The sequence below is a fragment of the Amycolatopsis nivea genome, assembly GCF_004522235.1.
Taxonomy (GTDB): Bacteria; Actinomycetota; Actinomycetes; order Mycobacteriales; family Pseudonocardiaceae; genus Amycolatopsis; species Amycolatopsis nivea.
The window spans coordinates 1-56,888 of sequence record NZ_SDLT01000045.1 but is presented as its reverse complement, the minus strand read 5'-3'; the positions used below and the strand labels follow the sequence as shown (position 1 = coordinate 56,888).

The 56,888-nt window shown below is 69.3% G+C and carries 53 protein-coding genes (1 of these 53 running past the window's edge); 29 read left to right on the top strand and 24 right to left on the bottom strand.

Going from position 1 to position 56,888, the window contains the following annotated elements:
- Positions 1-183 carry the end of a TetR/AcrR family transcriptional regulator gene (locus tag EIZ44_RS37435; RefSeq protein ID WP_134733851.1) on the top strand. 456 nt of this gene lie to the left of the window's left edge, so the window shows 183 of its 639 coding nt (coding positions 457-639); its start codon lies beyond the left edge, outside the window; its stop codon occupies positions 181-183.
- 19 nt (positions 184-202) lie between these two features.
- Here the strand turns inward: EIZ44_RS37435 and EIZ44_RS37430 are convergent, their stop codons facing one another.
- Entirely contained in the window at positions 203-1,294 is a 1,092-nt protein-coding gene (locus EIZ44_RS37430) for a hypothetical protein (protein WP_134733850.1), read from the bottom strand.
- Between the two features lie 194 nt (positions 1,295-1,488).
- On the opposite strand from EIZ44_RS37430, the gene EIZ44_RS37425 reads away from it, so the two are divergent.
- Positions 1,489-2,007: a DUF2165 domain-containing protein gene (locus tag EIZ44_RS37425; protein ID WP_134733849.1), complete on the top strand. Its 519-nt coding sequence runs from the start codon at positions 1,489-1,491 to the stop codon at positions 2,005-2,007.
- A gap of 32 nt (positions 2,008-2,039) precedes the next feature.
- Here the strand turns inward: EIZ44_RS37425 and EIZ44_RS37420 are convergent, their stop codons facing one another.
- The gene (locus EIZ44_RS37420) at positions 2,040-2,603 is read right to left on the bottom strand and encodes a TetR/AcrR family transcriptional regulator (protein ID WP_134733848.1); all 564 of its coding nucleotides are present in this window, start codon (positions 2,601-2,603) and stop codon (positions 2,040-2,042) included.
- Between the two features lie 121 nt (positions 2,604-2,724).
- Between EIZ44_RS37420 and EIZ44_RS37415 the strand changes: the two genes are divergently transcribed.
- Positions 2,725-3,456 (top strand): oxidoreductase, encoded by a 732-nt coding sequence (locus tag EIZ44_RS37415; protein ID WP_134733847.1) that lies wholly within the window; start codon positions 2,725-2,727, stop codon positions 3,454-3,456.
- A 13-nt stretch (positions 3,457-3,469) separates the two neighbouring features.
- On the top strand, positions 3,470-3,820 hold the full coding sequence (locus tag EIZ44_RS37410; protein ID WP_134733846.1) for a VOC family protein: 351 nt from the start codon (positions 3,470-3,472) through the stop codon (positions 3,818-3,820).
- Between the two features lie 18 nt (positions 3,821-3,838).
- Here the strand turns inward: EIZ44_RS37410 and EIZ44_RS37405 are convergent, their stop codons facing one another.
- Complete coding sequence (locus tag EIZ44_RS37405) at positions 3,839-5,908, bottom strand: prolyl oligopeptidase family serine peptidase (RefSeq protein ID WP_167754397.1); 2,070 nt, start codon at positions 5,906-5,908, stop codon at positions 3,839-3,841.
- Positions 5,909-6,094: 186 nt separating this feature from the next.
- On the opposite strand from EIZ44_RS37405, the gene EIZ44_RS37400 reads away from it, so the two are divergent.
- From EIZ44_RS37400 to EIZ44_RS37385, 4 genes are all read left to right on the top strand, one after another.
- On the top strand, positions 6,095-7,393 hold the full coding sequence (locus tag EIZ44_RS37400; RefSeq protein WP_134733844.1) for an NAD(P)/FAD-dependent oxidoreductase: 1,299 nt from the start codon (positions 6,095-6,097) through the stop codon (positions 7,391-7,393).
- Positions 7,394-7,465: 72 nt separating this feature from the next.
- Positions 7,466-8,686: a PucR family transcriptional regulator gene (locus EIZ44_RS37395; protein WP_134733843.1), complete on the top strand. Its 1,221-nt coding sequence runs from the start codon at positions 7,466-7,468 to the stop codon at positions 8,684-8,686.
- A gap of 98 nt (positions 8,687-8,784) precedes the next feature.
- Positions 8,785-10,461: a DUF885 domain-containing protein gene (locus EIZ44_RS37390; protein WP_167754396.1), complete on the top strand. Its 1,677-nt coding sequence runs from the start codon at positions 8,785-8,787 to the stop codon at positions 10,459-10,461.
- 40 nt (positions 10,462-10,501) lie between these two features.
- Entirely contained in the window at positions 10,502-10,918 is a 417-nt protein-coding gene (locus tag EIZ44_RS37385; RefSeq protein ID WP_134733841.1) for a hypothetical protein, read from the top strand.
- A gap of 28 nt (positions 10,919-10,946) precedes the next feature.
- Here EIZ44_RS37385 and EIZ44_RS37380 read toward each other — a convergent pair whose 3' ends face one another.
- The 5 genes from EIZ44_RS37380 to EIZ44_RS37360 are packed head-to-tail and all read right to left on the bottom strand — an operon-like array spanning position 10,947 to position 15,593.
- Positions 10,947-11,699, bottom strand: coding sequence for an HpcH/HpaI aldolase family protein (locus EIZ44_RS37380; RefSeq protein WP_205673425.1), 753 nt, complete (start codon positions 11,697-11,699; stop codon positions 10,947-10,949).
- On the bottom strand, positions 11,696-12,460 hold the full coding sequence (locus EIZ44_RS37375) for an SDR family NAD(P)-dependent oxidoreductase (protein WP_238604786.1): 765 nt from the start codon (positions 12,458-12,460) through the stop codon (positions 11,696-11,698). Before EIZ44_RS37375 ends, EIZ44_RS37380 begins: the two co-directional genes overlap by 4 nt.
- Complete coding sequence (gene hisD, locus EIZ44_RS37370; RefSeq protein WP_134733839.1) at positions 12,457-13,758, bottom strand: histidinol dehydrogenase; 1,302 nt, start codon at positions 13,756-13,758, stop codon at positions 12,457-12,459. The genes EIZ44_RS37375 and hisD (EIZ44_RS37370) overlap by 4 nt, the downstream gene beginning before the upstream one ends.
- Complete coding sequence (locus EIZ44_RS37365; RefSeq protein WP_240691523.1) at positions 13,759-14,484, bottom strand: alpha/beta fold hydrolase; 726 nt, start codon at positions 14,482-14,484, stop codon at positions 13,759-13,761. It abuts the gene before it with no gap.
- A complete protein-coding gene (locus EIZ44_RS37360; protein WP_037820025.1) occupies positions 14,451-15,593 on the bottom strand; it encodes a cupin domain-containing protein in 1,143 nt (380 codons plus the stop codon). The genes EIZ44_RS37365 and EIZ44_RS37360 overlap by 34 nt, the downstream gene beginning before the upstream one ends.
- Positions 15,594-15,744: 151 nt before the next feature.
- Between EIZ44_RS37360 and EIZ44_RS37355 the strand changes: the two genes are divergently transcribed.
- Positions 15,745-16,737 (top strand): LacI family DNA-binding transcriptional regulator, encoded by a 993-nt coding sequence (locus tag EIZ44_RS37355; protein ID WP_134733838.1) that lies wholly within the window; start codon positions 15,745-15,747, stop codon positions 16,735-16,737.
- 42 nt (positions 16,738-16,779) lie between these two features.
- Here the strand turns inward: EIZ44_RS37355 and EIZ44_RS37350 are convergent, their stop codons facing one another.
- Positions 16,780-18,117: an MFS transporter gene (locus EIZ44_RS37350; protein WP_134733837.1), complete on the bottom strand. Its 1,338-nt coding sequence runs from the start codon at positions 18,115-18,117 to the stop codon at positions 16,780-16,782.
- 223 nt (positions 18,118-18,340) lie between these two features.
- Here EIZ44_RS37350 and EIZ44_RS37345 point away from each other — a divergent pair, with 223 nt between their 5' ends.
- The 11 genes from EIZ44_RS37345 (at position 18,341) to EIZ44_RS37300 (ending at position 29,575) form a co-directional block, all read left to right on the top strand.
- Positions 18,341-19,333 carry a nuclear transport factor 2 family protein gene (locus EIZ44_RS37345; RefSeq protein WP_134733836.1) on the top strand — a complete coding sequence of 331 codons (993 nt, stop codon included), beginning with the start codon at positions 18,341-18,343 and terminating at the stop codon, positions 19,331-19,333.
- 35 nt (positions 19,334-19,368) lie between these two features.
- Complete coding sequence (locus tag EIZ44_RS37340; protein ID WP_107051237.1) at positions 19,369-20,331, top strand: LysR family transcriptional regulator; 963 nt, start codon at positions 19,369-19,371, stop codon at positions 20,329-20,331.
- 134 nt (positions 20,332-20,465) lie between these two features.
- Positions 20,466-21,821 (top strand): histidinol dehydrogenase, encoded by a 1,356-nt coding sequence (gene hisD, locus EIZ44_RS37335; RefSeq protein WP_134733835.1) that lies wholly within the window; start codon positions 20,466-20,468, stop codon positions 21,819-21,821.
- A gap of 90 nt (positions 21,822-21,911) precedes the next feature.
- Positions 21,912-23,366 carry an APC family permease gene (locus EIZ44_RS37330; RefSeq protein ID WP_134733834.1) on the top strand — a complete coding sequence of 485 codons (1,455 nt, stop codon included), beginning with the start codon at positions 21,912-21,914 and terminating at the stop codon, positions 23,364-23,366.
- Positions 23,363-24,166, top strand: coding sequence for a nitrilase-related carbon-nitrogen hydrolase (locus EIZ44_RS37325; RefSeq protein ID WP_134733833.1), 804 nt, complete (start codon positions 23,363-23,365; stop codon positions 24,164-24,166). Before EIZ44_RS37330 ends, EIZ44_RS37325 begins: the two co-directional genes overlap by 4 nt.
- Before the next feature lie 68 nt (positions 24,167-24,234).
- Positions 24,235-24,615: a hypothetical protein gene (locus EIZ44_RS37320; RefSeq protein WP_051729785.1), complete on the top strand. Its 381-nt coding sequence runs from the start codon at positions 24,235-24,237 to the stop codon at positions 24,613-24,615.
- 492 nt (positions 24,616-25,107) lie between these two features.
- The gene (locus tag EIZ44_RS37315; protein ID WP_167754395.1) at positions 25,108-26,106 is read left to right on the top strand and encodes a hypothetical protein; all 999 of its coding nucleotides are present in this window, start codon (positions 25,108-25,110) and stop codon (positions 26,104-26,106) included.
- Positions 26,107-26,253: 147 nt separating this feature from the next.
- Positions 26,254-26,418: a hypothetical protein gene (locus EIZ44_RS44980; RefSeq protein ID WP_167754393.1), complete on the top strand. Its 165-nt coding sequence runs from the start codon at positions 26,254-26,256 to the stop codon at positions 26,416-26,418.
- 82 nt (positions 26,419-26,500) lie between these two features.
- Complete coding sequence (locus EIZ44_RS37310; RefSeq protein ID WP_037820036.1) at positions 26,501-27,145, top strand: carbonic anhydrase; 645 nt, start codon at positions 26,501-26,503, stop codon at positions 27,143-27,145.
- Positions 27,146-27,231: 86 nt separating this feature from the next.
- A complete protein-coding gene (locus EIZ44_RS37305) occupies positions 27,232-28,503 on the top strand; it encodes an FAD-binding protein (protein ID WP_134733831.1) in 1,272 nt (423 codons plus the stop codon).
- A 91-nt stretch (positions 28,504-28,594) separates the two neighbouring features.
- Positions 28,595-29,575 carry an alpha/beta hydrolase family protein gene (locus tag EIZ44_RS37300; protein ID WP_134733830.1) on the top strand — a complete coding sequence of 327 codons (981 nt, stop codon included), beginning with the start codon at positions 28,595-28,597 and terminating at the stop codon, positions 29,573-29,575.
- A 31-nt stretch (positions 29,576-29,606) separates the two neighbouring features.
- On the opposite strand, the gene EIZ44_RS37295 is transcribed toward EIZ44_RS37300, so the two are convergent.
- The 13 genes from EIZ44_RS37295 to EIZ44_RS37235 form a co-directional block, all read right to left on the bottom strand.
- Entirely contained in the window at positions 29,607-29,939 is a 333-nt protein-coding gene (locus tag EIZ44_RS37295) for a hypothetical protein (protein WP_134733829.1), read from the bottom strand.
- A gap of 2 nt (positions 29,940-29,941) precedes the next feature.
- Positions 29,942-31,120 carry a PucR family transcriptional regulator gene (locus EIZ44_RS37290; protein WP_134733828.1) on the bottom strand — a complete coding sequence of 393 codons (1,179 nt, stop codon included), beginning with the start codon at positions 31,118-31,120 and terminating at the stop codon, positions 29,942-29,944.
- 4 nt (positions 31,121-31,124) lie between these two features.
- A complete protein-coding gene (gene clpB, locus EIZ44_RS37285) occupies positions 31,125-33,749 on the bottom strand; it encodes an ATP-dependent chaperone ClpB (RefSeq protein ID WP_134733827.1) in 2,625 nt (874 codons plus the stop codon).
- Positions 33,750-33,751: 2 nt separating this feature from the next.
- Positions 33,752-34,063 (bottom strand): chaperone modulator CbpM, encoded by a 312-nt coding sequence (locus EIZ44_RS37280; protein ID WP_051729788.1) that lies wholly within the window; start codon positions 34,061-34,063, stop codon positions 33,752-33,754.
- The gene (locus tag EIZ44_RS37275; RefSeq protein ID WP_134733826.1) at positions 34,060-34,992 is read right to left on the bottom strand and encodes a DnaJ C-terminal domain-containing protein; all 933 of its coding nucleotides are present in this window, start codon (positions 34,990-34,992) and stop codon (positions 34,060-34,062) included. Before EIZ44_RS37275 ends, EIZ44_RS37280 begins: the two co-directional genes overlap by 4 nt.
- Positions 34,992-35,474 (bottom strand): nucleotide exchange factor GrpE, encoded by a 483-nt coding sequence (locus EIZ44_RS37270; RefSeq protein ID WP_134733825.1) that lies wholly within the window; start codon positions 35,472-35,474, stop codon positions 34,992-34,994. The genes EIZ44_RS37275 and EIZ44_RS37270 overlap by 1 nt, the downstream gene beginning before the upstream one ends.
- A gap of 5 nt (positions 35,475-35,479) precedes the next feature.
- The gene (gene dnaK, locus EIZ44_RS37265; protein ID WP_134733824.1) at positions 35,480-37,354 is read right to left on the bottom strand and encodes a molecular chaperone DnaK; all 1,875 of its coding nucleotides are present in this window, start codon (positions 37,352-37,354) and stop codon (positions 35,480-35,482) included.
- A gap of 205 nt (positions 37,355-37,559) precedes the next feature.
- Complete coding sequence (locus tag EIZ44_RS37260) at positions 37,560-37,973, bottom strand: hypothetical protein (protein WP_205673424.1); 414 nt, start codon at positions 37,971-37,973, stop codon at positions 37,560-37,562.
- Between the two features lie 80 nt (positions 37,974-38,053).
- Positions 38,054-38,956, bottom strand: a complete 903-nt coding sequence (locus tag EIZ44_RS37255; RefSeq protein WP_134733823.1) for a nucleoside hydrolase — start codon at positions 38,954-38,956, stop codon at positions 38,054-38,056.
- A 118-nt stretch (positions 38,957-39,074) separates the two neighbouring features.
- Positions 39,075-39,806 (bottom strand): glycoside hydrolase family 75 protein, encoded by a 732-nt coding sequence (locus tag EIZ44_RS37250; protein ID WP_205673423.1) that lies wholly within the window; start codon positions 39,804-39,806, stop codon positions 39,075-39,077.
- A gap of 275 nt (positions 39,807-40,081) precedes the next feature.
- Positions 40,082-41,194 carry a serine hydrolase domain-containing protein gene (locus tag EIZ44_RS37245; protein WP_134733821.1) on the bottom strand — a complete coding sequence of 371 codons (1,113 nt, stop codon included), beginning with the start codon at positions 41,192-41,194 and terminating at the stop codon, positions 40,082-40,084.
- 85 nt (positions 41,195-41,279) lie between these two features.
- Complete coding sequence (locus EIZ44_RS37240) at positions 41,280-42,302, bottom strand: alpha/beta fold hydrolase (protein ID WP_134733820.1); 1,023 nt, start codon at positions 42,300-42,302, stop codon at positions 41,280-41,282.
- A gap of 92 nt (positions 42,303-42,394) precedes the next feature.
- Positions 42,395-45,106 carry an AAA family ATPase gene (locus EIZ44_RS37235; protein ID WP_134733819.1) on the bottom strand — a complete coding sequence of 904 codons (2,712 nt, stop codon included), beginning with the start codon at positions 45,104-45,106 and terminating at the stop codon, positions 42,395-42,397.
- Positions 45,107-45,219: 113 nt separating this feature from the next.
- Between EIZ44_RS37235 and EIZ44_RS37230 the strand changes: the two genes are divergently transcribed.
- The 9 genes from EIZ44_RS37230 (at position 45,220) to EIZ44_RS44975 (ending at position 53,071) form a co-directional block, all read left to right on the top strand.
- Entirely contained in the window at positions 45,220-46,740 is a 1,521-nt protein-coding gene (locus EIZ44_RS37230; RefSeq protein ID WP_134733818.1) for a tannase/feruloyl esterase family alpha/beta hydrolase, read from the top strand.
- Positions 46,741-46,854: 114 nt separating this feature from the next.
- The gene (locus EIZ44_RS37225) at positions 46,855-47,337 is read left to right on the top strand and encodes a DUF6130 family protein (protein WP_240691522.1); all 483 of its coding nucleotides are present in this window, start codon (positions 46,855-46,857) and stop codon (positions 47,335-47,337) included.
- Between the two features lie 45 nt (positions 47,338-47,382).
- Positions 47,383-48,324, top strand: a complete 942-nt coding sequence (locus EIZ44_RS37220; RefSeq protein ID WP_134733817.1) for a LysR substrate-binding domain-containing protein — start codon at positions 47,383-47,385, stop codon at positions 48,322-48,324.
- 55 nt (positions 48,325-48,379) lie between these two features.
- The gene (locus EIZ44_RS37215; protein WP_205673422.1) at positions 48,380-48,946 is read left to right on the top strand and encodes an SCO family protein; all 567 of its coding nucleotides are present in this window, start codon (positions 48,380-48,382) and stop codon (positions 48,944-48,946) included.
- The gene (locus EIZ44_RS37210; RefSeq protein WP_134733816.1) at positions 48,943-50,505 is read left to right on the top strand and encodes a linalool dehydratase/isomerase domain-containing protein; all 1,563 of its coding nucleotides are present in this window, start codon (positions 48,943-48,945) and stop codon (positions 50,503-50,505) included. The genes EIZ44_RS37215 and EIZ44_RS37210 overlap by 4 nt, the downstream gene beginning before the upstream one ends.
- 7 nt (positions 50,506-50,512) lie before the next feature.
- Positions 50,513-51,364, top strand: coding sequence for a fumarylacetoacetate hydrolase family protein (locus EIZ44_RS37205; RefSeq protein ID WP_037817979.1), 852 nt, complete (start codon positions 50,513-50,515; stop codon positions 51,362-51,364).
- Between the two features lies 1 nt (position 51,365).
- Entirely contained in the window at positions 51,366-52,286 is a 921-nt protein-coding gene (locus EIZ44_RS37200) for a VOC family protein (protein WP_037817978.1), read from the top strand.
- Positions 52,287-52,306: 20 nt separating this feature from the next.
- Entirely contained in the window at positions 52,307-52,822 is a 516-nt protein-coding gene (locus tag EIZ44_RS37195; RefSeq protein ID WP_134733815.1) for an SRPBCC family protein, read from the top strand.
- Positions 52,823-52,918: 96 nt separating this feature from the next.
- Positions 52,919-53,071, top strand: a complete 153-nt coding sequence (locus EIZ44_RS44975; RefSeq protein WP_167754394.1) for a hypothetical protein — start codon at positions 52,919-52,921, stop codon at positions 53,069-53,071.
- 842 nt (positions 53,072-53,913) lie between these two features.
- On the opposite strand, the gene EIZ44_RS37185 is transcribed toward EIZ44_RS44975, so the two are convergent.
- Together EIZ44_RS37185 and EIZ44_RS37180 are read right to left on the bottom strand one after the other, a co-directional pair.
- Entirely contained in the window at positions 53,914-55,404 is a 1,491-nt protein-coding gene (locus EIZ44_RS37185; protein ID WP_037817975.1) for a DHA2 family efflux MFS transporter permease subunit, read from the bottom strand.
- Between the two features lie 26 nt (positions 55,405-55,430).
- On the bottom strand, positions 55,431-56,333 hold the full coding sequence (locus tag EIZ44_RS37180) for an NADP-dependent oxidoreductase (protein WP_037817974.1): 903 nt from the start codon (positions 56,331-56,333) through the stop codon (positions 55,431-55,433).
- Between the last annotated feature and the right edge of the window lie 555 nt (positions 56,334-56,888).

The window sequence follows — 56,888 nt, the reverse complement described above, 5'->3', positions numbered from 1 at the left end:
AAACTCGCCCCGGACGCGTCCGCCGCCGAATTCCGGGTGGCACTGCTGGTAGGCATCGGCGGCTTCGTCGAAGCGGCGACGGCGTGGCGCTCCAAAGCCGTGCCGATGACCGCGCCGGAACTGATCGACGCACTGATGCGCATGGCCGAACGCCTCGCGGTCGGGTTCGTGGATTTGTCCTGAGGGGCGACCGCGCGCCGCCTCAACGGTGCTCGATGCGCCCGAGTTTCGCGTGGCCCAGGATCGGGTAGCCGGGCAATCCGATCGCCACAACGCCTTTCTTCGGCTGGCCCCCTACCCACAGGACCCCGGTCGCCCGCACCGTCGGGACGACGGGGGAATCGCCGATGGACACCGTGCGGGATCCTTCCGGCGAGGTGACCCGGCAGGTGAGTTTCCGGCGACTGCCGCCGTTTCTCAGCGAGTCGGGGACGATCCGCAGTGGCGTCCAGTGGGTTGCCCGAATTGCCCGCGGTGCACGGATCAGCCACTGATGCAGGGATGTCGCTGACGTCCAGACCAGAGCGGCGGCCAGATAGAGCCCGAGGAACGTGGCGAGCCCGAGCAGTTCGTCGGATTGCCGGTAAGCGTGCAGCAGCAGGGGCGCATAGGTGGCGACCAGCCAGGCCGCCAGTGCGAGCTTCGTGATGGCGGCCGCGATTCTCCGGGGCCGGTAGAGCCTGATGATGAGGCCGAGTTGCTCGTTGTGCGTCGGAGGCAGCACCGAAGCCGACACCGGATGCGCCGAGTTCGGCAGTTCGCGGGCGCGCAGGACGGCCGTGCTCACGGTGCCTGGGACCACGAGCCCTGCCCGGCCGGAAGGTTCGGGGCCTACCACCCAGACATAGCCCCTGCTGTTGATCAAGCCGTTGACCACTGGCGGGCCGATGCGGAACCACTGGTCGTCGGCCAGCCTCAGGTACAGCGCGCGCTTCGTGGCCCGGAGCATGCTGCCGTCCACGGGCACTTTGCGGAACGGCAGGTCGAGCAATCGCTCCCGCGCTTTGCGCGGGGCACGGAAGGTGGCCCGGACGAGCAGCCAGGGCCTGGCAGCCACCAAAGCAGTCGCGACAGCGGGAAGTGCGAGGTAGATCTTCGACCGGGCGAACACAATCAGCGCCACGCCCGCCGCCACGAGGGCGAACAGGATCACGGCGCGTCTGCGCAATTTGCCCTGGTTCCAGCGCAGGCTCGGCGCGAACGATCGGTCCTGATTCGCCGGCAGACCCTCCTCCGGCTCGAGAACTACGACGCGGTCCGCGGGCGGCGTGTCGGCATCGGGGACTGCGCTCATCGGCGGATCCGTCCTGACCAGGCGGCTCCTGATCGGACCCGGGTGAGCAAGAGATTAGTACGCGAGCCTCCAAGCGTCGCCAGCCCTCGCGATCCGCGGCGGCCGCTCACGATCGCCCGGGAAGCGTGTGGCACAACTGCGCATCCCCGCAATTCGCCCCTAAAACACTTTGCCCATAAGTCTAGTATTCAGGTATGCCTATTTTCAGCAGGTTCAGCGCCCTCCCCGCCGCAGTCACAGTTCTCACGGGAACAACAGCCCTGCAGATGACACTTGTCGCAGTCGGAAACATCACGGACTTCGGCACCAATCAAGATTTCGTCCGCCATGTTCTGGCGATGGACACCACATTTCAGTCGCCCAACATGATGTGGCGCGCCATAACCAGCCCCGGACTTGCCGATGCCGCCTACCTTGCCATCATCGCGTGGGAGGTTCTCACCGCGCTGGTGCTCATTTGCGGATTTATCGGCTGCATACGAAACCACATATCCGGGCACGCTTCGTCGACGGCCTATAAGCTGTCCGGCCTGGGCTGGGTGATGCAGTTGATGCTTTTCGGGATCGGTTTCCTGGCGATAGGCGGAGAGTGGTTTCAGATGTGGCAATCGAGCAAGTGGAACGGTCTCCAGGCAGCCCTTCCGCACATCATCATCGCCTCGTTCGGTCTCGTGCTCGCTCACCTCGCCGCGAAAGATTCACCGCAGCGCTAGGACGCAAGCGAGTCGAAGCATCCGGTCCGTGGTCACCGGATGCGCAAGCCGTCGAAGAGGATCGACACGATTTGCCGCGCCTCGTCCTGCCATCCGTCGGTGACCTGCAACGCGCAGATGCCGCCGAGTGCGTGCAGGAGGGTGGTACCGGCGATGTCGTCCCGCACGAGACCCGCCGAAGCGCCCTCGGCAAGCAGCCGGGCGAGGGCGCCCGCCATCTGGGTGCGGGCCTCGCCGAATACCGGCGAGTTCGTCGTCATGATGTGCTGCAGGGCCACCGCCATCCCCTTGCCCACGGCGGCGTGGTCGACCAGCAGCATCAGGAAATGCCGCAGCGCCTCGTCCGGGGACCGCGTCTCCAGCAGTGCGGCCGGTGCGTCGCACAGCTCGTCGACTTCCTTGCTGTAGACCGCTTCGATCAGGGCTTCGCGCGTCTCGAAGTGACGGTAGAGCGTCCCGATCGCGACGCCCGCGTTGCGAGCGATGTCCTCGACATGCGCATCAGCGTCTCCCGCGAGGAAGGCTTGCCGAGCTGCGGCCAGCAGCGCTTCGCGGTTGCGCCGGGCATCAGCGCGCAGCGGACGGGACGACGGCACCAGAACCTCCATAAGGTGAGTCCGACTCCGCTTGTGTACTATTAACGGAGTCAGACTCACCTTACTGAAGCGAGGCCTGGATGAAGCCGCCAGGAGAAGAACTGCACGGGCTGCGGGTCCTATGACCGGCGGCAGCCGCGGCATCGGCGAAGCGACCGTGCGCCGGTTCGCGGCAGCCGGGGCGACCGTGCTGGCCGCCTCCCGCACCGCACCCGCGGACGGTCTGCCTGCCACGTTCATCGCCGCCGACCTGTCGAGCGCGGAAGGAGCCGCCGAACTCGGACGGCGCGTCACCGAAGCCGTCGGAGGGGTGGATGTCCTGGTCAACAACGCCGCCGCGGCCAGTTCCGCGGCTCCGACGCTGAGCCGCACCGACGAATCCTGGTTGGCGGACCTGGACATGAACCTCCTCAGCGCCGTCCGTCTCGACCGCGCTCTCGTGCCCGGCATGGTGGAGCGCGGGTCCGGCGTAGTCGTGCACGTTTCGTCGATCGCGAGCCGGCTGCCGCAGCGCACCGAAGCGTCCTACGCCGCCGCCAAAGCAGCGCTCAACGCCTACAGCCGCGAATTGGCGACCGAGGTCGGTCCGCAGGGGGTGCGGGTCGTGTGCGTGCTTCCGGGATTCGTGGTCACCGACGGCGCGCTCGCCCATCTGCAGCGCATCGCAGATCAGCGCGGCGTCGGCCTCGACCAGGTGAAACAGCAGATCGTCGATCACCTCGACATCCCGATGGGACGGCCGGGAGAACCGGAGGACGTCGCGGAGATGATCGCGTTCCTCGCCTCGGACCGGGCCGGCTGGCTCACCGGGGCGCAATTCCGGGTCGACGGCGGGATCATCCCCGCCCTCTGACGAGAGGAAACCCATGCGCACCACCCTTCTTTCCCTGGTGATCGACGCCGCCGAGATCGACGCCGAAAGCGCGTTCTGGCAACGGGTGCTGGGCGCCTCGGTCACGAAGACCGCGAGCCACCACTTCCTCCAGGCCGACGGATTCCCCGCGCTGGTGGTACAGGCCGTGCCCGGCCACGTGCCGCCGACCTGGCCGGACGGAAACGACCAACAGCTGCACTTCGACCTGCGCACCGACGACCCGGCTGAAACGCACCGGCTGGTCCTGGAAGCAGGCGGACGGTGCCTGGAGCCCGGTCAGCGATCCGGCGTCCGGGTCTACGCGAGCCCTGCGGGACATCCCTTCTGCGTTCGGCCGTCCTGACCGCCGGATGCATGCAGCTCAGCGGTCCGCGCGCGGCACCATGCCGAACCGCTTCATCAAGAAGGCGAGCCAATGCGTCGTGTGGGCGACGCCTTCGGACCGGCTCGTCGCGGTTCCGTGCCCGACGTTTTCCCACACCCGCAACAGGATCGGCGCGGCAGCCCGCGCCGCGGCTTGCGTCCGGGCGATGAACTTGCGGGTCGGGCCCGGCGGGCACGCGACGTCGGCACCCCCGGCGTGCACGTAGAGGGCGGGGTACGCGACATCGGGCCGGACGAGTTGGTACGGCGACATCTGGGCTAGCCGGGCGATGTCCTTCGGGTCGGCCAGGTCGCCGAATTCGGCGGTGACGGCGAACCGGCCGTAGGGGTGCCGGTGGCATCCGATGAGGTCAGCGACCGGGCATTGGGCCACTACCGCCGCCCACAGCTCCGGCCGTTGCGTGAACGCGGTCGCGGCCATGACCCCGCCGTTGCTCCAGCCGGTCACCGCGAGCTGGTCCGGAGAGGTCACGCCGCTGGCGACAAGGTGTTCGGCGATGGCGTAGAGGTCGTCGTAGCTGTTCTGCTTGTTCTCGACCCGCCCGGCGTCGGCCCAGTCGGATCCGAGATCGCTGCCACCGCGCTGGTGGGAGATCACCAGGGCGCCGCCGGCCTCGACGAAGGCCGCCACCGGGCCTGGGAACTGCGCTGGCCACGAGACGCGGCCGCCGCCGTACGCGGTGATGAGAGTCGGCAAGGTTCCGTCCGCGCCGTCCGGGAGGACGAGGTGGTACGGCACGCGGGTGCCGTCCCGGGACTCCGCCCAGCGGAGCGAGACAGTCGCGCCCGCGAGGTGCACGCGCGGCGAGCACAGCGTCTCGACCTGGGGCGAGCCCAGGCGGTAGCGGTAGAGGCCGGGCGAGGAAACGGGAGTGGAGAACAGGAACACGAACTCGTCCGGATGGCCGTCGGGGGCCAAGCCGGCTGTCGGCAGGACCTCCAGCGGCAGCGCGCCCCGGCCGGGAAGCGGGACTTCCTCCAGCTCCCGTCCGTCGCGGTCGAAGACCCAGGCGCGGGCCTCGGCGTCGACCGACCCGGTCACCACCAGGCGGTCGCCGACCAGCCTGAGGTGGCTGAGCACGCGACCGGATTCCGGGACCAGTTCCGTCCAGGTCGCCGGATCGGACGGAACGGCCGCGTCGAACGGGATCGCGACGATCCTCCCCCGCGGTGCTCCGTGGTTCGTGACGGCGACATACCGGTCACCGTCGATCACGCCTGCCACCGACGAGTCGAGCCCTCGGACGAACGGCCGCCACGTCCGCTGCGGCAATTCGCAGACATACTCCGGAAGCGGCCACACAGCGGTCACCACGGCGCGCTTGCCGTCCGCGGATACCTGGACGGTCGGCGCGTGCACGACATCGACCGGTTCGGGCTCGCTGGCCGGTTCGCCGCCGACGACGTGAAAATAGGCCCGGAAGGCGAACGCCTCGGAGGTCAGGTCGCCGGCCGTGTAGAAGAACCCCGAGCTGTCCGGCAGCCACTGCGGGACGACCGTCGGCCCCATCGTCGGCTGCGGGATCCGGTCCGGCAGCCGTTCGCCGGTTTCCGTGTCCAGCAACCAGATCTCGGCGAGTTCCGAGCCGCCCTCGCACACGCCCAGCGCGGCGATCCGGCCGTCCGGGGAGGGCACGAACCAGGAGATCTGCCGGGTTCCGTCGGCATTGGGGTCATACAGCACCCGACCGGGGCCGTCCGAGAGGTCGGATACGACGAGCACCGCACGGTCCGGGTAGTCCGGCCCGGGGCCGCGGTCGAGGCGGAACCAGCGGCCGCCGGCGAAACGCGGGGCCGGCTCCACCATCCAGTTGGCCGAGCCGGTGCCGTCCGCGACACAGCGGTCGACCGAAGCGCGGAGCGCGGCCAGATGGGGCCAGTCTTCGACGAACGCGTCGGTGAGCGAGTTCTGCGCTTGCTGCCACGCTTCGCTTTCCTCGCCGTCGTCTTCCAGCCAGCGGTAGGGATCGGGGAAGCTGAGGCCCGCGACCGTGTCCTGCGCGTCGACAGTCCGCGCCACCGGGTAGTCCAGCTGTTCGTCGGCCATCACTCGATCCTTCCGCCTAGCCGGTGTCCGTTGTGGACGGATCCACTGTGCCCCGCGGCCGCCCGGATTCCGAACGACAGGTGGCGCGCAAGCAGGTCGATCGCCGCGACACATGTCGATCGCGGAACCGGGTTCCCGCGCGCCAGAATCGGCAGCACTGAGCACCTGAACTGCGGAGAGGCCACGATGAATGCGGATGCCGTTGTCGTCGGAGCGGGGGTGATCGGGTCGGCGGTTGCGCTGGAGCTGGCCCGGGCCGGGCGCCGGGTGGTGGTGGTCGACCGGGCCGCGGCGGCGGGCCAAGGCTCGACCAGCGCGTCCAGTGCCGTGATCCGGTACAACTTCTCCACCCTGGCCGGCGTGACGACGGCCTGGGAATCGCACTTCTGCTGGTCGTCCTGGGCCGATCACCTCGGCCACGACGTCGGGGACCTGGCCCGGTTCACGCGCAGCGGCATGGTCATGCTCGACGTGGACGCCGCTCCGCGCGCGGGTTGGCTGCCGCTGTTCGACGAAGTCGGCGTTCCGTACGAGGAGTGGGACAGCGCGACGCTGTCGCGGCGGCTGCCCGGGATCGACAACGGTCGCTACTGGCCGCCGAAGCGCATCGAAGACGACCAGTTCTGGTCCGACGCGGCCACGACGCTCGGCGCGGTCTACACCCCGGACGCTGGTTACGTCAGCGATCCGCAGCTGGCCGCGCAGAACCTGGCAGCGGCCGCGGCGAAGGAGGGCGCGGAGTTCCGGTTCCGCGCGACGGTCGCCGGCGTGGAGTCGGAAAACGGCCGGGTCGGCGCGGTCGTGCTGGCGGACGGAACGCGGATCGCGGCCCCGGTGGTGGTGAACGCGGCGGGGCCCTGGTCGGGCAAGCTCAACCGGATGGCCGGGGTCGGGTCGGACTTCGCCGTCTCAGTGCGGCCGATGCGCCAGGAGGTCGCCCACGTGCTCGCCCCCGAGGGCTATCACCCGAGCGGCGGGGTCGGGCCGTCGGTCGCGGACATGGATCTGGGCACGTACTTCCGCGGCGAGGTCGGCGGCGGGCTGCTCGTCGGCGGGACCGAGCCGGAATGCGATCCGTTCCAGTGGCTCGACGATCCCGACGACGCCGATCCGAACCCGACGATGGCCGTGTTCGAAGCACAGGTGACGCGCGCGGCCCGCCGATTGCCGGCGCTGCGCGTGCCGAACCGGGCACGTGGGGTCGTCGGCGTCTACGACGTGGCCGACGACTGGACGCCGATCTACGACCGGACCGAGCTGCCCGGGTTCTACGTCGCGATCGGCACGAGCGGGAACCAGTTCAAGAACGCGCCGGTCGTCGGCCGCCTGATGAGCACCCTGATCGAGCAGGTCGAAGCCGGAGCCGACCACGACGCACACCCAGTCCAGTACACCGGTGCACACACCGGCCTGCCCATCGACCTCGGCGCGTTCTCCCGTAAGCGGAAACACCACCAGAACAGCTCCGGAACCGTGCTCGGCTGACCGCGCTCCTCTGTGGACGGTGGTAGCGTCGGTGCTCGGCACGGAAGAGCGCGCGAAGCGGAATGGACGCCCATGTCCGACGGTGACCTCCAGTCCATTGTGGACGAACTGGCCGAGCGCCTGCACCGCTCGGTGGCCATCGACGACCCCGCGATCCGTCTCCTCGCGGCCAGCCGCCACTTCGGCGACGAGGACGCCGTCCGGGTCGGCTCGGTGCTCAACCGGGCCGTGCGGCCCGAGATCACCGCCGGTCTCTTCGCGCTGGGCATCGCCGGCTGGACCGAACCCGGCATCGTCCGCGTCGAGGGGGCCAAGCCGCGATTGTGCGCGCCGGTGCGGTGCAACGGCATGCTGCTCGGCTACCTGTGGCTCATCGACGAGGACGGCTCGTTCAGCGAGTCCGAACTGTCGGCAGCCGCAGCCGCCGCGGAGGCCGCCGGCTCCGTGCTTTACCGCAGGCTGCTGCTGCACGAGCGGTCGAAGGCACGGCACGAGGGCATCCTGCGCGAACTCGTTTCGCCCGATGCCGACATGCGCGCGCAGGCGATCGCGGACCTGCGGGCCGAGCAGTTGTTCGGCGAGGACCGTACCTGCTTCACCGTCCTCGCGGTGCAATGCCGCGTGTCCGGAGCAGCCGCGCCGCCGCAGGAAGTCGCCTTCGAAGCGGCGATCGAGGAGGGCGTGCGCACCGTCGTGGACGACGTCGCGCTGATGGTGGCCAACCGCTCACGGGGCTGGCTTCTCCTCGTCCAGCGGCAACCGCCGGCGCGCGCTCTCGTCGACGCGATCGCCGAGCGGATCACCAGCCGGTTCCAGCGGCTGACCGACGGCGCCGCGCGGCCCGTCGCCGGTCTCGGCGGAACCGTCACCGAACTCGACGCTGTCCTCGAGTCGTATCAGCAGGCGTCGCTGGCGGTGCGGGCCGCGTTGCTGCTGCCCAGCGTCGGCGACCTGGCCCGCTGGGGCGAACTGGGACCCTACGAACTGCTGCTGAAGCTGCCGCCGGACGACCTGCGCAGCAGTGCCCGGGTTCCGGCACTCCAGGCCCTCGATCGAGAAGACCGGCACCACGTCCTGCTCGACACACTGACCGCGTTCTTCGACCACGGCGGCAACATCCAGCGCACCGCCGACACGCTGCGCGTGCACCGGGCCACGCTTTACCAACGGCTCAAACGGATCGAGCAGATCACCGGATGCAGCCTCGACGACGGCGACGACCGGCTCATGCTGCACCTTGGCCTCAAACTGCGCCTGCTCGCCTCCGCGTACGACGACCGGCTCGGCGGCTGACCGGCGCCGGCGCCCGCGACAAACGCGCAGCATCTCCCGCGCAAGACGCGACCGTTGTTGATTCCGGGCCCGCCGCGACCGGCGATACGTTCGCTGGCATGGCAGAACCGAGCGATCCGACTCGTCACCTGGCCGACGAGCTGTGGGCACATCTCCAGCGCACCCAGCCGCACTTCGCGCTGCACGCCGGCGAACCGGTCACGCAGCTTCCCCGCGGCACGTACGAGGAAGCGAGCGAAGCCGCCGCGCTGGGCCGGCGGATTCTGGCCGGACTCGACCGGACCCCGGAGTCCGATGTGGACACTTCCCTCGCCGCTGTCGTCCGTGCGCTGGCCACCCAGCTGGCCGGAGCCGACGAGGATTACTGGTGGAGCTTCCCGGTCGCGCCCTACCAGAGTTTCGGCTGGACCCTGTACGGCCAGCAGGTGTTCCGCCCGTTCGCCTTCACCGCCGGCGACGAGGCGAAGCGCTATCTGTCCCTCGTCAACGACTTCACGCACACGATCAAGGCCGCGCACGCCAAGCTCATCGGCCAGGCCGAACAGGGCATCGTGCTGCCGCGCCCCGCGTTGCCCGGCTTCCTGGCCGCTGTCCGCGCACATCGGGCCGCCGCGGCCGAATTCTTGCGGCCTGCGGAGTCCCGCCTGGCTGACCTCGATCCCGCGACGCGCACGATGCTGACCGACGGCGTCGACCGGCTTGTCGCCGACGACCTCTTGCCCGCCTTCGACGCCGTTCTCGCGCACCTGGAGGGACCGGGCGCGCAGAGCGCCGTCGACGGCATCGGCCTCGGCCAGTACCCGGGCGGGCATGAGGCCTACCGCCGGTTGGTGCGCCACTACGCCACCTACCCCATCGAGCCTGAAGAAGTCCACGAACTCGGTCTGAAGGCCGTCGCGGAGCTCACCGAGCAGCTGGCCGAAATCCGCCGCGAGGTCGGCTTCGACGGCGACGAGACCGCCTACCGAGCCGTCCTCGAAGCCGACCCCCGTTTCCACGCCCCCTCCCCCGAACACGTCGCCGACACCTACCGCAGGCACATCGACGCGATCGAACCGCTGCTCGACCAGTGGTTCAGCGTCCGGCCGCGGGCCGCCTTCGGCGTTCAGCGGCTCGACCCGGAGCTGGAAGCGGGCATGACCTTCGGCTACTACGAGCAGCCGATCGCCGCGAATCCGGTCGGCCGCTACCGGTTCAACGGATCCGGCCTCGCCGGCCGCGCGCAGATCTCGGCCGCGGCGCTGATCTTCCACGAGCTCGTGCCCGGCCACCACTTCCACCTGGCCCGCCAGGCCGAGGACGCCACCCTGCACCCGCTCCAGGGGCAAGCCGCCGCGGAATCGCTCGGTGCCTACTGCGAAGGCTGGGCCGAGTACGCCGCCTCGCTCGGCTTCGAAATGGGCCTGTTCAGCGACCCGTGGGACCGCTACGGCGCCTGCCTGCACCAACGGTTCGTGGCCCAGCGGCTGGTCGTGGACACCGGCCTCAACACACTCGGCTGGTCCGAGGACAAGGGCCGCGAATACCTGTCCTCGACGACCATGGAGTCGCCGGCCCAGGTGTCCACCGAAATCCTGCGGTACGGCACCGATCTGCCTGCCCAGTCCCTGTCCTACCGGCTGGGTTTCGAGAAGTTCTGGGAGCTGCGCCGCACCGCTGAACGCGCGCTCGGCAGCCGATTCGACGTGCGGGAGTTCCACGAAACCGTGCTGGGACAAGGCACTCTCCCGCTCACCGCCGTCGAGCTCAATGTGCGGGCTTACGCGAACCGCTGACCCGACCGTGCCAAGAACCCGACCCGAATCAGGAGGTCCCGTGCCTGCCTCGATGTTCATGTCCCCCGAACACGTCGCCCGGATGAACGAACTGCTCGCTGCTTCCGCCGAGGTCCGGGCCGCGTGCGCGGACCTGGACCGGGATTGCGAAATAGCCTACGAATTGAGCGACGGCCCGTCCGGCACCGTGCATTGGGTGCTGCGCTTCGACCGCGGCCTCGGCGCGCGCTTCTCCCTCGAACCGTCGCCGCGGGCCGACATCACGTACTTCGGCGACTGGGCGGACGTCATCCGGACCAGCCGGGCTGCGCACGCCGGCGAACCGGTCGAGGAGAACCTGAAGGAATCCGGTGACGCGTCCGTCCTCGAACGAGTCGCCCACGCCTACGCCACCGCCCGCCGGGTCGCCACGGTGCCGGTCGAATTCCCCGACGTGGGCCCGGCCGAGGCGCGATGAACGCACCTCGGCCGGAACTGACGTCGCGTTACCGGTCCGCGGTCCGCGCCCCGGTGAGGTCGCCGAGAGCGTGGAGCAGCACGTGCGCGAGGTTGTAGACCACCGCCCCGGGCGGTGCCTGCCGAGCCTGGTCCACGGTTCCCACGATGCTGGTCATCGGCTTGCCCGCGCTCTTCGCCGCTGCCGCGACCGCGTCCAGTGCGCGCCCGACGGCCGGTTCGGCGGCACCGCCGGGCAAACCGAGGGATACCGCCAAATCGGCTGGCCCGACCAGCACCGAATCGACTCCGGGGACCGCGAGAATCTCGCCCGCCGCCGCGCACGCTTCGGGCGTTTCCAGCATCGGCACGACGACAGTGGTTTCCGCCGCCGTCTCCAGATGCTCAGCACTGGTGCGGGCACCGAACCGGCCAGCTCGGCTGTAGGTCGCGAAACCCCGCTGCCCGAGCGGCGAGTAATGCGCGGCGGCGACCGCGGCGCGGGCCTGGTCCACGGTGTCGACGTGCGGCACGATCACGCCGTCCGCGCCCAGGTCGAGCACCCGCAGGACCAGCGCCGGTTCCGCCGCCCCCACCCGGACCAGCGCGCCCATGCCGTGTGCTTGCGCGGCGACGAGATGCTGCTGTAGGGGCACCAGGTCGGCCGGTCCGTGTTCGCAGTCGAGCACGACGAAATCCAGCCCGGCCACCCCGGCCATCTCGACCAGCGTCTCCGACGGCAGCCGCAGCAGCCCGCCGAGCAGCCGTTCCCCGGACCGCAGGCGTTGTTTGAGCGTGGTCACCGCGCCACCATTCCCGCCGACAGGTCGATGTCCGCCGCGCACAGGCCAGGCATCGCCAGCATCGCGAGCACCGCGGCGGCTACCTCGGACTCGGTAACCATCCGGCCCAGTGCGGCGCGGCCCGTGAACGCGCGTTCGGCTTCGGCGTAAGTGACGCCGGTGCGTTCCGCCTCCAACCGGAAGTTCCGTTCCATCCGCGGGCCCTCGACCGGCCCGGGCGACAGGGAGTTCACCGCCACCCCGTACGGCCCGACCTCGCCGGCGAGCGTGGCCGTCAAGCCAAGCACGGCCATTTTCGAAGCACAGTACGGCGTACGGCGCAGGAGCGGCCGTTTCCCGCTCACGGAAGCGATGTTGACAACGTCGCCCGCGCCACGCGCCGTCATCGCCGGCAGAAAAGCGCGGCACACCAAGTAAACCCCGCGGACATTGACGCCGAACACCTCGTCCCACTCCTGCGGTTCGACCTCGACGAGCGGCTTCACCGGCCCCGCGACCCCGGCGTTGTTGACCAGCACCGAGATCTCCTCGTCCGCGAGTTCCTCGGCGAGGGCGGTGACCGAACGCGGATCGGCGACGTCGCACACCGCTGCCCGGCCCGGTCCGGACAGCGCCGCGACCGTGGCATCGAGGGCGTCCCGCCGCCGCCCGGTCACGACAACCCGCGCGCCGGCCGCTGACAGCGCGCACGCGATCGCGCGCCCGAGCCCGTTCCCGCCGCCGGTGACGAGCGCGGTCCGTCCCGAAAGCGACGCGGTCACGCCGGGTTCCAGGAAAGCTCGCTCCGCCGGAACTCCGCCGCGCGCACATCGCCGGACCGCGCGTGGCCTTCGAACAACTCCACCCGCGCCGCGCGTCCGCAGACTTCGCCGAGCCGCACACTCGACTCGCTGCTCGTGACTTCCTGATAGGTCACCGTCTTCAAATACTTCCCAACCCACAACCCGCCGGTGTAGCGGGCGGCGCCGCGCGTGGGCAGGACGTGGTTGGTGCCGATCACCTTGTCGCCGTAGGACACGCAGGTGCCCGGGCCGAGGAAAAGCGCGCCGTAGTCCCGCATCTTCGTCAGCGCCTGACGCGGCTGCTCGGTAAGCACCTGGACGTGCTCGAACGCGTAGGAGTCCGCCAGCGCGAACGCCTCGTCGAGGTCGTCCACGACATGGATCTCGCCGTGGTCGCGCCAGGCCGGGGCGGCGAAGTCATGGGTCGGCATGCCCGGCAGCAGCGCCTCGACGTGCTCCAGCACCTCCCGCGCGACGTCCTCGGACGTGGTGATCAGCACAGCCGGGGAGTCCGGGCCGTGTTCGGCCTGGGACAGCAGGTCCACCGCGACGACGAACGGGTCGGCCGTGTGGTCGGCGACGATCAGCACCTCGGTCGGGCCGGCGAACAGGTCGATCCCGACCTCGCCGAACAGCTGCCGCTTCGCTTCGGCGACATAAGCGTTGCCCGGCCCGGCGATCAGGTCGACGCGCCCGACGGTTTCGGTCCCGACCGCCAGCGCGGCGACCGCCTGCACGCCGCCGAGGAGGTAGATCTCGTCGGCGCCAGCCAGATGCATGGCGGCGACGGTCGCCTCCGGCACCTCACCGCGGATCGGCGGCGTGCACGCGGCCACCCGCGGCACCCCGGCCACCTTCGCGGTCACGATCGTCATGTGCGCGGAGGCGGTCAGCGGGTAGCGGCCGCCGGGCACGTAAGCGCCCGCGGCGGCGACCGGAACATGCTTCTGTCCCAAGTGGACACCCGGAAGAGTCTCGATTTCGAACTCCTGCAACGAGTCCCGCTGCCGCTGCGCGAAAGCGCGCACCTGATCCTGGACGAACCGGATGTCGTCGAGCACCTGCCCGGGCACCCTGGCGACGATCTTCTCGATCTCCTCGGGCGAAAGCCGGAACGACTCGGGCGACCACGAGTCGAATTTCTCCGAGCACTCGCGGACCGCGGCGTCGCCGCGTTCGCGGATGTCGGCGATGATCGCGCGGACCCGGTCGCCGACGTCGGTGCGGCCGGCCGCGACCTGCTCGGCGGGGACAGCGGATTTCAGGGTCTTGGGCATTCAGGACTCCTTCGAGAATGGGGAAAGACTGCACAGCCAGTCGGTCAAGGACGACGCCACGACACCGGGCGCCTCGAGCGTCAGCAGGTGCCCGGCTTCCGGAAGCACCCGCAGCACGGAATTTCGCGCCCGCGCGGCGATCGAACGGTGAAATTCGGGTGGGCACAAGCGGTCCTGCGCCCCGGAGACGACGAGCACCGGACAGGACAGGCCCGCCACCGCGGCGTGCGCGTCCCGCCGGGTCGCCTGGGCGGCGAGCTGGGCGCGGAACACGCCGGGCCCGATCCGCCGCGCCATGGCGAGGAAACGCCGTTCCAGCACCGGATCCGGGCCGGAGAACATCGTCGGGAGGATTTCCTCCGCGACCACGTCGTCGAATTCCCCGGCGAGCGTGCGGCGGTCGAACGCGGCCCAGGCGGCGAGTTGCTCCGCGGTCGGCGCGCCGGCATTGGTCGAGACGGCACAGAATCCGGCGAGCCGCTCCGGCGCCCGGCGCGCGACCTCGAACCCGGCGATCGCACCGAGACTCAACCCGGCGAGCACGAACCGGCCCTCGACCGCGGCCAGGATCTGCTCGGCCATGCCGCCGATGTCCGGCTCCGTGATCTCCGCGTAGACCACTCGCCCGGGCAGCCGCGGCCAGACCTCGGCGTCGCACAGCATTCCGGGGACCAGCACCACCGGCAGGTCAGTCACCGGCCTGCCGCGCGCGGCAGCAGATGCCACGGCGCGAGGTAACCGTTGTGGTCCAGGCCGACGCCCGCGTCGGCAGCCGCCTTCACGACCTCGTCGTCCCAGTCGAGACGCACGCGGCCGTCTCCGCCGTTGACGACCAGCAGCGTCGCCCGCTCGTCCGACACGTTGCGGACACTGCGCCACGCGCCGCGCGGCACGGAAACCATGTCCCACGGGCCGAGCCGCACGCTCGTCTCGTCGTGCCGGTTGAGCGTGACCTCCCATTCGCCGTCCTTGACCAGCAGCACCTGCGTTTCGTCGTGCCGGTGCAGCGGGATGCCTTCGCCGGGCTCGGCGCGCAGCCACGCGACGTTGTGCCCGTGCGGGTTGTAGATGGGCGGTTCCTGGTCGCGGTCTTCGGTCATGCCGAAGCCGATGACCGGGGCCAGTTCGGCGCGCCCGCCGGGCACGGCACCGCCCAGCAAGGCGTGCGCGGACCACTGCAGATCATCGGCCGTGGCCACGCGGCGGCGCAGCTTCGCCGCGTCGTAGGACGGCAGGGCGGCGATGTCGGCCGGAGCCATCGGCTGGACCAGTTCCGCGGCGTCGGGCGGTTCGTCGCCGGCGAGAGTGTCGATCAACCGGTTGTCCGCGGTCAGGTGCAAGCCGTGCCTGCCCGCCTCCCGCAGCACCGACGGGCCCCAGATGATGCCTCCGGTGTCGTCGTGGCCCAGCACGGTGAACAGCCAGCCGTCGTCCGGGCCGATGTTGGTGAACCCGCGGAAGATCCACGTCGGGATCGAGGCGATGTCGCCCTCGCGCAGCACCAGTTCGCCTTCGTCGCCGTCCGCGCCCCAGCGGAGCAGGAACTCGCCGCGGAAGCACAGGAACACCTCCGCGGTGAAATGCAGGTGCAGGTTGTTGGTGATCCCGTGCGGCATCGCCGCCGCCCCGATGCTGAACCCGTGCGGCTCGCGCAGGTTCACCACCTGGTCCGCGTTCTGGGTCACCCCCGGGCCGATCATCGAGTAGTTCTCCTTGCGGTCCGACCCCGGCGTCCGGCAGTCGATGAACGCCTGGTCGCAGGACACGAAATCGGTCCGCCGGATCGTCCGGCGGGCCAGCTCGCCCGCCGTCACCGGCCCTTCGTCGGTACGCATGGCACCCCTCCGAAACCTGGTTGTTTATACGTATGCATACGACCATCGCCGCCGGATTCTGTCAAGACGCTCCAGCGTCAGGCCTTCGCGCGGGCGGTCCGGAATTTCCGCTAGGATCCGTATGCACGCCCGTTGCGCGGAAGAGGAGCGGATGTCGATCACGAGTCATGACGTGGCCCGGCTCGCCGGGGTCTCGCAGCCGACCGTTTCCCGGGCGCTGCGCGGGGACCACCGGGTTTCGGAGGCCACCCGCACCCGCGTGCGCGAGGCGGCGGACGCGCTCGGCTACGTGCCGAGCGAAGCCGGCCGGAGCCTGGCGACCCGGTCGACGCACTGCGTCGGGGTGGTCGTCACGGATCTGACCAACCCGTTCTACCCGCATCTGATCGGGCCGCTGCACGACACGCTCGAACAGCACGGCTACCGGATGATGCTCTTCGCCGAGCGCAGCGAGGCCGCGCTGGAGACCGAGCGGCTGCTCGACCGGTCGATCGACGGGGTGGTGCTCACCACCGCGGTGATCGGCTCCGGCCTTCCGGCCGAACTCACCCGGCGCGGGCTGCCGTTCGTCTTCCTCAACCGGGAGACCGGCGCCGGCAACGCGGACGCCGCGGTGGTGGACAACGAGGCGGGCGGGCGGCTGGTCGCCGAGGAACTGCTGCGGCTGGGCCACACCGACATCGCGCTGATCGGCGGCCCGGCCGAGACGACGACCGGACGCGACCGCGAGCTCGGCTTCCGGATCGGGCTGTCCGAGGCGGGCGTCGGCCTGCCGCGCCGCCGCGTCCGGCAAGGCCCGTTCGACCACGGCACCGGGTACGAGGGACTGCTCGACCTGATGGCGGAAAACCCCCGGCCCACCGCGGTGTTCTGCGGCAACGACGTCATCGCGATCGGCGCGATCAACGCGGCCCGGCGCCTCGGCATCGACATCCCGGGCGACCTCACCGTCATCGGGTTCGACGACCTGCCGATGGCCTCCTGGGAGACCTTCGATCTGACGACCGTCCGCCACGACTTGGACGGCATGGCCAAGGCCGCGGCGGGCCTGCTGGTCGACCGCCTCGCCGGAAACAGCGAAGCACCGCGGCGGACCGTGTTCGCCCCGTCGCTGGTGCCCAGGGGAACGCACGCGCCGCGGTGAACCCCGCGCCCGCCGCGGCGGCGGACGCGGGGCCCCGGCAGGTCACCGGGCGTATTTGTCCGCCGAGAGGTCGCTGCGGTAGGTCTCCTTCATGAACACCGTGATCACCACGAGGGCGAGCACCGCGGCGGCCGCCAGGTACATCCACACCGCGTAGATCGTGCCGGACTCCGCCACCAGCAGCGTGGCGACGAACGGCGTGATGCCCATGAAGATCGAGAACGAGCAGTTGTAGGCGATCGAACTCGCGCTGAACCGGGTCCGGGTCGCGAACATCTCCGCCGCGCACACGGTGACGATGCCGGTCAGGAAGAACTCCGGGACCAGATAGATCAGCTGGCTCGCCACCGCGGCCCCGAACGTGCCCGCCTCGCCCACCTTGAACGCCAGCGGCACCAGCACGATGCAGCACACCGCTCCGGCGATGAGCATCGGCTTGCGCCCGATCCGGTCGGAGATCGCCCCGGCGAGCGGCAGCAGCGGGATCAGCACCGCGACCGAGATCATGTTCGACAGCCACGCCGCGGACTTCGGCAGGTGCAGCGTTTCGGACAGGTACTCCGGGTAGAAGGTGACCCAGGTGTAGGACAGGATCGCGAGCATGATCGACGCGCCGCAGAACACCAGGATCGGCCGCCACTGGGAACGCAGCGCCTCGCGCAGCGGCGCCGCGACGACGTTCGTGCCGTGTTCGGTGGCGGCGACGAATTCCGGGGTCTCGTCGAGCCGGCTGCGCAGCCAGACTCCGATCGCGCACAGCGGAAGCACTGCCAGGAACGGGATCCGCCAGCCCCAGCTGTGCAATGCCGCGTCGCTGAACAAGGCGCTCATCAGCGCTGCCGTGCCGGCCCCGGCGAGAATGCCGAGGAAGCAGCTGTTCGACGCGAACGACGTGTAGAACCCGCGTCGGCGCGGCTCGGCCCACTCGACCACGAACGCGACCGCGCCGACGTACTCCCCTCCCGCGACCATGCCTTGCACCACGCGCAGCACGAGCAGGATCAGCGGAGCCGCCAGCCCGATCTGGCCGTACGTGGGAAGCACGCCGATCGCCGCCGTGGACACGCCCATGAACAGGACTGTCCACAACAGCACCCGCTTGCGCCCCAGCCGGTCGCCCCACCGGCCGAGGAGGGTGCCGCCGAGCGGGCGCACCAGGCAGGCGATCGCGATCACCGCGTACGCGCTGAGCACGCTGGCGGTGTGGTCGCTGGCCGGGAAGAAGGACGCGGCGAGCACCGGGGCCATGTAGCCGTAGAGCCCGTAGTCGAACTGCTCGACGAAGTTCCCGATGCTGCCGGCGAGGACGACCTTGCGGATCGCCTTCCGACGTCCGGTCGCCTCGGCCGTCGCGGCCGCGGTCGGCGTGACGGTGGACATGACACCTCCAGTGGCGTCTCACAACGGCTCAGCCGTCTGCATACGTATGGATGGCAACTTAAGTGGCCCGGGTCACCGGGTCAAGACCGCCGCTGCCGCGAATTTTGCCGAGGTCACACGCGGAAGATCAGCCGCGGCCACGGTTCGGCGGCTGCTCTTGCCCGGAGCAATGCATACGGATACAGTGCCCAGCGCACGTTGCCAGCCGAGAAAGGAACCCGCCATGCCGCTCGACCCGGTCGCCTACCAGCCCTACGCGGACCCGGACGATTTCATCCGCGAGGTCACCGACCGGATCTGGGTGCAGCGCGACATCTCCTACATCGTCGACAACTACGAACCCGACTCGATTGTGCACGGCGGCCTCGGCACCGTGACCGGGCGGGACGGCGTGATCGAGGGCAGCCTGATGCGGATCGCGCAGGTGCCGCAGCACGTGGGCCAGGCCGAGGACGTCGTCTGGGAGGCCCGCGGCGACGACGCCTTCCTCAGTTCGCACCTCGTCTTCTCCGCCGACACGCACCTCGTGGCGGGCCGGCCGGTGCCGATCCGCAAGCGCACCATCGCGAACTGCCTGTACCGGCGGGGCCGCATGGTCGAGGAATGGGTCGTCCGCGACGATCTCGCGGACTGCCTGCAACTCGGCCTCGACCCGGCCGAGGTGGCGCGCGGGCTGCGGTTCCGCGGCTACGAGGGATCGATGACGAAACCGGCGCCCGCCGACGTCCTGGCCATCGGCGACAGCGGCCCGCGCGCGGACGATTACCGGCCCGAATGCGAAATGGTGCTGGAATTCGTCGAAGAGGTCTGGAACGCGCGGCGCCTGCACAAGGTCACCGACTTCATGCACCGGGACCTCTTCCTGCACACCGTCGGCGACCGCACGGTCCTCCGCCCGGACGGCTACCAGAAGGACCTGCTCGCCCAGATCGCGCCGTTCCCGGACGCCCGGTTCGAGATCCGCGACGTGCAGGCCAACTACGCCGAGCGGTACGCGGGACTGCGCGTCGCCGTGCTGTGGGTCATGCGGGGCGAGTACCGCGGGGTCGCCGATTTCGGGCCGTTGACCGGCAAACCGGTCGACCTGCTCGGCGTTTCGCAGTTCCTCGTCCAGGACGGCCGGATCGTCCGCGAGGTCCGGGTCTTCGACCAGATCGCGCTGCGGGCGCAGATCAACGGCCACGAAAGCTCGTTCGCCGACACCAACATCTACTGAGCGCGGCGGGACGTCCGTCCGCTTAGGATCGGCCGATGGAGCAGGAGTCCCGCGACGGCGACCGGGTGACCCTGAACCAGCTCCGGGCGTTCGTCGCGGCGGAAAGCCAGGGCTCGTTCACCCGGGGCGCGGCCCAGCTCGAGGTGTCCCAGGCCTCGATGTCGGAGATGATCCGGCGGCTGGAGGAAGAACTCGACGCGGTGCTCTTCCATCGCGGTGCCCGGCGGCTGACGCTGACCGCGGCCGGCGAGGAACTGCTGCCGTTCGCGCGGCGCGCGGTCCACGCGGCCGACGAAGGGGTCCGCGCGGTGCAGTCGCTGGGCTCGCTCGGCGGCGGCACCGCCACCTTCGGCGTCCTGCGCAACGCGGACTACTACCTGCTCGGCAATCTCGCGCAGACCTTTCACCGCCGGTATCCGTCGGTCAAGGTCCGGCTGGTCGGGCAGAATTCCGCGGAGACCGCGGACGCGATCCGGGCGGGCGACATCGAAGCCGGGCTCATCGTGCTCCCGGTCGACGACGAGGGACTGGACATCACCCCGCTGATGCGGGACGAGGTGCTCTACGTGAGCGCCGACCCGGCCGCGGCCGCGGCACCGGTGAGCATCCGGCGTTTCGCGGCCGCGCGGCTGGTCCTCTACGACGCCCGCTACGGCTGGCGCGATCCCACCCGCCGCCAGCTCGCCGACCGGGCGCAGCTGGCCGGCGTGCGCATCGAACCGGTCTTCGAGATCGAACACGTGGAAGCGGCCCTGAAACTGGTCGCCGACGGGGCGGGCGACACCATCGCCAGCACCGCGGTGGTCCGCAGCGCCGCCTTCCCGCCGGGCCTGCACACGGCTCCGTTCGAGGAGCCGCTCTTCGACACGATCGCCATCGCCCGCAAACGCGGCCGTCCGTTGTCGCGCGCCACCCGGGAGTTGGCCCGGCTGGCCGAGGACGCGGTCAGCGACGCGCGCGGCCCGGCTGCCGCACGGCCCAAGCAGACCCGAGGCTGACCGGGTCCGGTGTGGACGGTTCCGCTTTTGTCCATAGTGGACATTTTGTCCTCGTTGGCATAGGGCAACCCGATGGCTCGCCCAGGATCGCACCCTCTAGTCCGGGGGCCAGATCGCGCTTACCGTCTCGTGCCATGCAAATCACTCCCTCCGAGGCAGCCCAGCTCGGCCCGCTGACCTGGCTCAAGAAGCCCGCCGTGGACGGACCGCCCGCCCAGCGCGACCCGCGCGTCGTCGAACGCGTCAGCGAAATGCTGCGCGACATCGAACACGGCGGTCTCACCGCGGTGCGGCGCTACTCCGAGGACCTCGACGGCTGGACCGGCGCGCTCGAACTCGGCCGCGACGAACTGCGCCGCTCCGGCGACCAGCTCCCCGCCGACTTGCGCGCGGCGCTCGAACTCGGCCACGAGCGCACCCACCGCTTCGCGGCCGCCCAGCGCGAGCACCTGACGGACTTCGAACTCGAACTGGCCGACGGGGTCGTCTGCGGACAGCGCTACGTGCCGGTCAGCCGGGTCGGCGCGTACCTGCCCGCCGGCCGGTTTCCCTTGCTGGCCAGTGCGTTCATGACGGTCGGGGTCGCCAAGACGGCCGGTGTGCCGTCCGTTCTCGCGTGCACTCCCCCGTCGGGCGAGCACGGCGCGCACCCGGCGGTCCTGTACGGCGCCTACCTGTCCGGCGCGGACCGGGTCTTCGCGCTCGGCGGCGTCCAGGCGCTAGGCGCGATGGCGTTCGGACTGCTGGACGAGGCCCCGGTGGACATGCTCGTCGGCGCGGGAAACGCCTATGTGACCGAAGCGAAGCGGCAGCTGTTCGGCCGGGTCGGCATCGATCTGCTGGCCGGACCGTCCGAAGTGGCCGTGCTCGCGGACGAGACCGCCGACCCCGACTGGGTCGCCGCCGACCTGCTCGGGCAGGCCGAGCACGGCCCCAACTCGCCCGCCGCGCTCGTGACGACGTCCGAGGAACTCGGCCGCCAGGTCGTCGCCGCGATCGACCGCAGGCTGGCGACGCTGGCCACCCGCGAGGTCGCCGGTCCGGCGTGGCGCGACTTCGGGTCGGTCGTCGTCGCGCGCGACAGCGCCCAGGCCGTCGCGGTCAGCGACGTCTGGGGTCCCGAGCACCTGGAAATCCAGACCGCCGACGACGACTATTACCTCAAGACGCTCACCAACTACGGCTCGCTGTTCCTCGGCCGGTGGAGCACGGTCGCCTACTCCGACAAGGGAATCGCGGGCACCAACCACGTCCTGCCGACCGGCAAGACGTCCCGCTACAACGCCGGGCTGTCGGTGTCGCGGTTCCTCAAGCCGCTCACCTACCAGCGCGCCGCGAAGGAAGGCACCGCGGCGCTGGCCCCTGCCGTGGAACGGATCTCCGCGTTCGAGGGCCTGGCCGCGCACGAGGCCACCGCCACCGTCCGCATCGAACACCTCGGCAGGCATTCCGGTGCGTTCGACGGCACTCCCGCCGTCGACCGGGCCTGAGCCCGCTTCCCGGGCCGGACCGCGTCCGCCGGTCCGGCCCGCCGCCCCTTGCCGCTCCCCGGCACCGAAAACCAGACAGAGGCTGAGGACATGTCCGCACCCGCCAACGGAAACCAAGCCGCGGCCGCACCGGAAAAACTGCGGCGAGAACTCAAAGTCACGGACGCGGCCGCGTTCTCCGTGGGTCTCATCGGCCCGGTCGGCGCGATGGCGCTGCTCGGCGTGGGAGCGGCCGGGCTGCTCGGCGAAGGGGCCACCTGGGCCTTCGTCTTCGCCATCCTCGGAGTTTCGCTTGTCGGCTACGGATTCGTGAAGCTGTCGCAGCACATCTCGCACACCGGTTCCGTCTACGCGCTGGTCGGCCGCACGCTCGGCCCGCGCGCCGGGTTCGTCGCCGGCACCGCGCTGTTCACCGCGTACGCGACCATCGGCACCGGCTCGACCGCCGAAATCGCCTTGTTCTTCAACAAAGTCCTCAGCCAGCTGGGCCTGGCCAGTGCCGGGTCGGCCGAATGGATCTGGACCGCGCTGGTCGTGCTGGTCCTGGTCGTCGCGCTGTCGCTGAGCGAAATCCGGGTCATCACGCGGATCCTGCTGATCTGCGAACTGGCCGGGGCCGCGCTGGTCGGCCTGCTCAGCATTGTGATCATCGCGCGGGTCGCGACGGGCCACGGCCCGCACGGGCAGACGTTCAGCTGGAATTTCCTGCACCTGCCCGCCGGAACCGGAGTGGGCACGATCGCCGGCGCCGCGGTATTCGGATTCCTCGCGTTCGCCGGGTTCGAGGGCGCCGCGTCGCTCGGCGAGGAGACGATGAACCCCAAGCGGGAAATCCCGCGGGCGCTGAAGATCACCATCGCGGTGGTGGGCGTGTTCTTCCTGCTCGCCATCGCCGGGCAGGCGCTCGGTTACGGCACCGGGCCGGACGGGGTGAAAGCCTTCGCCGCGGCCGAAGATCCGTACGGCGATCTGGCTGGTCAGTATCTCGGCAGGGCGATGAGCGTCCTGCTGAACCTGGTCGCCAGCGTCAGCCTGTTCGCGATCACCCTCGGCACCGTCAACGGCGCCGCGCGGGTCGGCTACGCGCTGCTCCGCGACGCTGGAGTCCCCGGACCAGTCGCGCGGCTGACCAAACGCGGGGCCCCGGTCGGCACGATCGTCGTGACCAGCGTCCTGATCCTCTGCTTCGCCGTCGGGCAGCGGCTGGCCGGCACCGGGGTCCTGGACGCGACTTTCTACTGGCTCACCATCGGAACCATCGCCCTGCTGGTGGCTTACGCCATGGCCACTATCGGCGCTTTTCGCTTCCTTTTCCTCAGCGGGAAGCCGAAAGCGCCCCGCTGGCAGGCGGTCGTCCCGGTGCTCGCGCTCGCCTTCATCGCCTACACCATTTTCAAGAACGTGGTGGGCGTGTCGGGCCCCTACCGGTTCTTCCCGTACATCATTCTCGGAGTCCTCGTCGTCGCGACCGTCGTCGTGGCCGCGGTGCCCGGCCTGGCCGAGCGGGTCCGGACGCAGATCGCCGAACCGGGAGACAGCGAATGACCAGGATCGTCTGCGCGCAACTCGCCCCGCAGGTCGGCCGCCTCGCCGAAAACCACCGGCAGATCGTCCGCACGATCAGCGAAAACACGACCGCCGACATTCTCGTGCTGCCGGAACTGGCGACGAGCGGATACGTCTTCGAATCGCCCGCGGAGGCGCGGGAGTGCGCGATCCCGTCTGATGACCCGATGATCGCCGAGTGGGCGGCCGCGATCGACGGCGACTCGGTCGTCGTGTGCGGATACGCCGAACGCGGCCCGGACGGTGCTCTTTACAACAGCGCGGTGCTGTTCGACGCTACTGGTGTACTGGCCCGCTATCGCAAAACCCACTTGTGGGACCGGGAAAAGCTGTTCTTCACTCCGGGAAGCCAGCCGCCGCCCGTCACCACCACCCGCTTCGGCCGGATCGCGGTGATGGTCTGCTACGACCTCGAGTTTCCTGAGTACACTCGCCGGGCCGCTCTCGAGGGCGCCGATGTGATCGCGGTCCCGACCAACTGGCCCGAAGTCCCCCGCCCTGCGGGTGAGCGACCGCCGGAGGTAGTCATCGCCCAAGCCGCCGCCAGGGTCAACCGGGTCGCCATCGCGTGCTGCGACCGCTCCGGGCTTGAACGCGGTCAGCGGTGGACGGAGGGAACGGCAATCGTCGACCACAACGGCTGGGTCGCCGCCGTGGCGGGAGAGGACGGGCGGGCTTGCTGGGAAACCGAGCTTTCCGCGGGGCGGGACAAGAACATCAGTACCCGCAACCATCTTTTCGGGGACCGGAGGACCGATTTGTACGGACCGCCGCACTGACTTCCGGGCGGCGGGAGTTCTCCGGCGCGGGGCGTCACGATCGCCTGAGTTTCTGGCAGCCTGGTCGCATGACCACCGCTGACGACCCCGCCGCGCCGCTGCAACTCCTCGTCGGCCGCGAGATCAGCGCGGTCTGCTTCGTCCGCGACTACGTCGAACTGCACTTCGACGGCCCCGTCCTGCGGGCTCTCGCCAACCCGTTCGGTCTGTATGGCTGCCGCGCATGGCGCTTCCCGGAAGGACAATCGCCGGTCGTCATGCTTTCCTACATCGGCACAGTGATCGACCACTGCGAACTGCTCCCCGATCGCTACCTCGCGGTGGACTCCGGCGAACACCGCTTCGCCATCCCGCTGGACGAGGACTCGCGCACCGGCCCCGAAGCCGCCCACCTCGTCGGCATCGACGAAAGCGGCTGGACGGACCAACGACAGCTATGGATTTGGTAGCCCGAACTCCGAAACGGCGCGTTTAACTCGTTTCCGCAGATCTGTGTCCAGAATCTCCGAACTCGCCGCCCCGGGCGACATGCGGCCACCGTGCCATCGCTCGCTCCCGTTGACGTCCGTGAGGGCCACCCTGAGGGAATCAGATTCCCTCAGGGTTCCCCTCACGACATCCGCACCGACCCCATCGCGCTCCTCCACCAATGGACGGGCGGATCCCACTCGGGCATGTCAACCATCCTGGGTCCCGTAACCAGTCAAACGCTGGGAATTGCTGTCGTGCCGCATTCGCTCGCAGCACCACTCGGCCATTGTCTCGCTACCTCGTGCCCCCAGCACCGAATCCGCCCTGGCGATCACCGCAGCGGCCCCCCTGATCACGCGAAACCACCCCTATCCACGCCCCCTCCCACGGCCGTGAACGCGATCCTAGACGGCGTTCACCGCCACCCTTTGGAGGGAAACGTGCACAGATACCGGTTACTAGGCAGCGCCTTGCTGGTCGCGGCGGCCTTGCTCGTCCCGACCTCGACCGCGTCCGCCGCGGCGGCTTGCAGTTGGCGGGCGACGGCGCTTCCCGTGCCGGGCCAGGGCGGGATGCCGACTGCGACCGACCACCAGGGCGGCTTCGCTGGCGTCGCCGACATTGGCGGGCGACAGCGGCCGGTTGCCTGGAAGAACGGTGCGTACTCCGTCTTCACCGTCATGAACGACGTGCTCAGCTACGAGGTGGCCGACGAAAACCGCGCGGGCACGATCGTCGGCACAACCCGGGTCAGTTTCCCGGGGGTCTCGGTGAGCACGGCGTTCCGCTCTCGGGGCGACGTGCTGGAGGAGTTGCCGAAGCTGGGGAACAACACCAAGGCCGCGGCGCTCGGCATCAACGACGCGGGCGACATCACCGGCTACGTCTGGGGCGACAGCACCGGCCTGACCACGGTGGTGCGCTGGCCCGCCGCGCAACCGGGCACCGTCACCGCGCTTCCCGGGCTGGCTCCGGACCCCACCCAGCCCCAGGCGGTCGACGAGGACGGCTCGGTCCTGCTGCTGCGCGACTCCGGTCTCGCGATCTGGCGGGCGGGCACGATCACCCCGCTCGGTACCCTGCCGGGCCTGCAGTTCCCCGACGGCACGGCGTTCTCCAACGGGCGCGTGGTCGGCAACGCCAGCTACAACAACAAGCCGGTCGGCGTCTATTGGGACCAGCAGGGCGCCGCGCACGTGCTGCCCGGCTCCAGCTACAACCTGTCCAACGGCAACCCGCAGCTCACCCTCAACCGGGACGGCCTGATCACCGGCCGGATCGACGAGGCGCACGGCGGCAACGACTCCAAGGGCACCGGCTATGGCGTGTGGCGGCAGGGCGCGTGGGTGTCGAACTTCGGCGACATCACGCGCGACCTCCCGTCCCGGATCGGCGACGACGGCACGGTGGCCGGGGCGCGCATGGACGCCGACGGGATCTACCACCCGTATGTCTGGCGCTGTTCCTGATCGACGTCCTCAGGCAGTGGTTCCGCAGCACACCGACGCCCGGTCGCCTTCCCCAGGCGGCCGGGGCCGGACGGCTCGCATAGCCCGGCCGCGAACGGGTACCCCTCCCGAGTACCGCGGTTTCCCGGCGACGGTCAGGAGGGCTCCATGCTGGCACTGCTCGGTCTGCTTCTGGTGATCTGGCTGGTGTGCATCGTGCTCGGGGTGGTGATCAAAGGCCTGTTCTGGCTCGTCGTCGTGGGCGCGGTCCTGTTCCTGGCGACCGCCGCGGTCGGCTTCGTGAAGCGGTCCGCGCTCGGCCGGGGCCGTTAACCCGTCCGCCGCCCGTTCAAACCTGGGCCCGGAGAGACGATCGCAACACCGTTCGGGGCGTCGGTCGGCTTAGGCTGAGGGCATGGCCGACACGACACCGCCGACTCCGCAGGAAGCGTTCGACCTGCTGATGGCAGGCAACCACCGCTTCGTCACCAGCGCCCCGGAGCACCCCAACCAGGACGCTGCCCGCCGCGCGGCGATCGCGCCGAACCAGCATCCGTTCGCGGTCCTGTTCGGGTGTTCCGATTCGCGCCTCGCCGCCGAGATCATCTTCGACCGCGGTCTCGGCGACCTGTTCGTCGTGCGCACCGCGGGCCAGGTGATCGGCGGGGAGGTGCTCGGCAGCATCGAGTACGGCGTCGACCTGCTGGACTGCCCGCTCGTCGTCGTGCTCGGCCACGATTCGTGCGGTGCCGTCGGCGCGGCCCGGGCCGCCCTCGAAGACGGGCTCGCGCCGGTCGGCTACGTCCGCGACGTCGTCGAGAAGGTGACGCCCAGCGTCCTCGCCGCGCGGGCCGCGGGCCGGGTCGAGCCGCACGAGATTCTGGCTGAGCACGTCAAGCACACCGTCGACCTGCTGCTGGACCGCTCCCGCGTGCTCGCCGACCGGGTCGCGGACGGCCGGGCCGCGGTCGTCGGCCTGCGTTACCGGCTGGCCGACGGCAGCGCCGAGGTCGTGGCCGCGCACGGCGTCGACGTCTCCGCCGCCAAAGCGGTGTCCTAGCCCCGCGCACTTCGGCCACGGAACCGGAACAGCGTTCCGGGGCTACCGTGGCCGAAGCGCACGGCGAGGACACCAGGAGGCAGTGCATGCCCGGGCAACCCTTCGCAGGACTCCAGCTCGACGGCACACTGACCACCGACCCACCCGAAATCGCCTACGCCGCTGCCGACTTCGGCGGCATCGTCTCCCGTCCCCCGCTGGCGGTCGCCCGGGTCAGCTCGTCCCGAGATGTCAGCGAGGTCCTCCGCTTCGCCGCGGAGCACGGCCTTTCCGTCACGCCACGAGGACAGGGCCACACCGGCATGGGCCAGGCTCAGGCCGCTTCCGGCATCGTGCTCGACCTCAGTGGCCTCAGTACCGTGCACGACATCAGCGAGGACCGCGTAGTCGTCGACGCCGGTACGACCTGGGCCGAACTCCTGGCGGCGACTCTCCAGCACGGCTTGACTCCCCGCGTCCTCACCGACTACCTCCACCTCTCCGTCGGCGGGACGTTGTCCGTCGGCGGGATCGGCGGCACGAGCCACCGGTACGGGGTGCAGACCGACAACGTGCTGTCCCTCGACGTCGTCACCCGCGACGGGGCACTCCGGACCTGTTCCCCGACCGAAGCACCGGACCTCTTCGCAGCGGTGCTCGCCGGGTTCGGCCGAGACGGGGTGATCGTGCGCGCGACCATTCCGCTCATTCCCGCGCCGGCGCGGGTGCGGCGAGTCAAGATCTACTACCCGACTGCGGCCGAACTTCGCACGCAGCAACGAAAACTCCTCCGCGAGCGCCGGTTCGACTTTCTCCAAGGACAGATCATCCCCGGCGACGCGGGCTGGCTCCATCTGCTCGACGTCGCCGCTTTCTCCACTCCGCCCGCGGAACCGGACGACGCCTTGCTCGACGGCCTCGGTTTCGACGCGGCTAGGGACAAAATCGAAGACCTCAGTTATGCGGAGTTCGCCACCCGGCTTGACGAAACCGTCGTTTATCTCGAATCCACCGGCGAATGGCGTTCGCCGCATCCGTGGGCGAACCTGTTTCTGCCCGACCACGCCGTCGACACTTTCGTCGACGGGATCATGTCCGACCTCACGCACGCCGACCTGGGAGATTCCGGGCTGATCCTGACTTACCCCGTTCCCGCGGACGTGCTCACCACGCCCCTTTTCCGGGTGCCGGACGCGCCGACGATCTTCCTCGTCGCGGCACTCCGCTACGCAAGGACCGCAGCGATCGCCGAGCAGATGGTGGAGAGCAATCGCCGCTGGTACCACGCGGCGGTAAAACTCGGCGGCACTAGTTATCCAGTCGGCGCAATTCCCTTCACGGAGAACGATTGGCGGAATCATCTCGGTGAAGGTGAGTAGCAAGCCGGAAACCCGGACTCATCGGGCAATGAATCGGCCCGTTCCTCCGACGCTCACGAGTCCCTGACACTCGCTCGGCACCCTCTCCCGCATGACTTTCCTTCGCCTGGCCCTCGCCGCATTGGTGCTGGCCACGGTGACCATCGCGGCACCGCAAGCAGGAGCAGAAACCGGACAGGGCGTCGGCGTCGTCGAGTACAACCTCGGCGATCAGGCCTTCCACGATCCGACCGTGTCCGTGCCGATGGAACTGGCCGCCGTCGTGCACTATCCGCGCGATCTCGGCGGACGGCCGCATCCGTTGATCGTGCAGGAGCACGGCAGCTGGTGGAGTTGCGTGGACCCGGTCGCGAAGACCCCGGGAGGCGACTGGCCGTGTCCGCCGGGACAGCGGTCGCTGCCGAGTTTCCGCGGCTACGACTACCTCGGCGAGAAGCTGGCCGAGCGGGGCTTCATCGTGGTGTCGATCAGCGCCAACGCCATCAACGCGCATCTGCTCGGCGACGAGGGTTACTACTCGCGCGCGCATCTGGTCAACAAGCATCTGGAGCTGTGGCGCGACCTCGCCCGCGGCGAGGGACCGCTGGCCCGCACGCTCGGGCGGTTCCGCGGGCACGTCGACCTCTCCCGGGTCGGGACGATGGGGCATTCCCGCGGCGGAAAGGGCGTGATGTGGCAGGCCTCCGACAAGCACACGCCCGAATGGCCCGCCGGGGTCCGGATCCGCGCGGTCGTCCCGCTCGCGCCGGTCTATTTCAATTCCACTGAGGACGACAACAGCGACGTGCTGGTCACCCGGGTGCCGTTCAAGGTGGTCGTCGGCACCTGCGACGGCGCGGTCCGCACCGTGGGCCTGCAGTACGTCAAGGACGCCGAAGGACGCAACCCCGACATCAGTTCGGTGACGCTGACCGGGGCCAACCACAACTTCTTCAACACCGAATGGTCCCCCGGCAAGATCGGCGGCGAGGACGACGCGCCCGCGGACTGCGTCGGCAAACTGTCTCCGGGACAGCAGCGCGGCGACGCAGTCCGCGAAATCGTGTCGTTCTTCGCCAGCCGCCTGCGGTGAGGAATTGACGCGAAACCGGGTTACCGGGCGGTCAGAGCAGGCCCGGCTCGTCCGGCGTGACCTCGCAGGTGCGTTCGCGGCCCAGCGGCGCCGACACCGACGTGACCGTGCCGGTGCCGCAGCCGCGCCAGGCCACGGTGACGCCTTGCGGCTCGTCGCGGCTCGATCCGATCGGTCCCTGCGCGGCGGTTTCGGCGGGACCAACGTGATACGTGCGAATGTTTTGGTCAGTGCCGTCGACCCTGGTGACTTCGTAGGCAAAGATCGCGACGCGCTGTCCGGCGGCCGGGAAATCCGGCGGCCACGGGTTGTCGAAGAGCCCGCCGCTCGGGGTGCCGAGGGTTTTCGCGGTGATCTGGTGCATCGTCAGTTCCTTTGAGAGCGGGCTTGAGTGTCGACGCGCAGCGCTTGCATCGCGGTGACCAGTTCGGCCACGTCGCGCGGATCGGTGAGCGACCGGTTGGTGAGTTCCCGGATCCGCCGCAGCCGGTAGCGGACGGTGTTGGCGTGACAGTGCAAGATCTGCCCGGCGCGTTCGGAAGAGCCGCCGCCGGAGAAGTAGGCCTCGAGGGTCTCCAGGAGCAGATCTCGTTCGTCGGCGGGCAAATCCAGGACCGGGCCGAAGACCTGGTCGCCGAGCCTACGGCCCTCGTCGGGGTCGTAGGCGACCAGCGCGGCCAGCGGGCTGGGATCGAACGCGCGGACCTCGACGCGTTCGGGCGGTCCGCTGGCCAGTGCGGTCCGCGCCAGGTGCAGCGCGCGCGGAGTGTCGGCGAGCGACGTGTACAGCGGGCTCACCCCGGTGCGGGTCAACGCCACTTCGTTGAGCACGGTCAGCACCGCGCGGTATTGCTCGTCGCGCAACGAAACCAGCCCGGCTTGCCAGGCCGGAGTGAGCTGCCACGCCGACACGATGCCGAGCTGCCCGAGCCGCCGTTCGATGCCGACCAGGCTCTCCTCGGCCAGCCCGCGCGTCTCGGCCGCGACGACGGCGAGTTTGCCGTCCGGAGGCAGGCCGAGCAGCCGTCCGGCTTCCCACGGTCCGGCGCCGGAGAGACGCTGGCCGGTGAACAACGCCTCGGCCAACGCGGAGCGACGCCGTTGCTGGGCAACGAGAAGCTCCGCGCTCGCCGTCCGGTAAGCCTCGGTCACGTGCACCGCGTGCTCGTCGGTGACCTGCCAGAGCAGGCTGGCCGCGTCGATCAGCACGTCGGTGCTGCCGGTCTCGCGGGCGTGCCCGGCCAGCAGGTCCCACAGCATCGCGGTGCCGATCCGGTACACCTGCAGCACCTCCGGCAGCGGCGCGCCCTGGTGCGCGCGCCTGCTGCCGGTCTCCTGCGGTGCGCCCTGGTCCGGGTCCTCGATCCCGCCGAGCGCGTCGACCAGGAACCGCACGTTGACCGCGACCGAGCGGTGCAGGTCCGCGCGCGGCACGATCTTCTCGTCGCGGTAGAGGTCGATCCGCTCGCACACCGTCGCGCAGATGTCCTCGATCAGCCGCGGCAGCCGTTGCCGGACCCACGCGACGAGTTCGCCGACGGTCATTGGATCACGCCGCTGCCGCGTGGTCCCGGCACGTCACGGTGAGCACGCCGTTGTCGAGGCTGACGTCGATGACCGTGTTGTCGTGCGCCTCGCCGCCCAGCAGCGCGCGTCCGATCCGGGTCTCGACCTCGCGGGCGAGGAACCGGCGCAGCGGCCGGGCGCCGTACACCGGGTCGAAGCCCTGTTCCGCGATGAAACGCAGCGCCTTGTCGGACACCTCCAGCGTCATGTTCTGCTCGGCGAGCCGCTTGCGCAGTTCGCCCAGCATCAGTTCGACAACCCGTTCGATCTCCGGCAGCGTCAGCGGTTTGAACAGCACGATGTCATCGATGCGGTTGAGGAACTCCGGCCGGAAGTGGCCGCGCAGCGCCGCCATCACCTCGTCGCGCGCGGACTCGGTGATCTCGCCCTCGGCATTCACGCCGTCGAGCAGGAAATGCGCGCCGATGTTGGAGGTCATGATGATCACCGTGTTGCGGAAGTCGACCGTGCGGCCCTGCGAATCGGTCAGCCGTCCGTCATCGAGCACCTGCAGCAGCGTGTTGAACACGTCCGCGTGCGCCTTCTCGATCTCGTCGAACAGCACCACCGAATACGGCTTGCGTCGCACGGCTTCGGTGAGCTGGCCGCCCTCGTCGTAGCCGACGTACCCGGGCGGCGCGCCGACGAGCCGCGAGACCGTGTGCCGTTCCTGGTACTCGCTCATGTCGATCCGGACGATGTTGTCCTCGGTGTCGAACAGATCCGCGGCGAGCGCCTTCGCCAGTTCGGTCTTGCCGACCCCGGTCGGGCCCAGGAACAGGAATGAGCCGATCGGACGGCGCGGGTCCTTGATCCGCGACCGCGCCCGGATGATCGCGTCCGCGACCAGCTGCACCGCCTCGTCCTGCCCGATCACGCGCTCGTGCAGCAGTTCGTCCAGGCGCAGCAGCTTCTCCCGCTCGCCCTCCTGCAGCCGGCTGACCGGAATGCCGGTCCACCGCGACACGACCGCCGCGATCTCCTCCTCCGTCACGACCTCGCGCAGCAACCGGGTGCCCGCCTGCCGCGTGGCGAGCAGTTCTTCCTCGCCCACCAGGCGACGCTCCAGCTCGGGAAGCTTGCCGTGGCGCAGTTCGGCGGCCTTGTTCAGGTCGTAGGCCCGCTCGGCCGCGTCGGCGTCCCGGCTGACCTGCTCGATCTCCTCCCGCAGCGCCTGCACCTTGTGCAGCGCGGAGCGTTCCGCCTCCCACTGCGTCCGCATCCCGCCCGCCTCGGCGCGCAGGTCGACCAGTTCGCGACGCAGTTCTTCCAGCCGGGCATGGCTCGCCGCGTCGGTTTCCTTGGCCAGCGCGGCTTCCTCGATCTCAGTGCGGGTCAGCCGCCGGCTCAGCTCGTCCAGTTCGGCGGGCATCGAGTCGATCTCCGTGCGCAGCATCGCGCACGCCTCGTCCACCAGGTCGATCGCCTTGTCCGGCAGGAACCGGTCCGAGATGTAGCGATGGCTCAGCACGACGGCCGCGACCAGCGCGCTGTCCTGGATCTTCACGCCGTGGAACACTTCGAGCCGCTCGCGCAGCCCGCGCATGATCGAGATCGCGTCCTCGACCGACGGCTCGTCCACCAGCACCGGCTGGAACCGTCGTTCGAGCGCGGCGTCCTTCTCGATGTACTTGCGGTATTCGTCCGCCGTCGTCGCGCCGATCAGGTGCAATTCGCCGCGCGCGAGCACCGGCTTCAGCATGTTGCCCGCGTCCATCGCGCCTTCGGTGGCACCCGCGCCGACGACGGTGTGCAGTTCGTCGACGAACAACAGGATCCGGCCCTCGGCCGCGGTCACCTCGTTGAGTACCGCTTTCAGCCGCTCCTCGAACTCGCCCCGGTACTTCGCGCCCGCGACGAGCGCGCCGAGGTCGAGCGAGAACACCGTCTTGCCTTTGAGGCCTTCCGGCACGTCGCCGCGGTCGATGCGCTGCGCGAGCCCTTCGACGATCGCGGTCTTGCCGACGCCCGGATCGCCGGTGAGCACCGGGTTGTTCTTCGTCTTGCGCGACAGGATCTGGATCACCCGGCGGATCTCCGCGTCGCGCCCGATGACCGGGTCCAGCTTGCCCGCCGCCGCGTCGGCGACGAGGTCGCGGCCGTACTTTTCCAAGGCCTCGTAAGCGGATTCCGGCGTCGCCGAGGTGACCCGCTGGTTGCCGCGCACCTTCCGCAGCACCTCCAGGAACTTGTCCCGGGTCAGGCCCGCGCCGCGCAACAGCCGTCCGGCCGCGCTCGAACTCCCCTCCTCCAGCAACGCCGCGACGAGGTGTTCGGCGGACACGTAATCGTCCTTCAACCGCCCCGCTTCGCGATCGGCCGCGTCGAGCACGCGGGCCAGCCGGGCGGTCACGCGGGTTTCGCCGGGCGTGACGCCGGGGCCGCTCACTTTGGGACGGCGGCCGAGTTCCGCTTCCAGCTCTTGCCTGAGCCGCGCCGGGTCCGCGCCCGCCTCTTCGAGGAGCCGGGACGCGAGCCCGTCGGGCTGGTCGAGCAGCGCGAGCAACAGGTGTTCGCCGTCGACCTCCGGCTGGCCGTATTTCAGCGCGGCGGTTTGGGCGGCGTGCAGCGCTTCCTGGGATTTCTGCGTGAGCCGGTTGGGATCCATGGTCAGTCTCCGCTGCGTCGGGATCGGGTACGGAGGTCCGCTTCGAGGTCCGCGATGCGGTCGAGCAGATCGGCGACCAGGCCGACCGCGGCGTAGTTCAGCGAGAACCCGGCGCGCAGCCGCTGAATCCGGGCCGCCGCGGACACCTGCGCGACCGGGAACCACCATTCGCCGCGCGCGTCCTCGACCGGTTCCAGCAGGCCCAGCACGGTGAACCGGCGGACCAGCTCCGGATGCAGGCCGGTCGCGTGAGCGAACGTCGGCAGGTCCAGATGCGCCGCGCCGGGGCTGCGGCGCACGAGCGCGTAGGTCATCCCGGCCTCCTCGGGTTGTCGTCGGTGGCGGCGGCCAGCTCCTCGTAGAGCTTCCGCTGCTCGTCGGTCAGGTGCTGGGGGACGACGATCTTGACTGCGGCGTACAGATCGCCGGGGTTGCCCCGGTTGTTCGGGATGCCGCGGCCGCGCAACCGCAGCTTTCGTCCGCTGGACGTTCCCGCCGCGATTTTCAGTTTCGCTTCGCCGCCGCCGGGAAGGTCCATGGCGACGGTCGCGCCCAGCGCCGCTTCCGAGGGCAGCAAAGGAAGATCGACGGTCACGTCCCGGCCTTCTACCCGGTAGCGCTTGTCGTGCACCAGATGCACCACCAGGTACAGGTCGCCGCGCGGCGCGCCTTCGCCGCTGCCGTAGCCGCCTTGCCCGGCCAGCCGGATGCGTTTGCCGTCGGTCACTCCGGCCGGGATGTTGACGTCGACCGTGCGCGAACCCTCCGGGCCGTCGAGGGTGAACGACCGCCGTCCGCCGTGGAAGGCCTCGTCCAGGCGGATCTCGACGCCAGCTTCCTGGTCGGCGCCGGGGATCGGGCCGCGCTGACGGCCTTGGAAGCCGCCGAACATGCCGCCGAAGAGGTCCTCGAAGTTGACTCCTTCGGCGCTCTGGAAACCGCTGCTCTGGAAGCCGCCTTGGAAACCGCCGCCCGCCTTGGCGCGCGCGTAGGTGTCCGGGTCCATGTCCGGGGGAACCTGCCGGAAGTCCTTGCCGAACGCGTCGTAGCGCTTGCGTTTCTCCGGTTCGGAAAGCACGTCGTACGCCTCGGAGACGGCTTTGAACTTCTCCTCCGCACCCGGGTCCTTGTTGACGTCCGGGTGGTACTTGCGGGCGAGTTTGCGGTACGCCTTCTGAATCTCGTCCTGGCTGGCTGTCCGGGAGACGCCGAGCAGTTCGTAGAAGTCCTCGCTGTCGCTCATCAATCCGCCTTCGCGACCACGACCGCCGCGGGCCGCAACTGGTTCTCGGCGTCGCCGTAGCCGGGGCGCACGACCTGGACCACCGTGCCCGGCTCGACGCCCACCGCCGGAACGACCGACACCGCCTCGTGCACCTGCGGGTCGAACGGTTCCCCCTGGTCGTCCGCGTGCCGCGGGAACCCGAGGTTGGACATCGCCAGGTCAGCCTGCGCACGCACCGCTTGCACCCCGGCAACGATGGTTGCGGGGTCCGCCTCGGCGTGCCCGATGGCCAGGTCCAAGCTGTCCAGCACGGTCAGGAGTTCTTTGGCGGCCCGCTTGCGTTCCTGCTGCCGCACCTGCACGGTGTCCCGCACAGTGCGCTTGCGGAGGTTGTCCAGATCGGCCAGCGCGGTGCGCCAGTTGTTCTCCAACTCGGCGACTCTGGCCTGGAGTTCGGTGCTGCTTTCCGATTCCGCGGCGTCTTGCCGCTGGTTCTCCATGGCGGTCAGGAGGTGGTGAATTCGGCGTCGACCACGTCGTCGCCGTCGTCTGGGGATTGCGCACCGGGCGCGTCGCCCGCGGTGGACGCGACCGCGGACAGACCGTGGAACAACTGCTGGAGTTCCGAGGTCATCGACCGCAGCTTCGCCAGGCTCGGCTCGTCCTGCTTGAGGAGGTCCCGGGCGTCCACGGCAAGGTTCTCCGCGCGGGCCTTCTCGTTGACCGGCACCGCTTCGCCCAGCTCGGAGACACTTTTCTCCACCTGGTAAACGGCGCTGTCGAGGGTGTTGCGGGCGTCGACGATCTCGCGCAGCTTGGCGTCCTCGGCCCGGTGCGCCTCGGCGTCGGCGACCATGCGGTCGACGTCCGCGGAGTCCAAATTGGAGCTTTCGGAGATGGTGATGGTTTGTTCCCGGCCGGAGTTGGTGTCCTTGGCCGAGACGTTGAGGATGCCGTTGGCGTCGATGTCGTAGGTGACCTCGATCTGCGGCACGCCGCGCGGGGCGGGCGGGATGTTCTCGAGCCGGAACCGGCCGAGCACCCGGTTGTCCGCCGCCTTCTCGCGTTCGCCCTGCAGGACCACGATGTCCACTGCGGACTGATTGTCCTCGGCGGTGGAGAAGGTTTCCTTGCGCCGGGCCGGGATCGTGGTGTTGCGGTCGATGACCTTCGTCATCACGCCGCCCATCGTCTCGATGCCGAGGGAAAGCGGGGTGACGTCCAGGAGCAGGACGTCCTTGGCCTCGCCCTTGATGATGGCCGCCTGGACCGCCGCGCCGAGGGCGACGACCTCGTCCGGATTGACCGTCATGTTCGGGTCTTTGCCGCCGGTCATGCGCCGCACCAGCGCCTGCACCGCCGGAATCCGCGTCGAACCGCCGACCAGGATGACCTCGTCGATGTCGTTCGCGGTGAGCTTGGCGTCGGCCAGCGCCCGCTCCACCGGCACCTTGCAGCGCTCGACGAGGTCGGAGGTGATCTGGTCGAAAGTGGAGCGCATCAACGTCGTGTTCAAATGCTTCGGCCCCGACGCGTCCGCGGTGATGAACGGCAGGTTGATCGTGGTCTGCGTGACCGAGGACAGCTCCTCCTTCGCCTTGGACGCGGCCTCGAACAACCGTTGCAGCGCTTGCGGATCCGCCCGCAGGTCGATGCCGTTCTCCTGCTCGAACTGGTCCGCGAGATGGTCGACGACCCGGCGGTCGAAGTCGTCGCCGCCCAGATGCGTGTCGCCCGCGGTCGAGCGCACTTCCACGACGCCGTCGCCGATGTCCAGCACGCTGACGTCGAACGTGCCGCCGCCGAGGTCGAACACCAGCACCGTCTCGTGCTGCTTCTTGTCGAGCCCGTAAGCCAGTGCCGCCGCGGTCGGCTCGTTGATGATCCGCAACACCTCGAGCCCCGCGATCCGGCCCGCGTCCTTCGTCGCCTGCCGCTGCGCGTCGTTGAAATACGCCGGCACCGTGATGACCGCCTCGGTGACCTTCTCGCCCAGGAACTTCGACGCGTCGTCCACCAGCTTGCGCAACACGAGCGCCGAAACCTCCTCCGGCGCGTATTTCTTGCCGTGCACGTCGAACCGCACCGCGTCGTCCGGCCCCGGCACGACGTCGTAGGACACCGCGTCGATCTCACTGGCCACCTCGTCGAACCGGCGGCCGATGAACCGCTTCGCCGACGAGATCGTGCCCTTCGGATTCATGATCGCCTGCCGCCGCGCGAGCTGCCCGACCAGCCGCTCGCCCGAATCGGTGTACGCGACCACCGACGGGGTCGTCCGAGCCCCGTCCGCATTGGCGATCACCGCGGGCTGACCGCCCTCCAGCACCGCGATGACCGAGTTGGTCGTCCCCAGGTCGATGCCCACCGCTTTCGCCACGACGCCGTTCCTTTCCGGGATTTTCTTCTCCTGCCCGAATACCTCCGGACAGGGCGAGTCCGAGGTCTGGTGTACTGGAGAAGAAAAGGGGGCGTCAACACGGGATGATCTTCACTGGCGCGTTTTCCAGGGAAATTGTCTTGCGATTGTGGGACGCGCCAAAGAAGATTGTTCCGCGACACAAAGGGGCAGCCGGGAAGCCGCACTACCCGGCGGGGAGCTCCAGCCCCACGTCCCGCGCCAGCGTCCGAGCAGCTTGGTTGCGGGCCAGCGAGGGGTACTCGGCCAGCACCCGGCGCAGTTCTCCCGTGATGAAGCCGGTCCCAGCGGCCACGAATTCGTCGGCGGAGCAATGCACTACGGCATCCAGATAGGTCGGAGTGACCAGGAGGGAACCTCGATCGAAGTCGAAAACGATGAGTTCGGCGTTCTCGGTGAAGTCGATCGTCCAGGTTCCGCTTCCTGTCCGGGCGACGGCCATCACGTTCCGCACGCAGAACATGGCGTCGAACAACGGCACCCATCCCCACGGAGGCCCGATCCCGATTCCGGCATGGGAGATCGAAAGCTGGCCGAGGAAGAAATACCACTGCAAATCGTGTCGGGAAATGGCAGCCAAGCCTTCAGCATGGGCATGTTCTCGCCCAGCAGGCGTGTAGACGGGACTCGGCGAGAAAGAAATTTCCACAAGACACTCTCCTAGCGCCGACCAGGCAGCAAAGTGCGGGTCAACTGTGCAAGCAGGGCGCTGGCATCAGCGGCAACGACGACAGCCGTGTTCACCCCGGGCGACGCCTCCCCAGCTCGAGTCTGCCCACGCCGCTCCCCGACGTCGACGGTGACCGACGCGTGGCGGAACCTGGCGATCGACGGGTCGAGCAGGATCGCGGCGGCCAAGGGATCATGCAGCGGAAAAGCCGGTAACTTTCCCGGCAGGGCAAGGAGCATCGCCGCCATCCGCCCCCACAGCCGGTCCTGATCGGCAGCGAGGCGTTCGAGCCATAGCCGGGTGACGGTGGCTTTTCGGGTCACATCTAGAGGGACCAGCGTCAGGTCGAACCCAGCCGCCGCGACCTGGGCCGCTGCCTCCGGGTCGTGCCACACATTGCTTTCCGCGCACTCGCTGATATTGCCCGTCACCTCGAATGCGCCAGCCATCGACACCATGCGCCGGACCAACCGGGGCAACTCGGGTTCAGCCTGCAGAGCGAGCGCGACATTGGTGAGCGGGCCGAGTGTCAGAAGATCGACCCGGCCGGGGCTCTCCCGGGCGAGACGCACCAGTTGCTCAGCGGCGGTTTCCTCCCGTACGGGCTCCCGCTTCGGCGAACCCGCCGCCCTGCCCAGGAGGTCTTCGGGATGGGCGAGATGCAGCGGACGGGCAAGCGGATCAGAAGCTCCTACCGCGACCGGTGTCGAGTGATCCCCCGCGAGCTCGAGCGCTCGCAAGCCGTTGTCGGCCGCGGCCGCCGAAGACACGTTGCCGTGCACTGAACCCACGCCGACGATCTCCACCCCGGGCGCACGGGCCAGGAGAACGAGAGCAAGCGCGTCGTCGACACCGCCGTCCTGGTCGACAATGACGGTGGTCGTGGTCGCCATAAGACATCTTCTCCGGAGACTGGCGAACAGCGCAAACTTCGCCGTCAACCGAACCGGAGAACAACACGTCAAACGCGGCCACTGCCAGCCTCGGCAGTGACCGCGTTCGGCGGAGAAATCAGATACCCATGCTCACACCAAGGCTGTCCAGCGCCTTGGTGACCATGCCCTGAGCGGTCGCGTTCAGGTTGGAGTTGGTGCCGTTCACGACCCAGTCCGAACCGGAGAAGATCACCACGGTCACGCCGTTGTCGACGCCGCCGTCAGTGCCGCTGCTGTTCATTCCCAGCAGCGAAGCCGCCTTCACCGACGCCTCGCCCAATTCGCGCGAGTCGTTGTCCGAAGTGTCCTGGTCGTTGGCGGTCTGCGTGTCGCCGAAGATCGCGCCGATCACCTTGCTCTTGTAGAACATCAGCGCGAACTGACGGCCCTTGATGCCGTGTTCCTTGTAGAAGAAATGCGGGCAGGGGCTCTTCTTGTCGTAGCAGTCGTCGCCGAGGACGTAGAACGGCACGTGGTGCGCGCCGAGCGACTTTCCGTTGCTGTCCTTGAAAGTCGTCGTGCCCTGGTGGTCGGGATCGGGGTCGGGGTCGCTGCCGTCGGTGTCGACGGCCAGTCCGGAACCGTAGGCGTAGACGCCCTTCGCCACCTGGTAGACGTTGACGTTCTTGGCCCGCGTCATGGTGTTGATGTGCGGTTTGGAGTTGACCTTGTTCGCGTCCGTGCTGTTCTTCTTGACGCCGGCCAGCACCTGCGCGGCCGTATAGGACTTGGCGGTGGCGTCGGCGGTTTCCGCGTGCGCGGAGTTGACCGCGAGCGGCACGGCGAGCGCCAGGGCGGCGCCGACCACAGCGAAACGCCTACGGGAGGATGACATGACCGGGCGACCTCCAGCCTTCATTAGGAAAACTTCCTAACATAGTGAACCACCCGTGACCGGCCCGTGTCACGAGGTGATTCCCAGAAAGTCCGCAGCGGCCGCCTGGTGCTGGGAATCCACGCCGGACAGGTGCCGCTGACCGGAACTCCGCCGCCCAGCCGAGCCCAGCAGACCCGGACTGGACGTGAGGGGAACCCTGAAGGAGTCTGATTCCCGCAGGGTTCCCCACACGACCGGCAGCGGGCCTAGGACGCGCAGTAGGCCTTCAGCGCCGCGTTGCCGAGCGTGGTCTGCCCCCGGGTCGCGGCTCCGGCCAGATGGTTCTCATTGGCCGCCACCAGCACCTGCTTGCTGCCGTCGTCGCTGGTCAGCCACGTGTTGAAGTAGCCGAGCACCCCGCCGCTGTGATTCCACGCCATTCCGCAGGCCGTCGGCGAAAGGCCGATCCCCAGCCCGTACTGGTTGCCCGCGTTGTCGATCGGCACCGTCGTCTTCAGCTCGGCCTGCTGCTGCGGTGGCAGGAGCTTTCCGCTCAACAGCGCTCGTTCGAACGTCGCCAGATCGTCCTCTGTGGACACAATGGCGCCCGCGGTCCCGAACGCCTGCACATTCGACACGGTGAAGTCGTTGTAGAACACGCCGAACGAGATGTAGTAGCCGTTCAGGTAATTGCCGCTCATCCCGGGGTCGGCGGTCGGGAACGAGGTGTTGCTCAATCCGAGCGGCTCGAAGATGCGCCGCTGCATCTCGACGGCCGGCTCGTTTCCGGTCACCGCCTTGATCACCATGCCGGCGAGGATGTAGTTGGTGTTCGAGTAGTGGAACGACGTGCCCAGCGACGGATGCGACGTCGCGATGTCCACCAGCGTCTGCGGCGGCCACGCCTGGCGCGGGTTGGTGTTCGCGACGTAGGAGTTGATGAACCGCGAATCGCCCGTGTAGTCCGGCAATCCGGAGGTCTGGTGCAGCACCTGCCGGACGGTGATCTTCGTGCCGTCGTTCCCGTTGGCGTTCACCGCGCCGGGCAGCCAGCGGGCGATGGTGTCGTCGAGGGAGAGCTTGCCTTCGGCTTCCAGTTGCAGCAGCACCGCGGCGGTGAACGCCTTGGTGTCGCTGCCGATCCGGAACTGCGCTTTCGGGTCCGCCGGGGTCTTGGTGGTGAGGTTTCCGTATCCGGCGTGGATGTACTGCGTGCTTTCGCCGTTGCGGACCAGCCCGATCACCCCGGGGTATCCCGCGCTGACGCCGGCCTGGGCACCCGCTTGGAGGATGTCGGCGGGCGTTTCCGCCGAAGCCGGGCTGGCCAGGCCGATCAAGGCGGCCGCGACCGCCACGGCACCGAAAGCTTTGCGTCTCATCGCACTCCTCAAGTTCGACAGCCGCCGGGTTTCCGGCGAGAGGCGTGCGCACCGTATTCGCTCTCGATCAAACCTCGATGAATCCTCAGAGCTTGGCCGCGTCCACGATCGCCTGTGCGAACGGCTTCGGCGCCTCCTGCGGCACGTTGTGCCCGATGCCGTCGAGGATCCGGTGCTCGTATTTTCCGGTGAACTTGGCGCGGTAGCCCTTGCCGTCCTTGGCCGCGCCGTCGAAGTCGCTGGCCAGGGTGATCGCCGGGACGCCGATGGTCGCGCCCGCGGCGAGTTTCTGTTCGTCCGCGTCGTATCGCGGTTCGCCGGGGGCAAGGCTGAGCCGCCAGCGGTAGTTGTGGATGACGATCGCGACGTGGTCCGGGTTGTCGAACGCCGCGGCGCTGCGGTTGTACGTCGCGTCGTCGAAATGCCAGGTCGGCGAGGCCGTCTTCCAGATCAGCTTGTTGAAATCGTGCCGGTTCGCCGCGTAGCCCGCGCGGCCGCGCTCGGTCGCGAAGTAATACTGGTACCACCAGCCCAGTTCGGCGGCCGGGGGCAGCGGCTGCAGGTTCGCCTTGAGGTTGGCGACGATGTACCCGCTGACCGGGACGACGGCCTGGCACCGCTCGGGCCACAGCGCGGCGATCACCGCGGCGGTCCGGGAACCCCAGTCGTATCCGCCGAGGATCGCTTTGTCGATTTTCAACGTGTCCATCAGCGCGACGACGTCGAGCGCGATGGCCGTCTGCTGCCCGTTGCGGACCGTGTCCGCGGACTTGAACACCGTCGGGCCGAACCCGCGCAGGAACGGGACGATCACCCGGAACCCTTGCGCGGCAAGCAACGGCGCGACGTCGGCGTAGCTGTACGGGTCATACGGCCAGCCGTGCAGCAGGATCACCGGTTTGCCGCCTGCCGGGCCGAATTCGGCGTACGCCATGCTCACGACTCCGGCGTCGGCGTGCTTGATCGTGCCCAGCGAGGTGTGCTCGCCCGAACCCGCCCGCAGGTCGGGAGCCACGGGCTGCGAAGCGGCAGGCGACGAGCAGGCGGCGAGCGAGGTCGCTGCCACACCGGCCGCGAACATCTGGGTGAATCGTCTCCTGCTGATCATCTGAACTCCTGTGCGCAAGACCGTGGGACGGTCTCGACGCTAGGGAGCCCGGCCGCGCGCCCGCGCCCGTCGGATGACGCAACCGGCGTAAGTCAGTCGCCGAGCGCCCGCACCGCGTCGGCCAGCTCGGCGCGGGAGCTCACGCCGAGCTTCGGGAAGATCCGGTGCAGGTGGGTCCCGACGGTCCGGTGCGAAAGATAGAGCCGCTGCCCGATCTCCCGGTTCGTCAGCCCCTCGGCGGCCAGCTGCGCGATGCTCAGCTCGTGCGGCGTCAGCTTGTCGCGGGCGTCCGGGCTCCGGTTCGGGCTCGACTCCCCCGCGCTGCGCAACTCGCGCCGCGCCCGCTCGGCCCACGCCGCCAGACCGAGCGCGTCGAAAGTCTCCCGTGCGGTACGCAGGTGCGCCCGCGATTCGACGACCCGGCGCTGCCGCCGCAACCACTCCCCGAACGCCAGGTGGACCCGCCCGCGTTCGGCAGGCCATCCGCTCAAGTCCGCCTGCAAAGCCGCCGTGAACAGGTCTTCGGCGGTTTCCTTCGGAGCGAGCACCGCCCGCGCGTACCGCAGCCCGATGTGCAGCGCCGGGGCCTCGGACGCGGCTCCCAACGGCTCCAGCTCGGCCAGGATTTCCCGCATCGCGTCGGTTTGCCCGGCCCGGACGGCGGCTTCGGTCAGCTCCGCGACGCAGTACGCGCGCAGGGCCAGCTGGTACGCCGGATCCGCAGGGTCGAGCAACCGGCGCAGATCGGCGAACGCGTCCTCGTACCGGCCTTCGCTCAACGCCACGAGCCCGCGCGCGAGCTGGACCGTGGCCAGCACGGGACGCGCGCCAGCGGCGAGCCCGGCGCGTTCGGCCTCGTCGGCGAGGGCGTTGGCCTGCTTGTGGTCCCCGCGAAGCGCGGCGATCTCGGCCTGGACCGCCAACGCCAGCCCGCCCATGAACGGCTGCCCGGTCTCCTGCGCGAGCCGGACCGCCTCGGCGGCAGACGGTGCCGCGCCAGCCAGGTCGCCGAGCCGAACCCGGCTCCACGCCTGGACGGCCAACGCGCGCGGCAACAACCCGAGCCTGCCTTGCGCGCGCAGGCCCGGCACCGCGGCCGTCGAGAAGCGGGCGGCCAGGTCGAAGGCGCCTACCTGCAAGGACGCGCTGCCCAGGTACCGGTCGGTTTCCGGATCGGCCCCGGTCGCGCCCACGAGCACCCGAAGCTGCTCCAGGACCGCGGTGCCACGCTCGAACGGCGCGACGTACGCAGCGACCGCGATCAGGCGCGGGTCGTCGTACGGGAGCGGCAGCTCGGCAGCGACGTCCAGTAGCGTCTGACGGGCTGTCGCGCCGGGTTCAGCCCAGAAACACCGCATCGCCGCGCCCCACAGGATCCGCATCGCGGCGTCGTCCTGTCCGTCGGCGGCGACGGATTCGGCGAGCGCCGCCAACTCCCCGATCCGGGCGGGATCCTCGCGGACGCCGTCCTCGAAACCGCTGAGCAACTGGCTCGCGGTGGCCTTCCGGCGCGCGGAGAGCGATCCGTTCCGGGCCTCGCGCACCAGCCGTTCAGCGGTCTCGCGGCGACCGGATTCGACGGCCAGCTCGGCGGCCCGCAGCAACCGATCCGCCCGGGCGTCCGGGTTTTCGCTGAGCTGCGCCGCCTGCTCGAGTGCCGCGATCGCCGCCGCGGCCCCGCCTCGCCGCCGCGCTCGGTCGGCTGCCGATTCCAAGGCCGCGGCCACGGTTTCGTCCGGACCGGCGGCAGACCGGGCTTGGTGCCAGGCCCGCCGATCCGGCTGTTCGCGCACCGTCTCGGCCAGCGCGAGCTGCGCCCGCCGACGCTCGCTGAGCGTCGCCGCCGCGGGAATGGCCGACCGCATCAGCGGATGCCGGAAGGTCAGGCACCCGACCGCGAACTCGACCAGCCGGGCGTCGACAGCGGGGCTCAGCACCTCGGGTTCCACCGGCGCGCCGAGCAGAACTCCCGTCGCGGCAAGGGTTTCCGCGATCGAACCGGTCTCGTTGAGCGCCGCGACCAGCAGGGCGGCGCGGGTGGCTTCCGGCAGCGTCGCGACCCGGGAGGCGAACGTCCGCTCGAGCCGTTCGGTCAGCGGCAGGACCGGATCGAGCACGTCGAGGTCGGCGACCGCGGCCGGAAGCTCGGTGAGCGCGAGCGGATGACCCGCGGATTCGGCGAGCAGCCGGGTACGGACCATCGGGTCGAGCCTCGGCGCGACCGAGTCCAGCAGCTCCGCGGCGGCGTCGTCGGAAAGCCGGTCGAGCGGCATCAGGCAGAGCCCGGCGTCCACCAGCGGACCGGATCCGTCGCGGAGCGTCGCGAGCAGGGCGACCGGTTCGGTCTCGATCCGCCGGGCGACGAACGCCAGGACGTCCGCGCTGGCGCGATCGAGCCAATGGACGTCCTCGGCGACGACCAGCACCGGCTTCGCGGCGGCGGTGTCGGCCAGCAGCGTCAGCGCGGCGAGCCCGACCAGATACGCGCTGGGTTCCGGTCCGTCCGCGAGCCCGAGCGCGGTCTCCAGCGCCGTCCGCTGCGGCGCGGGCAGCCCGGCCACACCTGCGCGAATGGGGTGCAGGAGCTGGTGCAGCCCGGCGTACGCGAGGTCCTGTTCGGCCTCGGCGCCGGTCGTCCGCAGCACCCGCATGCCCGCGACCGACGCGGCCGCGGCCGCCGCGCCGACGAGCGCGGACTTCCCGATGCCGGCCTCGCCCCGGACGAGGACGCCGACGCGCCCTTCCGGGCCGTCCACCAGCTCGGTCAGCTCCTTGAGCTCGGCGTCCCGTCCGCGCAGCGTCATGATCCCTGACGATACCGGGCGACGACGTACGTCAACGGCGTCGTCCGACGGGCGCGAAGGGTACGGCGGCCGCCTTAGTTTCAGGCGAAAGCGACCCTCCACAAAGGAAAGCGATGAGACGCACCCGAACACTTCTCTCGGCGTTGCCGCTCGCGGCGCTGCTGGTGACCACCGTCACCCAGCTCGCGCCCAGCGCCGCGGCGGCCGAACCCACCGCCTGCGCCACCGTCCCGGTCACCGCGCCCAGCGGCGCGAAGATCGAATCCGTGCAGGCCGAAGCCAAGCCCGGCTACTGCGAAATCACCGTCACGCTCACCCATCCCGGGGCCAATGACCACGTCAAGGTCGGGGTGGCCCTGCCGCAAACCGGCTGGACCGGACGGCTCCAGGCAGTCGGCGGAAGCGCGTACGCCGCCGGGGACTTCGGCGCACCGCTGGCCCAGGCCGCCAAGGACGGCTACGCGGGCGTGACCACCGACGCCGGCGTCCTGTCCGGGCTCGACACCTCGTGGGCGCTGACCGCGCCCGGCAAGGTCGACCAGCCGCTGCTGACGAACTTCGCCACCCGCTCGGTGCACGAGGCCGCGCTGATCGGCAAGGACGTCACGCAGCGGTTCTACCACCGGCCGGTGACCTACTCGTACTGGAACGGCTGCTCGACCGGCGGCCGCCAGGGCTACTCCGAGGCACAGAACTACCCCGGCGACTTCGACGGCATCCTGGCGAACGCGCCCGCGGTCCACTGGACTCAGTTCGCGGTCGCGACGCTCTGGCCGCAGATCGTGATGAACCAGGAGCACGACTTCCCGAGCGCGTGCGTCTTCACCGCGTTCCGGCAGGCCGCGGTCCAGGCGTGCGACGCGAACGACGGCGTCAAGAACGGCATCGTCGACCGGCCGGACGAGTGCAGCTACGACCCGCGCTCCCTGATCGGCACGAAGGTCCTCTGCGACGGCAAGGAAATCACCGTCACGGCCAAGGACGCCGACGTCATGCGGAAGATCTGGGCCGGGCCGACCGACGAACGCGGCCGGAAGCTGTGGGACGGCCTCCCGAAGGGCGCCGATTTCACCTGGCTGGCCGGAACCGGCGACAGCCCGTACGCCACCGGGTTCCCGGTCGCGGTCAAGTGGGTGCAGTCGTTCGTGGAGAAGCAGGCCGACTTCGACGTCTCGAAGCTCAGCTACGCCCAGTTCGCGCAGGTGTTCCGCCAGTCGGTGCGGGAGTACGACGACGTCATCGGCACCGCCGACCCGGACCTGTCGGCCTTCCGCCGGACCGGCGGCAAGCTGCTGACCTTCGTCGGCACGGACGACCAGCTCATCCCGCCCGGCGGCACCCTGCGCTACCGCGCCGAGGTCGAACGGGCGATGGGCGGCTCCCACCGGGTGAACGACTTCTACCGGCTGTTCCTGGCCCCCGGCGTCGAACACTGCGGCGGCGGTACGGGCGCGACGCCCACCAATCCGCTCGGCGCGCTGGTCGACTGGGTCGAACACGGCAAGGCCCCGGCCACCCTCGCGGCCGCGACCGCGGACGGGAAGCAGACCCGCAACCTGTGCGCGTACCCGCGGGTCTCGCGGTACAAGGGCTACGGCGACCCCGCCGTCGCGTCCAGCTACCGCTGCCGCTGACCTGTGCCGTGCGTGCCGACCCCAGCGGCACGCACGGCACTTCCCTCATGGCGTACAGCGATCCGGTCGTCCGACCGACGCGAAGATGATCAACGGCTGCCTAGTTTTCGTGCCATGGCTCATTTTCTTCGCACCGCGATCCTCGGTTCAGCCGCTTTGCTGGCGACCGCCTGCTCCGCTTCCGCCGTTCCCGCGCCTCCGGTGGCCTCCGCCCCTCCGCCCGCCGCGGCGTCGGGGTGGCCGCCCGCCCCCGTCGTGCCGCTGCCGTCCCAGCCGCCGCCCGCGCTCACCGTCGACGCGCCGCTGCCGGAACAGCTCGCGAAAGGCCTGGTCGTCCTGCGCTACCGGGCGGACAACCTGCGCATCGTCCCGGTCTACGGCCCGGCCGCGCTCGACGTCTCGCCGCGCATCGGCCACATCCACGTGACGGTCGACGACGCGCCGTGGCACTGGGCCGACGGCAGCGGCGAACCGCTGATCATCCAGGCGCTGCCGCCCGGCCCGCACAAGGTGTGGATCGGGCTGGCCGACCCGACGCACCACGTCCTGGACAGCAAAACCGTCAGTTTCGTCGTGCCGGTGGGCGGCCACCACTGAGCGGACCGGCAGAATCGGGCGCATGCGACCAGCCGAGCGTTCCCGATGACCGATCTCGCCGACGGCAGGCTCAAGCTGCGCCATCTGCGCTACGTCGTGGCGATCGCCGAACAGGGCTCGCTGGTCGCCGCGGGCGAACGGCTGCACATCACGCAGCCGGTGCTGACCCGCGGGCTGCGCGAACTCGAGTCGATCCTCAAGGTCGAACTGTTCGAGCGCAGCCCGCGCGGGATGACGGCGACGCTGTTCGGCGAGGTCTTCGTCGACCACGCCCGGGCAGTGCTCGCCGAACTCCGCCAAGCCGGGCGGCATCTCGAAGAGCTCGTCGACGGCCACGCCGGCACCGTCACGATCGGCACCTTCCTCGCCGGGGCGAGCGTGCTGCTGCCCCGCGCGGTCGCGCGAGTGAAAGCCGTCGCGCCCGACCTGACCGTCATCATCCGGCACGGCGGCCCGGAGGCGCTGTACGAGGCGCTGCTCGCGGGCGACGTCGACCTGGTCGTCGGCACGCTCGAACCGGCGAACAACGACCGGCTGCGCCAGCATCACCTCTACTACGAGCCCGCTCGCGTAGTGGCGCGCCGCCAGCATCCCGCGCACCGGCGGCCGGGACTCACGCTCGCCGATCTGGTCGGCGAACTCTGGTCGATGCCGCCCGCCGACAACCCGCAGCGACGGCAATTCGAGGAACATCTCCTGAGCCGCGGCCTCTCCACCCCGGCCAACCGCATCGAATGCGGTTCGTTCCTCGCCGTGCGCGCCATCGCGCTGGAGACCGACACCCTCGTCGTGATGCCGCAGCTGGTCGCCGACACCGAACCGGAGCTGTCCGCGCTGCCGATCGACCTCGGCATCGTGGAATCGGTCGGCGTCACGCTGCCCGCGGGCAGGCAGCTCACCCCGACGATGCTGCTCATGATGCGAAAACTGGACGAGGTCGCGGCCGAGATCCGGGCGACCATCAGCGGCTATACCCAACCGACATAGCCGAGCGCCAACGCGGCATTGGACGGGCATGACCACGGCTCCTAGCGTGTGAGTCATGGAAATGAATTCCTCCTGCTGCACTCCTCCCGGATCCGGATCCGGGTCCGGTTCCGCTTCCGCGACGATTTCGCGCCCGGTTCCGACAGTCGGCGGAAGTTTCCGGCTGATCGACGATTCCGGCACCGCGGTCACCGAACGTTCCTATTTCGGAAAATACCTCCTCGTCTTTTTCGGCTTCACGCATTGCCAGACCGTGTGCCCGCCCGCGCTGGCCCGGATCGACCAGGCGCTCGACCGCCTCGGCGATCACGCGGATCGAGTGCGAGCCCTTTATGTCACGGTCGATCCGGAACGCGACACCCCGGAGGTCATGCGCGCTTTCCTGGCGGCCAATCATCCGCGGATCACCGGGCTGACCGGGCCCGCCGCGGAAATCGAGGCGGCGAAGAAGGCCTACCACGTGCACTCCCGGCGCGTCGACGAGCCCGACGGCTACCGGATGCCGCACAGCGCGTTCACCTACCTCATGGGCCCCGAGGGCGAATACCTCGCCCACTTCGTGGATCCGGTAGACAGCAACGACATCGCCGCCGCACTTAAGTCCTGTTTGGCGGATCGGTGACGCCGGCCGCCCCGGACATCTCGGGGTATCCGGCACTCGACGACAAGCAAGCGGGCCACGTCCAGCACGTGCGCAATCTGATCGCCCAGCAGGACAACGAATGGGCGAACATGGGCAGCATGCGGTGGGGCCAGGAATGGACCGACGCCTACCGCTACCAGCTGACCCAGATGGCTTACACGCTGGGTTTCGCGCATTTCCACCATCTTCCCGCCGCCCCCGGAGCGTTCCGGCCGGTGTTCGAGGAGATCATCCGGAAAATGCAGCTTCCGGAAGTGTGGGCGTACTGGCGCGAGACCAGCCGGGGAAGCATCCGCAACAACCCTGACCTGACCGAATTGCGTGAAGGCTGGCGCGATCCGGTGGTCAAGGAAAACATCATGTACAGCGGCCGGTTCTTCGCGATTCTCGGCATGCACAGCATGTTGTTCGACAGCGACCAGTACGACCGCGCAGGCGCGCTTTCCTTCCGCTGGGACCCGCTCTTCCAAGGACTCGGCACCGAGATCTACGAGTACTCGCTCAGCTCGCTCGCCGACAACCTGTACTGGCAGATGGCCGAACAGGGCTGGTACGGCATCGTCTGCGAACCCAACTGCCTTTTCCTCGTCTGCAACCAGTTCCCGATCCTCGGCTTCCGGTTCCTCGACCTGCGCAAAGGCACGTCGGTCGCCGAGGAGGTCACCCGGAACTATCAGGCGGCGTGGGACGAACGGGGCATCCTCAACGAGTACGGCGAGTACTGGCGGCTCTGGTTGGTCGAGCAGAACCGGCCGGAGATGCCCCTGGAAGGCGGCGGCAACGCCTGGACGGCGCTGAACCTGAACGCCTGGAGCCGCGACCTGGTGCACCGGCTCTATCCCGACCAGATCCGCGACGAGATCCGGCGCACCCCGGACGGCCTGGTCACCCTCGCCGAACCGACCGCGGCACTGGAAGCTCGCAAGGCGCGCCTCGCCGGCCGGGAACCGGAGTTCACCCGCGACCTGGATTTCGCCTGGCGCGCCCCGGCTTTCGGCTACGTCGCGGCCTGCATGGCCGAGGTCGGCGATCACGAGAACCTGCGCGGCCTCCTCGGCTACGCCGACGCTTACCTGAACCCGACCTGGGAGAACGGAGGACTGTTCTACCCGCGCGAGGACCGGTCGTTCGACGAGAACGGCAACATGATCTTCATGGACCGGCTGACCGGCAACGCGATGCTCGGCTACGCCCGGCTGAACGTCGCCGACGGGCTGTGGAAGATGTATCACCATCCGTGGACCGCGGAACATTTCCGGGAGCCCGCGGTGACGGCGATCGAAGGCCCCGCCGAGTTCGTTCGCGCCTGGTACGACCGGGAAAAGTCGTTGCTGGCACTGACTTTGCGGCCAGTGGCCGGGAAACCGGCCGACGTGACGCTGCGGATCGGCAACGTCGACCGGCCCTGGAAATTGTTCCGCGACGACGTGCTCGCCGCCGACTCGCCCGGCCTGCGCACCCGGTTTGAGGGGACCGACCTCGTCGTCAGTCTCCCGCTCGCCGTTCGAACCAATCTGACACTCTGTTTCCAGAAATGAGAAATCCGTGAAACTGGCCAATGTGGACGGCCGGGCCGTCCTGCTGACCGCCGAGGACAAGGGAATCGACGTCGCCAAGGCGTCGGGCGGCCTCTTCGGCCTCGGCTCGCTGTACCGCAACTGGACCGAATTCCAGGCTTGGGCGGAAAAGCTCACCGCCGAACCCGACGTCGTCTTCGCCCGGACCCAGCTGGGTCCGCCCTCCCCCGAGCCGCGGCAGATCGTCGCGATCGGACTCAACTACGACGCACACGCCGCGGAATCCGGTTTCGCCTCGCCCGACGGCCTTCCTCCGGTCTTCACCAAATTCGTTTCCGCGCTGACCGGTCCCGACGCCGAGGTCGTGCTGCCGCCGGGCGGCAACGTCGACTGGGAGGTGGAACTCGTCGCGGTCGTCGGACAAACCGCGCACCGCGTCGCGGAATCCGAAGCGTGGGAGCACATCGCCGGGGTGACGATCGGACAGGACCTCTCCGAACGGGTCTCGCAACTGGCCGGCCCGGCCCCGCAATTCAGCCTCGGCAAGTCTTTCCCGGACTTCGCCCCGGTCGGGCCGTGGCTGGTCACGCCGGACGAACTGGCGGACCGCGACGACCTGGCGCTCGGCTGCGCGGTCGACGGCGAGACCGTGCAGGACGGCCGGACCCGCGAGCTGATCTTCCCGGTCGCCCGGCTGATTTCCGCGCTGTCGCAGACGATCACCCTGTACCCGGGCGATCTCGTCTTCACCGGAACCCCGTCCGGGGTCGGTGTCGGCCGTACGCCGCAACGGTTCCTGCGGGCCGGGGAGGAACTGGTCAGCTGGATCGAAGGTCTCGGCGAAATGCGGCAGACCTTCGTCGCCACGCTGGAGGACTGACATGGGGATGCACCGGCTGACCCGCGTCACGATGGGCGTGCCGAACGTCGCGGAAACCATTGCCTACTACGCCGATTTCGGACTCACCCATATCGGCGACGGATCGTTCACCACCCTCGAAGGCGGCGAGCAGCTGCGCGTCCGGCACGCGCCCTACCGGCAACTGCTCGAACTCGGCGTGGGAGTCGACGACGCCGACGACCTCGCCCGAACCGCGGCGCGCCTGAACCGGCTCGGCGTAGTCAGCACCGAGAGCTGCACCGCCGTCTGCGCGATCGAGCCAGTCTCCGGATTCACGGTCCGGGTCGAGATTTCGCCGCGGATCACGCAAAACCCCGTCCTGGCCACGCCGTACAACGGCCCCGGCCGCATCGAACGGTCAGGCCGCGCGCCCGGTGTCGTGCGCGAGTACCCGATCCGCCCGAAGAAACTCGGCCACTGCGTCGTGGGCACCACCGATCTCGATGCCACCATGCGCTTTTTCACCGAGGCACTCGGTTTCAAGGTCAGCGATTACATCGGGCACAAAGGCGCCTTCATGCGCTGCTCGGTGGATCACCACAACGTGCTGGCGCTCGCGGCCCCGGTGAACTTCCTGCACCACACGTCGTGGCAGGTCGACGACATCGACGACGTCGGCCGCGGCGCAGCAGCGATGCTGAACGGCCACCCCGACCGGCACGTGTGGGGCCTCGGCCGCCATCACGCGGGGTCCAATTTCTTCTGGTATCTCAAAGACCCGGCGGGGAACTTCAGCGAGTACTACGCCGACATGGACTGCATCCCCAAGGACGAGATCTGGACGCCGGAGGTTTTCGAAGGCGCACAGGGCTTGTTCAGCTGGGGCCCGCCCCCGCCGCCGTCGTTCCTCGAACCGGACGACCTCGGCGCGCTCATGACCGGTCAGCATTCCACCAAATAACCCCGAAAAGGAGAACAATCATGTCCACCGCACTGTACGTCCCGCAGATCCCGGACAACCTGAACATCCGCTTCGTCGAAAACCGCATCGTGGTCAACCGCCCGGCACAGGAGGTCTACGACTGGGTGACCACCTGGTCGAACCTGCCGAAGTGGCTGCCGATGACCACCGGAACCGAAGTACGCCGCGGCACCGCGGACGTCCCCGCGGAACTCGGCGACGTGCTGCTCGAAACCATCGTCCCGGACCTGAACGAAAAGCCGAAGCTGTACACCGTCGTCGCGCGAGTGCCGGGCAAACTGTGGACGGTGGTCGGCCGCGACGTGCTCGACGACGGAACCCTGGCGCCGGCGATGCACGCGATCGCCACCTTCACCACCTTCGACCTCGGCGACGGCACGACGCTGTTCTGCCGCCTGTTCGAGCGCCTGGTCCCGCCCACCGAACCGGCGGGCCCGCACCCGGTCGAGGACTCGGCCCGCATCCAGCCCGGGCTGGAACTGCTGAAGGCGCACATCGAGGGCACTGCCGCGTAAGCGCTGCCGAGGTACGTGAGGGGAACCCTGGGGGAATCTGATTCCGTCAGGGTTCCCTTCACCTACACCGCATTCGATTCCTCGGGTGCGGTCCTCTTGCAGCCCCGTGCCGACGGCCACCCGTACCCGCCGGTAGTCAGCCTCGACGGGACGGTGTGGATCGCCCACCGAGACGCGGGCGGCTACGTCCTGGCCGAACTCGACTTCGTCGGCGCGGTCCTCCGTTCGGTCGCGCTCGAGCACGAATAGCTCGGCGCGTTCGTCCTGCTGGCGGACGGCGTCTGCGTGTCTTGGCTTCCGATGGCCGGTCAGTCTGGCCGACCGCCATCCCGCTCGGTTCTCTGACACCAGAGGACACCGACCTCGCCGCGGCACGCTGGCAGCCACTGTTGATCGCTGCCGACCGCATCGCGGCCGGTTTCTCGGACGACGGCAGCGGGCTCGGCCCCTAGGACGACGGACCCTGGCCGTGCGACGGCGGCGATCTGAACGGCAACCCGGTGAAGTATCAGCAGCCCTTACCGCACCACGGCATAGTCACCACCGGCCCGGGCTGCCGCAGCATCAGTGTGCGTCGACGCGCTGGTCAGGAACCGCCCTCGGACGACGCGGATCCATGAGCCGTCGAGCGGGAAGACGAGCGCGCCGTCGGCTCCGCGCAGCATCGAGCCCTTCCGCAGGTTGTCGAGAAACTCGATGATGTCGCGTTCGATCTCCTCGGCGAACTCGCGCTGACGCTCCTGCGTGATGTCGTACAGATCGGTGTCGATGTCGTACGTGACAAGCTTTGCCGGTCGCCGAGTCCCGTGCCTCGAACTCCAGCCCGAGCCAGCGCCGAGGGTCGACGATCACCGTGGTCTGCCACGTTAACCCGATGAGTTGCCATCTCACCGAGGTGTCGTCGGCGGTCACCTTCCAGGTGGTGGTCGCCCACAGTTCGCGGAGGAAAGCTAGAAGTTTCTGGCCGGCCACGCAGGCCAGTCTATGCCGCGGGCGACCCAGAACTCCGGACGGCGACTCGCGCACGGCATTGTGCGCCGCCCGGCCTCCAGGACGGGTGTCTGCCATACCACCAGGCTAGCGTTCGCGTCTCAGACCGCCGGGTCTGCGGGCAGCGGCAACGGACCACTGCGGAACAGCGCCGCAGCCAGCAGCGCGCTGCACAGGAAAACCGCCGCCGCGGTCCAGAACACCAGGTGGTATCCGGCGAAGGTCGCCGCGGCGAGGGTTCCTGGATGTGCGGCCAGGTAGCCTGCGATCGCGGACGTCGTGAGCGAGCTGAACACCGCGGTTCCGATAGAGCCGCCGATCTGCTGGGCCGTCGTCACCAGCGCGGAGGCCACCCCGGCGTCGTGCGGCCGGACTCCGCTGGTCGCGGCGTTCTGCACCGGGCCGAAGATGAATCCGAAGCCGATCCCGGTGACGAGCAGGGCGGGCAGGATGTTCCCGGAGTAGCTCGAGTCCGCGCCGATTCCGGTGAGGATGACCATGCCGACTGCGGCGAGGAGACAGCCCAGCGGCACGATCGGCCGAGGCCCCCAGCGCGGCAGGAGCACGGCACCGGAGAACACCGCTCCCGCCATGACCAGGCCGATCATCGGAAGGAACGCGACGCCGGTCTGCAGCGGACTGAACCCCAGCGTGTTCGCGAGATAGAAGGTAAGGAACAGGAAGATCGCGAACATCCCGGTCCCGGTGATGCCCAAGGTCAGGTACGCGGCGCCGCGGACCCGGTCGAGGATCACCCGCAGCGGCAGCAGCGGGTGGGCGGTGCGGCGTTCGACGACGACGAACGCGGCGATGAGCGCGACACCCGCGAGCACCGGTCCGAGCGTCCGGATGTCGTACCAGCCGTTGCGTTCCGCGGTGCCGAGACCGAAGACGATCCCGATCAGGCCGAGCACCACCGCGGCCGTGCCCGCGACGTCGAGCCGGACCCGCTGCGGCCGGTCGCCGTCGCGGAGGAGAACCAGTCCGCCGGCGAACGCGAGCGCCGCGATGATCAGGTTGACGTAGAGGCACCATCGCCACGACAGGCCCTGCGTGAGGACGCCGCCGAGCAGCAATCCCACTGCGCCGCCCGCACCGGAGATTGCGCCGAAGATGCCGAACGCGCTGCCGCGTTCCTTGGCGTCGTCGGCGAAAGTGATGGACAGCAAGGACAATGCGGCCGGGGCGAGCATCGCGGCGAACGCGCCTTGGCCGATTCGCGCGGCCAGCAGGGCCGTGAAATTCCCGGCGGCGCCACCGACCGCGGAAGCGACGGCGAACCCGCCGACGCCGACGAGGAACAGCCGCTTCCGGCCGAAGTAGTCGGAGAGCCGGCCGCCGAGGAGCAGGAGGCTGCCGAACGCGAGCGCGTAGCCGGTGAGCACCCATTGCCGGTAATCGGCGGGGAATCCGAGGTCGTGCTGTGCGCTCGGCAGGGCGATGTTGACGATCGTGGAGTCGAGGATGTCCATCAGCTGGGCGAGGCTCAGCACGACGAGCGTCAGCCAGCGGTACTGGTGGCGCGCGGCGTTTCCGGGCGCGCTTCGGGGAGCCGACTGGGCGATCCCGGTCGGCGAGAGGTCAGAGTTCATGAAGTTCTCTCGATTGAGTTGGCCCGTCAGCCGGGCAGGAGTACGAGTTTTCCGCGTACCCGGCCCGATTCGCCGACGCGGTGCGCTTCCGCGACGTCGGCCATCGGGAAGGTCTGCCCGACGGGCAGGGTGAATTTTCCGGCTTCCACCAGCTCGCCGAGTTGAGATAGCACGTACAGCGCGTGCCCGCCGTCGCCGCGACTGAAGCGGACGCCGTGCTGCTGGGCACCGGCGAAGTCGGCGACCGTGATGACGTGCTCCGGACCGCCTGCGAGCTGGATCAGTTCCGGCAGGACACCGCTTCCGGCGACGTCCAGCGCCAGGTCGACGCCATCGGGTGCGAGCGCACGGACCCGGTCTGACATACCAGGTCCGTAGGCGATGGGTTCGGCACCGAGCGAGCGCAGAAAGTCATGCGTAGCATGGCTTCCTGTGCCAATCACCCGCGCGCCCCGCGCCACGGCGAGCTGGACCGCGGCAGCACCGACGCTGCCGGAAGCACCGTTGACGAGCACCGTGGCCCCGCTCTCGACGCCGAGTTGGTCGAGCGCACGCGCGGCCGTCTCGGCTGCGGCGGGCAAGGCAGCCGCCTCGGCGAAACTGAGCGACGGCGGGATGGGCGCGTAGCAGGACAGCACGGTCAATTCCGCTTGTGCGCCACCAGAAGCGGAGAATCCGAACACGCGGTCGCCGAGCGCGACATCCGTGACGCCCTCGCCGAGTTCGTCCACGACGCCCGCCGCCTCGTGTCCCATCGTCTGCGGGAGTTCCTGGTCCATCAGGCCCTGACGTTTCTTCCAGTCGCTCGCGTTGATCCCCGCGGCACGCACCGAGATCCGGACTTCGCCGGGGCCCGGATGCGGATCCGGGACGTCGACGAGTTCGAGGACTTCCGGGCCGCCGAAGGTGCTGAACCGGACCGTTTTCATGAGGCAATCCCTTCCCGGCGCGAGGCCGAGGATCGAAGAGGCAGGCACGGGAAGTCGTGGCTAGCCCGCAGGTGCGCGGACAGCTGCTCCGGACAAGGCCGCACGATCGGGTCCGCGCCGTTCTCATCGCCGCCCAGAGCGCGGCGAGTTCGGCATTCGGTTGCGGCCCCAGCAATTTCCCGACCTGCGGACCGGTCAGGTTGCCGAGGCCCGATCGCGGACGAGGACGCCTGGGCCGGAATCCGTCCGAAGTTCCCCGGCGTCAAGTACGTACTCCCAGGTACGAGGCGGCTGGGGTGCCAGGTCGCCCACGGGCACCGCAGCGAAGGGAATGCCGCGGAAGCCCGAGGGGGTCCCGCGCACCTGGCCGTGCGAGGTCTTCGCCACCGGCCGCTCTGTCCATACTTCCACGAACACCGTTCTACCAACGAACAGTGTTCTTGTCAACGCGCAGAGAACCCCACCAGGACGGTTCCCCGGCCCGATCAGCTCCCGTTGGACCATGCAGACAGGTCCGTGAAGGACTCCTTGAGGGAATCTGACCTGGATCCACCG

Excerpts from the sequence above, each read along its gene's own strand:
- EIZ44_RS37430 (WP_134733850.1), bottom strand. The coding sequence starts at position 1,294 with ATGAGCGCAGTCCCCGATGCCGACACGCCGCCCGCGGACCGCGTCGTA.
- EIZ44_RS37425 (WP_134733849.1), top strand. The coding sequence starts at position 1,489 with ATGCCTATTTTCAGCAGGTTCAGCGCCCTCCCCGCCGCAGTCACAGTT.
- EIZ44_RS37415 (WP_134733847.1), top strand. The coding sequence starts at position 2,725 with ATGACCGGCGGCAGCCGCGGCATCGGCGAAGCGACCGTGCGCCGGTTC.
- EIZ44_RS37410 (WP_134733846.1), top strand. The coding sequence starts at position 3,470 with ATGCGCACCACCCTTCTTTCCCTGGTGATCGACGCCGCCGAGATCGAC.
- EIZ44_RS37405 (WP_167754397.1), bottom strand. The coding sequence starts at position 5,908 with ATGGCCGACGAACAGCTGGACTACCCGGTGGCGCGGACTGTCGACGCG.
- EIZ44_RS37400 (WP_134733844.1), top strand. The coding sequence starts at position 6,095 with ATGAATGCGGATGCCGTTGTCGTCGGAGCGGGGGTGATCGGGTCGGCG.
- EIZ44_RS37395 (WP_134733843.1), top strand. The coding sequence starts at position 7,466 with ATGTCCGACGGTGACCTCCAGTCCATTGTGGACGAACTGGCCGAGCGC.
- EIZ44_RS37390 (WP_167754396.1), top strand. The coding sequence starts at position 8,785 with ATGGCAGAACCGAGCGATCCGACTCGTCACCTGGCCGACGAGCTGTGG.
- hisD (WP_134733839.1), bottom strand. The coding sequence starts at position 13,758 with ATGCCCAAGACCCTGAAATCCGCTGTCCCCGCCGAGCAGGTCGCGGCC.
- EIZ44_RS37360 (WP_037820025.1), bottom strand. The coding sequence starts at position 15,593 with ATGCGTACCGACGAAGGGCCGGTGACGGCGGGCGAGCTGGCCCGCCGG.
- EIZ44_RS37355 (WP_134733838.1), top strand. The coding sequence starts at position 15,745 with ATGTCGATCACGAGTCATGACGTGGCCCGGCTCGCCGGGGTCTCGCAG.
- EIZ44_RS37350 (WP_134733837.1), bottom strand. The coding sequence starts at position 18,117 with ATGTCCACCGTCACGCCGACCGCGGCCGCGACGGCCGAGGCGACCGGA.
- EIZ44_RS37345 (WP_134733836.1), top strand. The coding sequence starts at position 18,341 with ATGCCGCTCGACCCGGTCGCCTACCAGCCCTACGCGGACCCGGACGAT.
- EIZ44_RS37340 (WP_107051237.1), top strand. The coding sequence starts at position 19,369 with ATGGAGCAGGAGTCCCGCGACGGCGACCGGGTGACCCTGAACCAGCTC.
- hisD (WP_134733835.1), top strand. The coding sequence starts at position 20,466 with ATGCAAATCACTCCCTCCGAGGCAGCCCAGCTCGGCCCGCTGACCTGG.
- EIZ44_RS37330 (WP_134733834.1), top strand. The coding sequence starts at position 21,912 with ATGTCCGCACCCGCCAACGGAAACCAAGCCGCGGCCGCACCGGAAAAA.
- EIZ44_RS37325 (WP_134733833.1), top strand. The coding sequence starts at position 23,363 with ATGACCAGGATCGTCTGCGCGCAACTCGCCCCGCAGGTCGGCCGCCTC.
- EIZ44_RS37320 (WP_051729785.1), top strand. The coding sequence starts at position 24,235 with ATGACCACCGCTGACGACCCCGCCGCGCCGCTGCAACTCCTCGTCGGC.
- EIZ44_RS44980 (WP_167754393.1), top strand. The coding sequence starts at position 26,254 with ATGCTGGCACTGCTCGGTCTGCTTCTGGTGATCTGGCTGGTGTGCATC.
- EIZ44_RS37310 (WP_037820036.1), top strand. The coding sequence starts at position 26,501 with ATGGCCGACACGACACCGCCGACTCCGCAGGAAGCGTTCGACCTGCTG.
- EIZ44_RS37305 (WP_134733831.1), top strand. The coding sequence starts at position 27,232 with ATGCCCGGGCAACCCTTCGCAGGACTCCAGCTCGACGGCACACTGACC.
- EIZ44_RS37300 (WP_134733830.1), top strand. The coding sequence starts at position 28,595 with ATGACTTTCCTTCGCCTGGCCCTCGCCGCATTGGTGCTGGCCACGGTG.
- EIZ44_RS37295 (WP_134733829.1), bottom strand. The coding sequence starts at position 29,939 with ATGCACCAGATCACCGCGAAAACCCTCGGCACCCCGAGCGGCGGGCTC.
- EIZ44_RS37290 (WP_134733828.1), bottom strand. The coding sequence starts at position 31,120 with ATGACCGTCGGCGAACTCGTCGCGTGGGTCCGGCAACGGCTGCCGCGG.
- clpB (WP_134733827.1), bottom strand. The coding sequence starts at position 33,749 with ATGGATCCCAACCGGCTCACGCAGAAATCCCAGGAAGCGCTGCACGCC.
- EIZ44_RS37280 (WP_051729788.1), bottom strand. The coding sequence starts at position 34,063 with ATGACCTACGCGCTCGTGCGCCGCAGCCCCGGCGCGGCGCATCTGGAC.
- EIZ44_RS37275 (WP_134733826.1), bottom strand. The coding sequence starts at position 34,992 with ATGAGCGACAGCGAGGACTTCTACGAACTGCTCGGCGTCTCCCGGACA.
- EIZ44_RS37270 (WP_134733825.1), bottom strand. The coding sequence starts at position 35,474 with ATGGAGAACCAGCGGCAAGACGCCGCGGAATCGGAAAGCAGCACCGAA.
- EIZ44_RS37255 (WP_134733823.1), bottom strand. The coding sequence starts at position 38,956 with ATGGCGACCACGACCACCGTCATTGTCGACCAGGACGGCGGTGTCGAC.
- EIZ44_RS37245 (WP_134733821.1), bottom strand. The coding sequence starts at position 41,194 with ATGAGACGCAAAGCTTTCGGTGCCGTGGCGGTCGCGGCCGCCTTGATC.
- EIZ44_RS37240 (WP_134733820.1), bottom strand. The coding sequence starts at position 42,302 with ATGATCAGCAGGAGACGATTCACCCAGATGTTCGCGGCCGGTGTGGCA.
- EIZ44_RS37235 (WP_134733819.1), bottom strand. The coding sequence starts at position 45,106 with ATGACGCTGCGCGGACGGGACGCCGAGCTCAAGGAGCTGACCGAGCTG.
- EIZ44_RS37230 (WP_134733818.1), top strand. The coding sequence starts at position 45,220 with ATGAGACGCACCCGAACACTTCTCTCGGCGTTGCCGCTCGCGGCGCTG.
- EIZ44_RS37225 (WP_240691522.1), top strand. The coding sequence starts at position 46,855 with ATGGCTCATTTTCTTCGCACCGCGATCCTCGGTTCAGCCGCTTTGCTG.
- EIZ44_RS37220 (WP_134733817.1), top strand. The coding sequence starts at position 47,383 with ATGACCGATCTCGCCGACGGCAGGCTCAAGCTGCGCCATCTGCGCTAC.
- EIZ44_RS37215 (WP_205673422.1), top strand. The coding sequence starts at position 48,380 with ATGGAAATGAATTCCTCCTGCTGCACTCCTCCCGGATCCGGATCCGGG.
- EIZ44_RS37200 (WP_037817978.1), top strand. The coding sequence starts at position 51,366 with ATGGGGATGCACCGGCTGACCCGCGTCACGATGGGCGTGCCGAACGTC.
- EIZ44_RS37195 (WP_134733815.1), top strand. The coding sequence starts at position 52,307 with ATGTCCACCGCACTGTACGTCCCGCAGATCCCGGACAACCTGAACATC.
- EIZ44_RS37185 (WP_037817975.1), bottom strand. The coding sequence starts at position 55,404 with ATGAACTCTGACCTCTCGCCGACCGGGATCGCCCAGTCGGCTCCCCGA.
- EIZ44_RS37180 (WP_037817974.1), bottom strand. The coding sequence starts at position 56,333 with ATGAAAACGGTCCGGTTCAGCACCTTCGGCGGCCCGGAAGTCCTCGAA.